Annotated in this window: 54 protein-coding genes (2 of these 54 only partly in view); 23 read left to right on the top strand and 31 right to left on the bottom strand. The window is 62.8% G+C overall.

Going from position 1 to position 56,665, the window contains the following annotated elements; translation table 11 throughout:
- A protein-coding gene (locus FHW92_RS00470) for a TonB-dependent receptor (RefSeq protein ID WP_168601270.1) crosses the window boundary here: on the top strand, positions 1-416 show its 3' end. The gene continues 1,723 nt to the left of window position 1, outside the view; 416 of the gene's 2,139 nt are visible here — the last part of the coding sequence; the start codon falls outside the window, past its left edge; the stop codon is at positions 414-416.
- Positions 417-480: 64 nt separating this feature from the next.
- Complete coding sequence (locus tag FHW92_RS00475; protein WP_168601271.1) at positions 481-2,190, top strand: amidohydrolase; 1,710 nt, start codon at positions 481-483, stop codon at positions 2,188-2,190.
- Between the two features lie 68 nt (positions 2,191-2,258).
- Here FHW92_RS00475 and FHW92_RS00480 read toward each other — a convergent pair whose 3' ends face one another.
- Genes FHW92_RS00480 through FHW92_RS00520 form a run of 9 tightly spaced genes read right to left on the bottom strand, consistent with a single transcriptional unit; the run spans position 2,259 to position 11,228 of the window.
- The gene (locus tag FHW92_RS00480) at positions 2,259-3,680 is read right to left on the bottom strand and encodes an NAD-dependent succinate-semialdehyde dehydrogenase (RefSeq protein WP_168601272.1); all 1,422 of its coding nucleotides are present in this window, start codon (positions 3,678-3,680) and stop codon (positions 2,259-2,261) included.
- A 26-nt stretch (positions 3,681-3,706) separates the two neighbouring features.
- Positions 3,707-4,252: a cytochrome b gene (locus FHW92_RS00485; RefSeq protein ID WP_246869846.1), complete on the bottom strand. Its 546-nt coding sequence runs from the start codon at positions 4,250-4,252 to the stop codon at positions 3,707-3,709.
- Between the two features lie 31 nt (positions 4,253-4,283).
- Complete coding sequence (locus FHW92_RS00490; protein WP_349237615.1) at positions 4,284-5,030, bottom strand: SDR family oxidoreductase; 747 nt, start codon at positions 5,028-5,030, stop codon at positions 4,284-4,286.
- Positions 5,027-6,580: an acetolactate synthase large subunit gene (locus FHW92_RS00495; RefSeq protein WP_168601273.1), complete on the bottom strand. Its 1,554-nt coding sequence runs from the start codon at positions 6,578-6,580 to the stop codon at positions 5,027-5,029. Before FHW92_RS00495 ends, FHW92_RS00490 begins: the two co-directional genes overlap by 4 nt.
- A gap of 26 nt (positions 6,581-6,606) precedes the next feature.
- Complete coding sequence (locus tag FHW92_RS00500; RefSeq protein ID WP_168601274.1) at positions 6,607-7,533, bottom strand: alpha/beta hydrolase; 927 nt, start codon at positions 7,531-7,533, stop codon at positions 6,607-6,609.
- Positions 7,534-7,536: 3 nt separating this feature from the next.
- Positions 7,537-8,145 (bottom strand): amino acid synthesis family protein, encoded by a 609-nt coding sequence (locus FHW92_RS00505; RefSeq protein ID WP_168601275.1) that lies wholly within the window; start codon positions 8,143-8,145, stop codon positions 7,537-7,539.
- Positions 8,142-8,654: a VOC family protein gene (locus FHW92_RS00510; protein ID WP_168601276.1), complete on the bottom strand. Its 513-nt coding sequence runs from the start codon at positions 8,652-8,654 to the stop codon at positions 8,142-8,144. Before FHW92_RS00510 ends, FHW92_RS00505 begins: the two co-directional genes overlap by 4 nt.
- Positions 8,641-9,678 carry a glycosyl hydrolase gene (locus tag FHW92_RS00515; protein WP_168601277.1) on the bottom strand — a complete coding sequence of 346 codons (1,038 nt, stop codon included), beginning with the start codon at positions 9,676-9,678 and terminating at the stop codon, positions 8,641-8,643. The genes FHW92_RS00510 and FHW92_RS00515 overlap by 14 nt, the downstream gene beginning before the upstream one ends.
- A 41-nt stretch (positions 9,679-9,719) precedes the next feature.
- On the bottom strand, positions 9,720-11,228 hold the full coding sequence (locus FHW92_RS00520) for an aldehyde dehydrogenase family protein (protein ID WP_168601278.1): 1,509 nt from the start codon (positions 11,226-11,228) through the stop codon (positions 9,720-9,722).
- A 236-nt stretch (positions 11,229-11,464) separates the two neighbouring features.
- On the opposite strand from FHW92_RS00520, the gene FHW92_RS00525 reads away from it, so the two are divergent.
- The gene (locus FHW92_RS00525) at positions 11,465-12,292 is read left to right on the top strand and encodes a hypothetical protein (protein ID WP_168601279.1); all 828 of its coding nucleotides are present in this window, start codon (positions 11,465-11,467) and stop codon (positions 12,290-12,292) included.
- Positions 12,289-13,092: an SDR family oxidoreductase gene (locus tag FHW92_RS00530; protein ID WP_168601280.1), complete on the top strand. Its 804-nt coding sequence runs from the start codon at positions 12,289-12,291 to the stop codon at positions 13,090-13,092. The genes FHW92_RS00525 and FHW92_RS00530 overlap by 4 nt, the downstream gene beginning before the upstream one ends.
- Positions 13,093-13,155: 63 nt before the next feature.
- On the opposite strand, the gene FHW92_RS00535 is transcribed toward FHW92_RS00530, so the two are convergent.
- Both FHW92_RS00535 and FHW92_RS00540 read right to left on the bottom strand, forming a co-directional pair.
- Entirely contained in the window at positions 13,156-13,860 is a 705-nt protein-coding gene (locus FHW92_RS00535; RefSeq protein ID WP_168601281.1) for a hypothetical protein, read from the bottom strand.
- A complete protein-coding gene (locus FHW92_RS00540) occupies positions 13,857-16,271 on the bottom strand; it encodes a TonB-dependent receptor (RefSeq protein WP_168601282.1) in 2,415 nt (804 codons plus the stop codon). Before FHW92_RS00540 ends, FHW92_RS00535 begins: the two co-directional genes overlap by 4 nt.
- 249 nt (positions 16,272-16,520) lie before the next feature.
- On the opposite strand from FHW92_RS00540, the gene FHW92_RS00545 reads away from it, so the two are divergent.
- A complete protein-coding gene (locus FHW92_RS00545; protein WP_168601283.1) occupies positions 16,521-17,774 on the top strand; it encodes a helix-turn-helix domain-containing protein in 1,254 nt (417 codons plus the stop codon).
- A gap of 12 nt (positions 17,775-17,786) precedes the next feature.
- Here the strand turns inward: FHW92_RS00545 and FHW92_RS00550 are convergent, their stop codons facing one another.
- Both FHW92_RS00550 and FHW92_RS00555 read right to left on the bottom strand, forming a co-directional pair.
- Positions 17,787-19,184 (bottom strand): serine hydrolase domain-containing protein, encoded by a 1,398-nt coding sequence (locus FHW92_RS00550; RefSeq protein ID WP_210428317.1) that lies wholly within the window; start codon positions 19,182-19,184, stop codon positions 17,787-17,789.
- Positions 19,185-19,270: 86 nt separating this feature from the next.
- The gene (locus tag FHW92_RS00555; RefSeq protein WP_168601284.1) at positions 19,271-20,608 is read right to left on the bottom strand and encodes a helix-turn-helix domain-containing protein; all 1,338 of its coding nucleotides are present in this window, start codon (positions 20,606-20,608) and stop codon (positions 19,271-19,273) included.
- Positions 20,609-20,914: 306 nt separating this feature from the next.
- Here FHW92_RS00555 and FHW92_RS00560 point away from each other — a divergent pair, with 306 nt between their 5' ends.
- From FHW92_RS00560 to FHW92_RS00570, 3 genes are all read left to right on the top strand, one after another.
- On the top strand, positions 20,915-21,301 hold the full coding sequence (locus tag FHW92_RS00560; RefSeq protein ID WP_168601285.1) for a DUF6152 family protein: 387 nt from the start codon (positions 20,915-20,917) through the stop codon (positions 21,299-21,301).
- Positions 21,302-21,389: 88 nt separating this feature from the next.
- Positions 21,390-22,193, top strand: coding sequence for a hypothetical protein (locus FHW92_RS00565; RefSeq protein ID WP_210428318.1), 804 nt, complete (start codon positions 21,390-21,392; stop codon positions 22,191-22,193).
- 82 nt (positions 22,194-22,275) lie between these two features.
- On the top strand, positions 22,276-23,574 hold the full coding sequence (locus tag FHW92_RS00570; protein WP_210428319.1) for a DUF4185 domain-containing protein: 1,299 nt from the start codon (positions 22,276-22,278) through the stop codon (positions 23,572-23,574).
- A 64-nt stretch (positions 23,575-23,638) separates the two neighbouring features.
- Here FHW92_RS00570 and FHW92_RS00575 read toward each other — a convergent pair whose 3' ends face one another.
- A complete protein-coding gene (locus tag FHW92_RS00575) occupies positions 23,639-24,067 on the bottom strand; it encodes a cytochrome c (RefSeq protein WP_168601286.1) in 429 nt (142 codons plus the stop codon).
- A 385-nt stretch (positions 24,068-24,452) separates the two neighbouring features.
- Here FHW92_RS00575 and FHW92_RS00580 point away from each other — a divergent pair, with 385 nt between their 5' ends.
- From FHW92_RS00580 to FHW92_RS00595, 4 genes are all read left to right on the top strand, one after another.
- A complete protein-coding gene (locus FHW92_RS00580; RefSeq protein ID WP_246869847.1) occupies positions 24,453-25,940 on the top strand; it encodes an alpha/beta hydrolase domain-containing protein in 1,488 nt (495 codons plus the stop codon).
- Positions 25,941-26,100: 160 nt separating this feature from the next.
- Positions 26,101-26,565, top strand: coding sequence for a DUF6644 family protein (locus FHW92_RS00585; protein ID WP_168601287.1), 465 nt, complete (start codon positions 26,101-26,103; stop codon positions 26,563-26,565).
- A gap of 51 nt (positions 26,566-26,616) precedes the next feature.
- Complete coding sequence (locus FHW92_RS00590) at positions 26,617-27,120, top strand: DUF6644 family protein (RefSeq protein WP_168601288.1); 504 nt, start codon at positions 26,617-26,619, stop codon at positions 27,118-27,120.
- Between the two features lie 27 nt (positions 27,121-27,147).
- Positions 27,148-27,510 (top strand): DUF6152 family protein, encoded by a 363-nt coding sequence (locus FHW92_RS00595; protein WP_168601289.1) that lies wholly within the window; start codon positions 27,148-27,150, stop codon positions 27,508-27,510.
- Between the two features lies 1 nt (position 27,511).
- Here the strand turns inward: FHW92_RS00595 and FHW92_RS00600 are convergent, their stop codons facing one another.
- The gene (locus FHW92_RS00600) at positions 27,512-28,579 is read right to left on the bottom strand and encodes an AraC family transcriptional regulator (RefSeq protein ID WP_168601290.1); all 1,068 of its coding nucleotides are present in this window, start codon (positions 28,577-28,579) and stop codon (positions 27,512-27,514) included.
- Positions 28,580-28,702: 123 nt separating this feature from the next.
- Between FHW92_RS00600 and FHW92_RS00605 the strand changes: the two genes are divergently transcribed.
- Genes FHW92_RS00605 through FHW92_RS00615 form a run of 3 tightly spaced genes read left to right on the top strand, consistent with a single transcriptional unit; the run spans position 28,703 to position 31,641 of the window.
- The gene (locus FHW92_RS00605; RefSeq protein WP_349237618.1) at positions 28,703-29,875 is read left to right on the top strand and encodes a tyramine oxidase subunit B; all 1,173 of its coding nucleotides are present in this window, start codon (positions 28,703-28,705) and stop codon (positions 29,873-29,875) included.
- 36 nt (positions 29,876-29,911) lie between these two features.
- Positions 29,912-30,334: a Rid family hydrolase gene (locus FHW92_RS00610; protein WP_168601291.1), complete on the top strand. Its 423-nt coding sequence runs from the start codon at positions 29,912-29,914 to the stop codon at positions 30,332-30,334.
- A 14-nt stretch (positions 30,335-30,348) separates the two neighbouring features.
- Positions 30,349-31,641, top strand: coding sequence for an FAD-binding oxidoreductase (locus FHW92_RS00615; protein WP_168601292.1), 1,293 nt, complete (start codon positions 30,349-30,351; stop codon positions 31,639-31,641).
- Positions 31,642-31,680: 39 nt separating this feature from the next.
- Here the strand turns inward: FHW92_RS00615 and FHW92_RS00620 are convergent, their stop codons facing one another.
- Both FHW92_RS00620 and FHW92_RS00625 read right to left on the bottom strand, forming a co-directional pair.
- Positions 31,681-33,177 (bottom strand): aldehyde dehydrogenase family protein, encoded by a 1,497-nt coding sequence (locus FHW92_RS00620; protein WP_168601293.1) that lies wholly within the window; start codon positions 33,175-33,177, stop codon positions 31,681-31,683.
- Positions 33,178-33,234: 57 nt separating this feature from the next.
- A complete protein-coding gene (locus FHW92_RS00625) occupies positions 33,235-34,677 on the bottom strand; it encodes an APC family permease (RefSeq protein ID WP_168602066.1) in 1,443 nt (480 codons plus the stop codon).
- Positions 34,678-34,883: 206 nt separating this feature from the next.
- Here FHW92_RS00625 and FHW92_RS00630 point away from each other — a divergent pair, with 206 nt between their 5' ends.
- From FHW92_RS00630 to FHW92_RS00645, 4 genes are all read left to right on the top strand, one after another.
- The gene (locus FHW92_RS00630; RefSeq protein ID WP_168601294.1) at positions 34,884-35,372 is read left to right on the top strand and encodes a nuclear transport factor 2 family protein; all 489 of its coding nucleotides are present in this window, start codon (positions 34,884-34,886) and stop codon (positions 35,370-35,372) included.
- A 250-nt stretch (positions 35,373-35,622) separates the two neighbouring features.
- Positions 35,623-36,882 carry a PepSY-associated TM helix domain-containing protein gene (locus FHW92_RS00635; RefSeq protein ID WP_168601295.1) on the top strand — a complete coding sequence of 420 codons (1,260 nt, stop codon included), beginning with the start codon at positions 35,623-35,625 and terminating at the stop codon, positions 36,880-36,882.
- A gap of 90 nt (positions 36,883-36,972) precedes the next feature.
- The gene (locus FHW92_RS00640) at positions 36,973-39,162 is read left to right on the top strand and encodes a TonB-dependent receptor (RefSeq protein WP_168601296.1); all 2,190 of its coding nucleotides are present in this window, start codon (positions 36,973-36,975) and stop codon (positions 39,160-39,162) included.
- A gap of 31 nt (positions 39,163-39,193) precedes the next feature.
- Complete coding sequence (locus tag FHW92_RS00645; RefSeq protein ID WP_168601297.1) at positions 39,194-40,429, top strand: PQQ-dependent sugar dehydrogenase; 1,236 nt, start codon at positions 39,194-39,196, stop codon at positions 40,427-40,429.
- Between the two features lie 48 nt (positions 40,430-40,477).
- Here FHW92_RS00645 and FHW92_RS00650 read toward each other — a convergent pair whose 3' ends face one another.
- From FHW92_RS00650 to FHW92_RS00670, 5 genes are all read right to left on the bottom strand, one after another.
- Complete coding sequence (locus FHW92_RS00650) at positions 40,478-41,689, bottom strand: SDR family NAD(P)-dependent oxidoreductase (protein WP_168601298.1); 1,212 nt, start codon at positions 41,687-41,689, stop codon at positions 40,478-40,480.
- Complete coding sequence (locus tag FHW92_RS00655; RefSeq protein ID WP_168601299.1) at positions 41,686-42,858, bottom strand: thiolase family protein; 1,173 nt, start codon at positions 42,856-42,858, stop codon at positions 41,686-41,688. Before FHW92_RS00655 ends, FHW92_RS00650 begins: the two co-directional genes overlap by 4 nt.
- On the bottom strand, positions 42,855-44,471 hold the full coding sequence (locus tag FHW92_RS00660) for an AMP-binding protein (RefSeq protein ID WP_168601300.1): 1,617 nt from the start codon (positions 44,469-44,471) through the stop codon (positions 42,855-42,857). The genes FHW92_RS00655 and FHW92_RS00660 overlap by 4 nt, the downstream gene beginning before the upstream one ends.
- A gap of 81 nt (positions 44,472-44,552) precedes the next feature.
- Complete coding sequence (locus FHW92_RS00665) at positions 44,553-45,017, bottom strand: MarR family winged helix-turn-helix transcriptional regulator (RefSeq protein ID WP_168601301.1); 465 nt, start codon at positions 45,015-45,017, stop codon at positions 44,553-44,555.
- Positions 45,014-45,472: a MarR family transcriptional regulator gene (locus FHW92_RS00670; RefSeq protein ID WP_168601302.1), complete on the bottom strand. Its 459-nt coding sequence runs from the start codon at positions 45,470-45,472 to the stop codon at positions 45,014-45,016. Before FHW92_RS00670 ends, FHW92_RS00665 begins: the two co-directional genes overlap by 4 nt.
- A 358-nt stretch (positions 45,473-45,830) precedes the next feature.
- Between FHW92_RS00670 and FHW92_RS00675 the strand changes: the two genes are divergently transcribed.
- Positions 45,831-46,049, top strand: coding sequence for a transposase (locus FHW92_RS00675; RefSeq protein ID WP_168601303.1), 219 nt, complete (start codon positions 45,831-45,833; stop codon positions 46,047-46,049).
- Positions 46,050-46,179: 130 nt separating this feature from the next.
- Here the strand turns inward: FHW92_RS00675 and FHW92_RS00680 are convergent, their stop codons facing one another.
- Together FHW92_RS00680 and FHW92_RS00685 are read right to left on the bottom strand one after the other, a co-directional pair.
- Positions 46,180-46,365: a hypothetical protein gene (locus FHW92_RS00680; RefSeq protein ID WP_168601304.1), complete on the bottom strand. Its 186-nt coding sequence runs from the start codon at positions 46,363-46,365 to the stop codon at positions 46,180-46,182.
- A gap of 1 nt (position 46,366) precedes the next feature.
- Complete coding sequence (locus FHW92_RS00685) at positions 46,367-46,816, bottom strand: nitroreductase family protein (protein ID WP_168601305.1); 450 nt, start codon at positions 46,814-46,816, stop codon at positions 46,367-46,369.
- A 221-nt stretch (positions 46,817-47,037) separates the two neighbouring features.
- Between FHW92_RS00685 and FHW92_RS00690 the strand changes: the two genes are divergently transcribed.
- The 3 genes from FHW92_RS00690 to FHW92_RS00700 are packed head-to-tail and all read left to right on the top strand — an operon-like array spanning position 47,038 to position 50,284.
- Positions 47,038-48,372, top strand: a complete 1,335-nt coding sequence (locus FHW92_RS00690) for an LLM class flavin-dependent oxidoreductase (protein WP_168601306.1) — start codon at positions 47,038-47,040, stop codon at positions 48,370-48,372.
- Entirely contained in the window at positions 48,372-49,925 is a 1,554-nt protein-coding gene (locus FHW92_RS00695; RefSeq protein ID WP_168601307.1) for an FAD-binding protein, read from the top strand. Before FHW92_RS00690 ends, FHW92_RS00695 begins: the two co-directional genes overlap by 1 nt.
- Positions 49,922-50,284 (top strand): ferredoxin family protein, encoded by a 363-nt coding sequence (locus FHW92_RS00700; protein WP_168601308.1) that lies wholly within the window; start codon positions 49,922-49,924, stop codon positions 50,282-50,284. Before FHW92_RS00695 ends, FHW92_RS00700 begins: the two co-directional genes overlap by 4 nt.
- A 44-nt stretch (positions 50,285-50,328) precedes the next feature.
- Here the strand turns inward: FHW92_RS00700 and FHW92_RS00705 are convergent, their stop codons facing one another.
- The 7 genes in view from FHW92_RS00705 to FHW92_RS00735 are tightly spaced (at most 35 nt apart) and all read right to left on the bottom strand, a layout consistent with a single transcriptional unit that may run on beyond the window.
- Positions 50,329-51,297, bottom strand: coding sequence for an ABC transporter substrate-binding protein (locus FHW92_RS00705; protein ID WP_168601309.1), 969 nt, complete (start codon positions 51,295-51,297; stop codon positions 50,329-50,331).
- On the bottom strand, positions 51,294-52,628 hold the full coding sequence (locus tag FHW92_RS00710; protein WP_168601310.1) for an LLM class flavin-dependent oxidoreductase: 1,335 nt from the start codon (positions 52,626-52,628) through the stop codon (positions 51,294-51,296). The genes FHW92_RS00705 and FHW92_RS00710 overlap by 4 nt, the downstream gene beginning before the upstream one ends.
- 35 nt (positions 52,629-52,663) lie before the next feature.
- Positions 52,664-53,770 carry an LLM class flavin-dependent oxidoreductase gene (locus tag FHW92_RS00715; protein WP_168601311.1) on the bottom strand — a complete coding sequence of 369 codons (1,107 nt, stop codon included), beginning with the start codon at positions 53,768-53,770 and terminating at the stop codon, positions 52,664-52,666.
- 17 nt (positions 53,771-53,787) lie between these two features.
- On the bottom strand, positions 53,788-55,017 hold the full coding sequence (locus tag FHW92_RS00720; protein WP_168601312.1) for a rhodanese-like domain-containing protein: 1,230 nt from the start codon (positions 55,015-55,017) through the stop codon (positions 53,788-53,790).
- Positions 55,014-55,634 (bottom strand): cysteine dioxygenase, encoded by a 621-nt coding sequence (locus FHW92_RS00725; protein WP_168601313.1) that lies wholly within the window; start codon positions 55,632-55,634, stop codon positions 55,014-55,016. The genes FHW92_RS00720 and FHW92_RS00725 overlap by 4 nt, the downstream gene beginning before the upstream one ends.
- Positions 55,631-56,431, bottom strand: a complete 801-nt coding sequence (locus FHW92_RS00730; protein ID WP_168601314.1) for an ABC transporter ATP-binding protein — start codon at positions 56,429-56,431, stop codon at positions 55,631-55,633. Before FHW92_RS00730 ends, FHW92_RS00725 begins: the two co-directional genes overlap by 4 nt.
- Positions 56,432-56,434: 3 nt before the next feature.
- Positions 56,435-56,665: the 3' end of an ABC transporter permease gene (locus tag FHW92_RS00735; RefSeq protein WP_168601315.1), read on the bottom strand. It continues 561 nt past the right edge of the window; the window shows 231 of its 792 coding nt (coding positions 562-792); the start codon falls outside the window, past its right edge; the stop codon is at positions 56,435-56,437.

The raw sequence follows: 56,665 nt of genomic DNA on the forward strand, positions 1-56,665 counted from the left end.
TCGGCGCGGGCTATACCGATGCCACCTATAAGGATTTTCCCGGCTGCGCTCCGGCCACCAATTGCGCGGGCAACCGCCTGCCCTTCGTTCCGCGCTTTTCGCTTAACGCAGGCGCACAGATCGGTCAGGATCTGGGCGCGGGCAGGCTGACCGGCCGGATCGACGTCAACTGGCACAGCAGCAGTTATTTCGAGGCGACGAATACCGCAGACGGCAATCTCCCCGGATATCTGCTGGCCAATGGCCGCCTTGCCTACAGCTTTGCCCAGGATCACCTGTCAGTGGCGCTGTTTGCCCGCAACATGTTCGACAAGCGCTATCGGGATTACTCCTTCTATCTCGCGCCTTTCTCCGAGCGGCTGGACCGCTGGGCGCCGCCGCGCACCTACGGGATCGAACTGGGCGCCAAATTCTAACCTAAAGGGCGCGGCTTGCGGGATTTCTCCGGCATGCCGCGCCCGCTGTTTCAGGGACATTTCCATGCCTTCTCGTCTGACCGCCTGCGTCATGGCCGCGCTGCTGGCCACCACCATGGCCACCCCCGCCATGGCCCAGTTTCAGGATGCCATAACGCCCGCCGCTCCGGCCCCGGCCGAAACCATCTATATCAACGGCCATATCGCCACGCCCGATGGCTGGCAGACGGCTCTGGCCTTGGCCAAAGGCACCATTCTGGCCATTGGCAACGAGGCGCAGATGAGCGCCCATCGCACCGCCGCCACGCGCGTGGTGGATCTGGGCGGGAAAACGGTGCTGCCCGGTCTGATCGACATGCATGTGCATGCGGTGGACGCCGGGCTCCACGCGCGCGAATGCGCCTTTCCCCAAGGCTCCGCCGCGCCTGCCGTGGTGGCAGCGGTCAAGACCTGTGTCGAGGCCGCAAAACCGGGCGCGTGGGTTGTCGGCGGGCAATGGGATGCATCCTCGCTGGGCAAGGTGGTGCCCCATCGCCGCATTCTGGACGCCATCGCACCCAAGGTGCCGGTCGTGCTGCATGACATCAGCCTGCACAGCGTCTGGGCCAATTCGGCCGCGCTGGCCGCCGCGGGTATTGACCGCAAGACACCCAACCCGGCAGGCGGCGTGATCGAGCGCGACAGCAAGGGCGAACCTACCGGAATCCTGCGCGAAAACGCTGCCATCTTGCTACTCAACAAAGTGCCCTCGCCCAGCGACGAGGACCGCGTGGCGGCCTTGCGCCAGGCCACGCAGGCAATGCTAGCGCAGGGCATCACCGCCTATGAGGAAGCCTTGATGGCCACGGCCAATGCCCGCGCCTATGCCGCTCTGGCCGATGCGGGCGGTCTGGCCCAGCATGTGCGCACCTGCATGTGGGACAGCGATCAGGGCCTGATCGCCCAGCGTCATCTTTATGCAAGGCCGAGGCTGGATGTTTCCTGCGTCAAGATGATCCTCGATGGCGTACCCACCGAATCCCACACCGCCGCCATGTACGATCCCTATGCCGATGCCGCCGCCTTTGGCGATGCAAGCCGCGCCAAGGGATCGCTCATCATCGCGCCCGAGGCGATCACGCAGCGCCTCACGCGCTATGACGCGGCGGGGCTTACGGTGAAGCTACATGCGGCCGGCGACGCCTCGGTGCATGCCGCACTCGATGCAATCGCCGCCGCGCGCAAGGCCAACGGCGCCTATGGCCCGCACCACGAAATCGCCCATGGCAATTTCATCCTGTCCGCCGATATCGGCCGGGCGCGCGATCTGGGCGCCACCTTTGAATTCTCGCCCTATATCTGGTTCCCCAGCCCCCCGGTTCAGGACCTATACCACACCGTCGGCGCCGAACGCATGGCGCGTTTCACCCCCGTGCGCGAGGCACTGGACGCAGGCGCGCGGGTGGTGATCGGTTCGGACTGGCCGGTCGTGCCTTCGATGTCGCCATGGGTGGCGATCGAAACGCTGGTCACGCGCGAAACGCCGGGGGGCGGCGCCACCAGCCTTGCCCCTTCCCAGAAAGTCAGCGTGGCCGAAGCCCTGCGGATGATGACGGTTTCGGCGGCCATGCAACTGGGCGTGGGTGACAAGGTGGGGACACTGGAGCCGGGGCGGCAGGCCGATTTCATCGTCATCGACCGCGACATTTTTGCCATTCCTCCCCGTGAAATCCATGCCACCAAGGTGCTGCTTACGGTGATCGCGGGCAAGGAGGCCTATCTGGCTAACCCATAAAGGAAAACGGGCGCTGGTATGATCCCGGCGCCCGTCCTGCTGCAACTTTGATGCGATGATGGGCCGGATTACAGGCCCATCATCGCATATTTGATTTCCATATATTCCATCAGCCCATGCGCCGAACCCTCGCGGCCAAAGCCGGACTGTTTCACCCCGCCAAAGGGCGCCACTTCGCTGGACAGGCGACCGTCGTTGACCGCCACCATGCCATATTCCAGCGCCTCCATCATCCGCCATGCGCGGCCCATATCGCCGGTGAAGAGATAAGCAGCCAACCCGTAAGGAGTATCATTGGCGAGCGCGATAGCCTCCTCTTCGCTGGCGAAGCGGATGACCGGAGCAACGGGGCCAAAGATCTCGCCGCTGGCCAGATCCATATCGGGGGTGACGCCCGTCACCACGCGGGGCGCGGCAAAAGCGGATGCGGCGGGCGCACCTTGCGCCTGCGCGGCAATCGTGGCGCCGCGCGCCACCGCGTCATCCACCAGTTCCGACACGCGCTGGGCCTCCGTCGGCGAGATCAGCGGACCGATCTGCGTATCGGCCAGCAATCCGTTGCCCACCTTGAGCGAAGACACTGCCGCCGCCAGCTTTTCGACAAAGGCGTCATGCACCGCATCATGAACAAGGATGCGATTGGCACAAACACAGGTCTGCCCGGCATTGCGGAATTTGGCATCCATCACGCCGCGCACCGCGCGATCCAGATCGGCATCATCCATCACGATCAGCGGCGCATTGCCGCCCAGTTCAAGGCTGAGGCGCAGCACCTGATCAGCGGCCTGCGCCATCAGGATCTTGCCCACACGGGTCGATCCGGTAAAGCTGAGCTTGCGCACTTTGGGATGGGTGCAGAACAATTGCCCCACCGCCGCTGACTGGCCCGAAGGCGTCACGGTGAACAGGCCCTCCGGCACACCGGCGCGGATCGCCAGTTGCTCAAGCACCAGCGCCGAGAGCGGCGTGGCCTCCGCTGGCTTGACCACGATGGAGCAGCCCGCCGCCAATGCTGGCGCTACCTTGCGGGTGATCATTGCCACGGGAAAATTCCATGGCGTAATCGCGGTACAGGTGCCCACCGGCTGACGCAGGGTCAAAACGCGGCGATCACGCGCAAAACTGGGGATGACCTCGCCATAGGCGCGTTTGCCTTCCTCGGCATACCATTGCACATAGGCGGCGCCATAGCGCACCTCGCCCAGCGCCTCGGCCAGGGGCTTGCCCGCCTCCACCGTCACCACCTCGGCCAGAACATCCTCGTTGGCGAGAATGAGATTGTACCATTTCAGCAGGATCGTCGCGCGTTCCTGCGCTGTCTTGGCGGCCCAGGCGGGGCGGACCTGATCGGCCCGGTCAATCGCCTCCGACACGTCCTGCACGCTCAACGACCGGATCGAGGCGATGAGTTCGCCATTGGCCGGGTTGGTAACCTCAATACCATCCTGATCGCGCAGGGACTGCTCAATATAATTAATCGCCTGTATCATGTTTCTGTCTTTATAGTGGGAGGCCTTCACAGCATCCGGGGAAGAACATCATTGGCTTTGTCGGCATCCAGAAACCGATGCTTGAGAACACCCGCAACATGCAGCCCCACCAGCCCGAGCAGCGTATAGGCAAGCACCTTGTGCAGCAGTTGAAACACGGCAAAAGCCTTGTCATTCTTGGGCAGCAGTTCGGGCACTTCCAAGCCGAAGAAGGGCACGCCATCGCTCTGCGTAAAGCTTGCGGACATGCTATAGCCCATTAAGGGCACGACAAAGGCCAGCACCAGCATGGCAACATGCACGACATGCGACAGATGCGCCTCCCAGGGCTTGAGCCCGGCAGGAGGCTGCGGCAGGCGGCTTTGCCAACGGATCGCCAGTTGCACCACCACGACCAGCCAGACCAGCACGCCAAACTCCTTGTGCATGGGATAGAGCGTGGTGAACTTGATGCTGGCCGTATCGGGCAGCGAGGTCATCGTGAAGCCCACGGCGATCAGCCCAAGTATCAGCCCCGCGCGCAACCAGTGCAGCAGGCGCATGGCGAGGGGATAGCGGTTCACTGGCTCCATGGCTGACATGCCTTCCTTTGCGTTCATCGGATCAAAGATAAATGCCGCGCGAATATCCGCCGTCCAGAGCAATGGACTCGCCATTGATCGAGCGCCCGGCATGTCCGGCCAGAAATACCACGAGATCGCCGATTTCGGCCGGATCAATGACCCGCCGTGTCGGCACCTGCGCGACAAATTCGGCCTCGACCTGCGCGGCCGTTACGCCCCGCTCATGGGCCATCTCGCCAAACAGTTCGACCAGATGCGGACTGGCCACGATGCCGGGATGGATCGTGTTGACCCTGATCCCGTCGGGCCCGAGCTGATCGCCCAGCACCCTGGTGAAATGGCTGATCGCCGCATTGCGCAAACCGCTCAGCGTGTCCGACGAGCGCCCGGTCAGGCCGCCGATATTGACAATCGCGCCCCCGCCTCTTTGCCGCATACCCGGCACAAAGGCCTGAATATAGCGCAGATAGCCACCCACCTTGGTGTCCAGATCACCCACCAGAGCATCGACATTAACCGTTTCAATGGCCCCGCCGATGGGCGTGCTGCTGGCCGCAACATTGACCAGCAGATCGATCCCGCCGACCTGCCGCGCCAGTTCAAGCACACTCTGCGCATCGGTGGCATCCGAGGTGATCGCGCGGGCGCCCAGTTGCCGGGCCGCCGCCTCAAGCGGCTCGGCCCGGCGCGCGGTGATGAACACCTGCCATCCATCGGCCACCAGCCTTTGGACAATCCCCGGCGCAATCCCGCCGCTGCCCCCGGTAACGAGTGCAACCCGGCTCACGGCAATTCCACCGCGATCAGCATCGGCCCGTTGCAGGCCAGCCCCTGATCCAGCGCTTCGCCCAATTGCCCTGCCTCGGTCACGCGCAGGGCCGGAACGCCGTAAGCCTTGGCCAGCGCCACCCAGTCGGTGGCTGGATCGTCCAGCACCGTCATGCCCGCAATCGCCGGATGGGCCAGATCGGCCTGCGCGCGGCGCAGTTCGGTCTGCAAAATACCATAGCGATGGTTGGCCGCGATGATGATCGTGATCGGCAGCTTTTCATGCGCCATGGTCCAGAGCGACTGAACCGTATATTGCGCCGATCCATCCGATTGCAGACTGACCACCCGCTGCCCCGGCGCGGCCAAAGCGGCCCCCAGCGCACAGGGCAGGCCCTGGCCGATGGCGCCGCCGGTGTTGGTCATCACCCGGTGGCGGGCCGCGCGATGCGCCTCACGCAGCCAAGGGCCGCCAAGGGTCGAACCTTCCAGCGAAATGATTGCATCCTCCGGCAGGCGCGGAAGCAGGGCCTCGACCACGGCGTCGGCATTGAGACCAACCGGCGCTGCGGGAACGGGCGGCGATGCGGGCAAGTCACCCTCCGACCCATCGAGCAAAGCGGCCAACGCCTCCAGCGCGGCGGCCCCATCCTCATTCGCCTCGGTCAGCAGGGCAAGCCGCTCATCGGGCACCAACTGGCTGGGATAGCCTTCATAGCCGAAATAGCTGATCGGCATACGCGCGCCCACCAGAACCACCGTGGCATCGCCCAACTGGCGGATGACATCATCGGGAAAATAGGCCTGTCGCTCGACACGCGGCAGGTCACCTCCCAGTGTGACAATCGCCGGATAAGGCTCCATCAGGATCCGCGCGCCGGTGCGGCGCGCCACCTTTTCGGCCGCGCGAATGCCCGCCTCGCCCAGCGTATTGCCGCCCAGCAGCAGAACCTTTTCCTTGCCGCCGCGCAGCTTTTGCGCGACGCCTGCGATCCGGGCCGCCGGGGCCGCCACGGGCGCGGTATCGCCCAGATCGTCCGGCTGATCCGAAACGGCGGGCGCGTCCATCACATCGGTGGGCAAAACCAGTGTGGTGATCGCACCGGGCGCTACGCGCGCCGCGCGCAGCCCCCGCGCAGCATCCTTGCCCAATTGCGCGGCATCGCTGGTGTAAATCACCTCGGCCGAAACCGGCGAGGCAAGCGAGCGGATGTCACTGGTCAAAGGCGCGTCATAGGCCAGATGCCATGTCGCATGATCCCCGATCAGATTGACGATGCGCGAATGGGCGCGGCGCGCATTGTGCAGATTGGCGATACCATTGGCAAAGCCCGGCCCCAGATGCAGCAGCGTCAGCGCCACTTCGCCCGAAACGCGCGAATAGCCGTCGGCAGCCCCCGTGGCCACGCCTTCGAACAGGCAAAGCACGGTCTTGAGTTCGGGCACATCGGCCATGGCGCGCACCATGGTCAGTTCGGTCGTGCCGGGATTGGCAAAGCAGATGCGCGCGCCGCCCAGACGAAGCGTCCGCAACAGGGCAACCGCGCCATTTTCCTCAATCTTGCTCACCTGACCCTTGCTCCCCAATAACAGGCTTATTCACCCGATGCCTGCGCGGATGCCACGCCGGCCAAAAATCCGGCCACCAGACCGTTGAATTGATCCACCCTGTCGTCATGGACATAGTGGCTTGCACCCTCGACGCTGACATGGGTGATGCGCGGATTGCGCCGCTCCATGTCCCGCACCGTATCAAGCGGGCAGAAATCCGATTTCGCCCCACGGATTACGAATGTCGGCACGCGCAGGCTTTCCACCACCGGCCAGAGATCGACCACCCGCGCTGGGTCGGGATCGAGCCGCGTGGCGCTGATCCCTGCGGCGTCATAGCGCCAGCCCACCCGCCCATCAGGCGTCTCGCGCAAGCTCTCCCACAACCGCTGCTCCAGCGCGGCAAGGCTGACACTGGGGCGGGTGCGGCGCCAATAGGCCCGCGCCTCACTCCAATCGTCGAAGCTGAGCGGCAGGGCGGCCATTTCGGCCTTGATCCGCTCAGCCCCGGCCCCGCTGATCGAGGAACCGGGCGCGATGTCCTCGATAATCAGCGCATTGAGCCGTTCGGGATGTCTGGCCGCATAGACATAGGATGTGGTTCCCCCCATCGAATGGCCCAGCAGCACGAAGCGCTCCAGCCCCAATCCATCGACCAGCGCCTCCAGATCGGCCAGATAGGCGTCGGTGTAATAATTGGCCTGCGCATCCCAATCGCTTTCGCCACGCCCGCGCTGGTCCAGCGCGATCACGCGCCAGCCCGCGCCCAGCGCCGCCGCCAGCGCCCGCCATGTGCCGGAAAAGCCGCGCAGCCCATGCAGGGCGACAAGGGCAGGCGCATCGGCCCGCCCCCATTCCCGCACACGCAAACGCAGGCCATTGGCCTCGATGAACGAAACGCGCTCATCGCCAAGGCCGACGGGCTGTGCAGGCGGCCTGTTTTCCGCCGTCAGGTTTTGCGCATCAGCCATGGTTCACACCAGCCCGTCTTCGCCCTTGACCTCGCTGGCCTTCAATCCGCCCAGACGGGCGTTGAGGCGCCCGCGCGTGGCAAAGGCCCAGATCAGGATCACTTCATCGCGGTTCGGCCCGTCGTTGAAGCTGACGCTGATCGTGTCATAATGCGAACGGACATAAAGCGCGTCCTTGTGCGCCAGCGGAATGTCCACAATCGTGCCGGGCCCGCCGCGCTTGCCGGTCGAGGGAACCCAGCTCTTGCCGCCGCCCACGGCATCGCGCACCGGATTGGCCGCCGGATTGGTCAGCAGCGCATTGCCATGTTCATATTCGCAATCGGTGCCGACCAGGATCGACTTGCCATAGCTCTCGATCGTCTTGCCGCCGCTCAATTCATTGAGGCGACGACCGATTTCCACGCCCAGCGCGGGCGAGGCGTCGATCCAGCCGGTCAGGTCCTGAACATACTGTCCGGCATAGGGGCAGTGAATGGCCGCGGCGATCACATATTTGTAGATCGGTTCGCCATCTGCGGGAGCACCGGTTTCTCCGGCCAGTGTTTCATCGACAAAACCATACCACTTGCGGATGTGGAAAGGTCCGAAATTGGGGGTATGCGTCTTCATGAATTCTCTCCGGAATAGGGTATCAGATCCTGCTGCCACAGCGGATCGAGATGGGTGGGGTCGGCCTGCCCGCCATTGTCATGCAACTGGGCAATCGCCTTGCCCTCGGCATGATCGGTCAATTGATGAAACACCTCGAGCATGTGGCCGTCGGGGTCGTAGAAATAGATGCCCACCGAGACGCCATGATCGAGGATCTCGGCAATCCGCACGTCATTGGCCAGCAAATGGCCATAGGCGCGGCGCAGGTCGTCCATGGTGCGACTGACCAGTTGCAGGCCGATATGTTCGAATTCCTTGCCAGTCGTGGCGCCTTCCTCAGCGGGGAACAGCGCGATGTCATGATCGCTCTCGCCAAAGGTGAGGAACACGCCGCCCTTGTAGGGCCCGTCCTGAACGCGGGCGGAAACCTCGGTGCCCAGAACCTTGTTGTACCACAGGGCCGAGGCGTCCGGGTCCTTCACGTAAAGGACGATATGGGCAATCCGCTTCACATTAATGGGTTTCATGGGGCAGCTCCATGTCCGACGGTACGCCGGGAACCCAGGCCATACCGGTAATTTCGCTGAATTCGCGCCGCTGTTTTACCCAGTTGCGCCCGCTGTCATCGCTGATGAAAAGATGCCCAAACTTGGTGCCCGCCATCATCAGGTCGGGCAAAGCCGGATTGGCGCCAAAGGCCCACAGACAGGAATTGGGCTGATAGTCCAGCTTGCTCTCGGCCCATGTGGCCCCTGCGTCCGCAGACACCAGCACCGCCGCCGTATTGCCCGGCGTGCCGTCGCCAATGCCGATCGCCAGTTCGCGGTCGCTGCCCGGTTTGCGCAGCAGCACGCGGGCATAGCGCAGGCCCCAGGTTTCGCGGGCATGCATACGGGTCCACGTCTGCCCGCCATCGGTCGAGCGGTAAAGCGCGTTGACCACCAGCACCAGAACCGTGTCTTCCTGACCAGCCTGGGCGGGCAGGATCACGATGTCATGGATGTCGGAATTGCCCGCATGATGGGGCCATTCCTCATCCAGCCGCGCCCATGTGTTGCCACCATCAAGCGTGCGGAACAGGCCGCCTTCTTCCACGCCCACCCAGACATCGAGCGGATCGCGGGGATTGACCGCCAGCGCCAGCATACGCGGGCGGCTGACCCCGGCGCAACGCTCGGGCATCAGCAGATCGGTCTGCTCCCACGTCTTGCCGCCGTCTGTGCTGCGGAAAAACGCAGCGCGGGTGGGTGATCCGGTCCCGGCGTACATGTAATCGGGGTTGCTCTCCGAAACGGCCAGTTTCCACACGGCAAAACCGCTGAGCGCGCAATCGACCTGATGCCAATGCGCCCCGCAATCCTCGCTGCGGAAAAGGCCGCGCTCACTGCCCGCCCAGATCGCGCCGTTCCGGCGCGGGTCCACCAGAAGGCAGCGCACGCAATCGTCATATTCCAGATCCTGGCCCACATTGATGCGATACCAGTTCGTGCCACCATCGTGGCTGCGCATGATCGCCTGTCCGTCGGTCGATACCAAAAGCGTCTTCTGCATTTTCGCTGTTCCACTATCTGTTTGAGGTCGGCTCAAAAATCTCAGCTGAGATTGACCCACACGCTCTTTGTCTCGCTGTAGAGTTCCATCGCGGCGCGGCCATGCTCGCGGCCCCAGCCCGATTGTTTGAAACCACCAAAGGGGCTGGCCGGATCGACCATGTTGAAACAATTGATCCAGACCGTGCCTGCCTTGACCGCCTCGGCCATGCGATGCGCGGTCTTGAGGTCGTTGGTCCAGATGCCCGCCGACAGGCCGAATTCGCTGTCATTGGCCTGACGCACCAATTCTTCGGGATCGGTCCAGGTCAGGGCGGAAAGCACAGGGCCGAAGATCTCTTCGCGCACCACCCGCATGTCCGGTCCGGCCGAGGCCAGAATGGTGGGCTCAAAGAAGAAGCCCCTGGCCTGTTCCGCAGGGCGACGCCCGCCCGCCAGAACCTGCGCGCCTTCCTGCTGGCCGATATTCACATAGCCGTTCACCACATCCCACTGTTCCTGCGAGATCAGCGGGCCAAAGGTGGTGGCGTCGTCCAGGCCATTGCCGATCTTTTGCGCCGCGGCATGAGCGGCGATGCGCTCAAGCAGCTCATCGGCCACGCTGGCATGGGCATAAAGGCGCGAACCGGCGGTGCAGGTCTGGCCCTGATTGAAGAAGATGCCCGAAGCGATGCTGGCCGCCGCCGCGTCCAGATCGGCATCGGCCAGCACGATCTGGGGCGACTTGCCGCCCAGCTCAAGGCTAACCTTCTTGAGATTGCCCGCGCTGCCGCGCACAATGGCCTTGCCGACGGCGGTCGATCCGGTGAAGGCCACCTTGTCCACGCCGGGATGTTCGACCAGCGCCGCGCCCGCTTCGCCAAAACCGGGGACGACATTGATGACGCCCGCCGGGAAGCCCGCCTCCAGCGCCAATTCGCCAAGACGAAGCGCGGTGAGCGGGGTCTGTTCAGCAGGCTTGAGGATGACGCAGCAGCCCGCCGCCACGGCCGGTGCGATCTTCCATGCCGCCATCGACATCGGATAGTTCCACGGCACGATCAGCCCGGCCACGCCCACCGGCTCACGGGTGGTGTAATTGAGGATGCGCGCACCGCTGCGGGGCGAGACAGGCAGCGTTTCGCCGCCAAACTTGGTGGGCCAGCCCGCGAAATAACGGAACGTCTTGATCGAACCCTCGATCTCCACGGCCTTGGTGAACAGCCACGGCTTGCCGTTGTCGAGACATTCCAGCACGGCCAGTTCATCAGCGTGCTGCTCGATCAAGTCGGCAAGGCGATAGAGCAAGAGCGAGCGGTCATTGGCGTTCATCCTGCGCCATGCCGGATTTTCAAACGCCCGCCGGGCAGCGGCCACCGCGCGGTCGATGTCGGCGGCCCCGCCACGCGCCACCTGTGCGATTTCCTCGCCGGTGGCCGGGTTGATCGTGGCAAAGCTTTCGCCCGAAAGCGCGGGAACCCGCTGGCCGTCGATCAGCAGGCCCTGAACCTTGCCCGCCATGTCACGGGTCAGACGTTCCGCCACGTCATAGGCATTTTCCACCAAGGCCATAGAATTTCTCCCCAATTTCCATCCGCGCAAAGCTGCTTTGAAGCGCCCGGGCGGCAAAAATTCCTGTGATGCGCCGCAAAGGCATGCGTCGCCAAGGCTCGGCATTCCTGAGTCGAGTTAGGGATAGCGCGACATCAAAAAGGAAACAATCAAAAAGTTTTTCCATTTTCTGTTGCTATAACGAGACAATCTGGGCATGATTGCCCTCAACAAGAAATCAATGGGGAAGAATCGTCATGACACAGGCTCCTTGGGCAGGCCCGGAAGCCTTGCTGGCACAATCCCTGGCTCATGCGCATGCCACCGGCCACGCCTTGGGGCATGTCGAGAGCGAGATTGCCGCCGCACTAACGCTGGGTCAGGCCTATCATGTGCAGCAGGCCGTCTTTGAGCTGCGCGGTCTGCCGCTGGCAGGCTACAAGCTGGCCGCGACCAGCCTGCGCGCGCAGGAAGCGATGGGGCTGGACGGCCCGCTGGTGGGCCGCATTGCAGCGCCCGAACTTGCGGCGCGCCCCTCGGCTGCGCCGATGGATCGCCCCGTTTATGCCGAGGCCGAACTGCTGGTCCGCATCGGCGATGATCTGCCCGTGATGTCCGACGCGCCCTCCCTGGCGAGGATGGCCGAAGCGGTCGATCGGGTCTGGCTGGGTCTGGAAATCTGTTCGAGCCGGTTTGCCGATGATGATCTTTCCCCCTCGGGCATCGTGGCCGACAATGGATTGCTCAACGCGATCGTAACGGGCGATTTGCTGGCCAATGGCTGGTCCGAGGAATTGGCAGAAGGCACCGTAGTGCTTCAGCCTGAGGGAGCAGAGCCGGTTTACGGAGTCGCAAGCGCCGTGATGGGCCACCCCTTGCTGGCGCTGGGCTGGCTGGCTGCATGGCTGGGGCGGCGGGGCGAACACCTGCGACGGCATCAGATCATCGCTTGCGGCAGCATGACGGGAATTACACAAATCGCATCAGACAAGAGCGTGACCGCACAATTCGGCACACCGGACAAAAAGATAGCAGGCATGGTTATGACCACCTTTGCCAAGGATCAGATGAGGAGCAAAGCATGACATTCGAATTGGGCGTGGCCGGAAAGGTGGCCATCATCACAGGCGGCGGCGTGGGCATCGGCAAGGAAACGGCGCGCAAACTGGCCGCTGCGGGCGCAAAGATTGTGATCGCCGCGCGCACCAAGGCAACGCTGGAAGCCGCCGCCGCGCAATTGCGCGAGGAAACCGGCGGCGAGGTTCTGGCCATTCCCGCCGACACCACCAGCATGGCGGCAGTGCAGGCTCTGGTCGACGCCACGGTCGCGCATTTCGGCGGGGTCCATATTCTGGTCAATTGCGCGGCAGCCCCCGGCGGTCTGGTGCGCAACGCCATCGAAGAGGCCGATGAGGACGCGCTGCTGCTCGATCTCAACACCAAACTGATGGGCTATTTCCGCACCGCCAAGGCCTGCGCCCCCCATATGCGCAAGGCGGGCTGGGGCCGTATCGTCAATGTCGGCGGCCTGACGGCACGTTGCACCGAGGCCCTGAGCGGGATGCGCAACGCGGCGCTGGTGCATTTCACCAAAACGCTGTCCGATGAACTGGGCCGTGACGGCATCACCGTCAACATCATCCATCCGGGCGTGACTCGCACCGAGCATATCGAGCAGTGGTTCAACGAAATGGCCGCCGAAGAAGGCACCACGTTTGAAGCCATTGTCGAGCGCGAGGCCGGTGCCCCTGCCGCGCTCAAGCGTATGCTCGAAGTGCATGAAGTGGCCGATCCGATCGTGTTTCTGGCCAGCGAACTGGGCAGCGGCATCACCGGGGAATCGATTGCTGTCGATGGCGGCCTGTCGCGCGCGGTGTTCCTGTAATTCTCCCAAAGTCGGCGAAAGATAAAGCCAGACCTGGATGACCGGGTCTGGCTTTATTATTTTTCAATCGTCTTTCGTTTGCTCGCAGACATATTCGTCAATGCGGTACTCTCGCGGCTCGCGCTTGTAGAGAAATGTGAAAGTATAGGGCCGGGTAAGATATTGAGGATCGGTGATGGTCACATCATCGGCCAGAATCCCGTCAGGCCGCACGTGCAATTTCTCATGCACCACCATGTCGGCCGAATGAGGGATGTCGGCATATTGCACATCCTCGCGCACACCGGCTGTATCCACCTCCAGCGCCTCGCCCGCCCAATGGCCTGTCGAACGCCCGAAATAGCCCGGATTGATGCTCTTGATCGGGGGCAACGGTTCATCAAGATAGATGCGCCGGATTTGCGACATGAACTCGCCCAGCACCGTCACCTGCTTGAGCGCGGGATTTTGCAGGATCTGCAAGGCGTAATGCGCGCCCATCAGGCCAGGGACCCCTTCGGGCAGACACCGTGAACTGGGGGTTGGCAAGGGCGCGCCCGCGGCATCGGCATCGGCGCGGCGCTTCTGCATGGCGCGCCATTGCGTCAGGTAAGGCTCGCGCAAGGGCGGCTCCACCACCTGCAGCTCGGGCGGGTCGGGCATACCCGAAAATGTGTCGGGATAGGCCGGATAGCGGTTCCAGACCCCGGAAAAATCGGGTTCGGCCCAAACCGGGGTGCTGGTCAGCGCTGCAAGAGCGCTGACCACGATAAATACCCGACGCCTCATTTGCGCGCCGTCAGGGTGAGACCGATCGTGCGGGGGCGGAAACTGCCCGCACGATACCAGGTCGAAATCGGCGAATCGTGATAAAGCGCCAGCACAGGCTGGCTGTCGGTCACGTTATTGGCATAGAGGCTGAGATCAAGATCGGCCCAGTTTGCCTTGATCCGGCCACCGATGCGCAGATCGAGTTGCGAGGTTGCGGGCGGACGCGGCAAGGCCGGATCAACCAGCGGCGAATTGACGTTGACCGGCGTGCTGTTGTGGCTGTTGTAAGAGAAATCGGCGCGGGCATAGCCCTCGATGCCGCCAACGGGATGGGTGAATTCCCCATTCAACTGGAATGACCAGGGAGCCACAGCGAAAGGCTCTCCAGCCTTGCGGATGGTGCTGCCGTTGGGTCCCGGAATAGAGGTGGTATAACGCGCATTGGTATAGGCCACCGAAGCGCCAAGCGTCAGCGAGGGCACGGGGCGCACAGTGACCGCAAGATCGAACCCGTCAACCTTGGCCGAGCCAAGATTGAGCGCGGCATAGATGGAACAGGTAGGCAGCGCAAAGAGCGTCTGCACATTGTTCCAGTCGATGTGATAGACCGAGGCATCCATCGCCAGCTTGCCGCCAAACAGACGGTTTTTGCTGCCCGCTTCATAACTCCAGATCGAGTCCGGCTTGACGTTGAGCGAGGCGAGCGGATCAAATCCGATGGCCGCCGCATCGCTGCTGCATGTCAGGCCCACCGGCGGCGATACGCCGGGGCCGCGCACCCCCTTGGCCGCGCTGACATAGAACATGTTGCGCGGGTCGGCCTGAAACGTCACCCCAAGGCGCGGGGTGAAAGTGCGGCTGGTGATGCCCAGACTGTCGGTACGGCCGGGGGTGGTGTAGAGCGGCCCGGCGGTGAAGCCTTCAAACTGATATTTGGCAATCGTGTAGCGCCCGCCAAGGGTCAGCTTCAGCCGGGGCACCACTTCATAGTCAGCCTGCGCATAGGCGGCGATTTGCTGATCGCGGTGGGTGTTGCGCTGAAACACGCTGAACTGGCCCTGATAGAGATCGACCCCATAGGCATCCATCAGCGAGGAGTAGGGCGGATTGCCGTTCTGGGCCTGGCCATAGTTGACGACATCAAGCAACTGCGGATCGCTGCCGGCATATTGGTCCTGCACAAAGGAGCGCTGATAGAACAGGCCGACGATCCAGTTGAAGCGGTCATTGGCATTGTTGTTCTGCAGGCGCAGTTCCTGCGTGAAGGATTTCTGGATCGTGTGGCTTTGCGTGCCCGGCGCATAGTTCTGGAACTGGCTGGGGATGGAGCCGACCACGCCGCCGAACAGCGTCAGGCTAAGCGTGGCGTCATCGCTCTGCGTCCGCGTGGTGCGGTGGAAATAGGACGTATCGGAAACCAGCGTGGCGCGGCCCAGATCAAGCTCGACCTTGAGTGCGGGCAGATAGAAATCGTCGCGGTGCCGCTCCGGCTTCGTGTTCAGGCTCAGCCGTTGGTCGGCATGGGCCAGATCGGAGGTCGCCAGTTCAAAACGCGAACCATCGGCAATGTTCTGATACTGATAGAAGATCGACGGGGTGATCGTCAGCCGATCCGTGGCCCGTGCGCCCAGCGCAAGACGCAGCGATACTGTATCGGAACTGTTGATGTCCTTTTGCGTAACCTGTTTGGTGGTCCGATCCAGACGGTCGATATAGCCGCCGTCATGGCGGGTCCATGCGCTGACGCGAAAGCCGATCTTGTCGGTAACGATCGGCGCGCCAAGCGCCACCCCGGCCTCATAGCTGGCCGCGCCATTATGCGTGCTGCCCACTTCGGCGCGGTCATACATGGAAATCTTGTCATAGCTGGGCTTGGGCATGATGAAGCGCACCGCGCCGCCCACCGAGCCGCTGCCGAACAGCGTGCCCTGCGGCCCGCGCAACACTTCGACGCGATCAAGATCGAACACCTGCGGATAGGGATTGCTCAGCGACGGACTGACCCCGACGCGGGTCTGTACGGGCGTATCGTCGATATAGACGCCGGTGGTGGGAATCCCCGAAGCGGAATCGATGCCGCGGATCGCAATCGAGGTCTGGCCTGTGCCGTAAAGGACGGCGGACTGACCAAAGGTGATGCCCGGCGTGACCTGCGCGATATCGGCGATCGAGCGCACGCCCTGCGTATCAAGTTCCACGCTGCTTTTGGCCACCACGCTGGCCGGAACGCGGCTGAGCGATTGCGCCTTGCGCGTGGCGGTGACGACAATCTCCCCCGGAGCCGGCATATCGGCATTGCGCGCGGCGGCGGCGCTTCCCCCATCCTGCGCCAGCGCAGGTGATGCCACCAGCAAGGCAGGCAAGACGAGCCCCGCCAGCAGATCGTTGCGCAAGTGTGTGACACGTTGCGCGCGCTGCGTCGAAGTCATTGTTATTTCTCCCTGTAACATGTGTCCCGCCGCCATTTTCCGCGCTGTTCGCGCACGGCTGAGCAACCGCACGTTGCTGTGAAGACTCCTGTCAAGACGAAGGTTTTACTGTTGCGAAACCGTTACATTAACCGCATTCCGGGCCAAAGACGGCGCCCCATCCCAACCCCCGACGGAAATCGCGATTATATTTCCTTATTGCAACAGATTTTGTATATTACCTGATATTGTTTACTTTATGAGGTTTCAGTGCCCGACGAATCGTCATCTGCCTCCTCACCTTCCGGCGATCTCTCCGATAGCTTTGCCGCCGAAGTTGCGCGGATGCGCAAGACCATCGCGGCGGGTCGGTCGGTACTGCAACTGCGTCTGTTCGATTACCTTGCGGAGCGATCAGGCGACGTCCGCGCGCCTAAGGAGATCGAGGTCGCACTTGCCGTGTTCGGCGTCGATGGCGTTCAGGATTCGGCCACGGATTCCGGTGTGCGTGTTTACGTTCATCGCCTGCGCAAACGGCTCGACGATCACTATCGCGGCCACACCGGCCCGCGCCTGATCATTCCCAAGGGCGAGTATCGTATCGCGCTGGCCATGCCCGATAAACAGGAGCCGATACCGCAACAGCCCCCGCCGGCTCCTCCGCCGCCCATCATCAAACAGACAAGGCCCTGGTGGCCGATTCCGGCTGCGGCCGGACTTGGGGTGGCATTCCTGACGGCATGGACGTTGTGGCCCGGCCCGGCGCAGCAGGATGCGCAGGACAGGCCCAGCGTGCTTTCGCGCGGGCTGGATGCCGGAACGCCTCCCACCATTCTGGTGGGCGATGCCTATGTGCTGGCCGAAACCGGGGATCGCAAGACGGTGCGGCGTATGATTTTGGACCCGGCCATCAATTCCCGCGAGGATCTGGGCCAGCATATCCGCACGCATCCCGAGGAATTCTATCGCCTCTTCGATTTTGATCTGCACTTTACGCCTGTCGCCAGCACCCAGGCCGCATGGACCATTCTGCAGGCCCTGCCCAATCTGGGCGAAAACCCACGCCGCCGCCCCATTGTGCTGGCTGCCTCCAAACTGAAGCCAGCCATGCTGCAGGCGGGCAATGTGGTCTATGTCGGACGCCTTGCCAATCTTGGCCCGCTGTCGGCAACGGTGGGCGGTGCCACGCAATTCCGGCTGACCGCCAAGGACACCATGACCGACCCGGCCAGCGGACAGGTTTTTCGCGCCTCGCCCGCCCTTGCGAGCGAACATGCTTTGCGCACGGATTATGGTTATTTGGCCAACCTGCCCGGCCCGACGGGGCGCGGGCTGCTGATCAGTGCGGGCATGGGCGATTTCGCCACCGACCAGATGGGCAGCGTTGCCACCAGCCCGACCAGTCTTGACCAGATTTCAGCCCGGATCGGCCAGAAGCGCCATTTCGAGGCGCTTTATGAGTTTCAATTTCGCGACGGCATGCTCATAGACAGCCGCCTTGTTGCCGCCCACGGCCTGCGCTGATCGGCGGCGCCGTCAGAGCGGTGCGTCCCACCCGCGAACCGGCACGATCTCCATATTATCGATCCTGCCATTGGCGGCCTTGCTAAGCCGCACCTCGACCACCTGATCGCGATAGCGCGCACGATAGCGCCAATAGGGCTCGCCACATTGCGTGGATTTGGTGAAAAGCGCGAGTTCCTCTCGCGGCCCTGCTCCCTGCAACAGAGTCACATATTGCCCCACCAATTCTTTCAGATCGAGGTCCGCATAATCGGTAAAGCCGCCAGCCGCCACGCGATCGGCCGCAATAGCATCCAGCAAGGCGGCCACTTGAGCGGTCATGTCCCGATCCGTTTCGGCCATCGGGGCCGCCTTTGCCGGCACCAGCGCGGGTTCGGCCAGCCCGGCCAGATCACGCGCCAGCGCCTCGGCATCCGCCCCTTCCCCGTTGGCCAGCACCACGACGGTCAATTCCGGCTTGAGATAACGGATCGAGAAGGTCTGAAAACCCTGCCACGATCCGCCGTGCCACCACGCCTTGTCGTCCTGATACCACCCAAGGCCATAGTTGCAGGCTGCCCCATTCTCCAGACGCGCGGGCTGGCCCATGGCCGCCCATGAGGCTTTGGCCAACAGGCTCTGTCGGCTCAAGGCGGCGGCCCATGCGGCATAATCCAGTACAGAGAGGTAAAGCGAGCCATCGGCCGTGGAATTGGCCGCTGCGGAAATCCATTCGGCATTGCGCAAATGGCCATCGCGCCGCTCATAACCGGCCGCCCGGTTGGGAATGATCGCCATTTCATCAATACCGCGCGCGCGCGTCATGCCCAGCGGGGCAAAGACCTTGTCGGCCAGATAGCGCGCATAAGGCTGCCCCGTCACACGGGCCATCACCTGCCCCAGCACCACATAATCGACATAGCTGAAACGCCAGCGCGAGCCTGCGGCAAAGTTCAGCTTTTCATGGGCGATGATGTCGAGCATCTGGGCATCGGTATATTCCACGCGGAAATCGCCATTGGGCGTGGCAGGCAATCCAGACGTGTGGTTCAGCATCCGGCGCAAACTGACAGTCTGCCAACTTGTCGGCAATTCAGGCAGATAGCGCCGCACCGAAGCATCCAGATCGAGCTTGCCTTCCTCGGCCAGGAGCAAAACCCCGGCGGCCGTGAATTGCATGCCCAGGGCGCCGGTCTTGAACAGCGTGTCGGGATGGACCGGCGCCTGATGCTCGATATTGGCAAAGCCGAAGCCTTCGACACGCACGGGTTGCCCATCGCGCAGGATCGCCACGGCCACGCCCGGCACATCGCCCCGCGCCATTTCCTGCCGCACACGTTCCTCAATGGCGTCGGCGCGAACAAGTGTCGGCGCAAGGCCCATCGACAAGAGCATCGCGGCCAGCACCGCTTTCAAAGGCATGATCTTCATTGCATCATCACACCATAGGTTTTTCACACTGTGCATTGCACAAGCGGCCCGAAATGTGCCAGTTGCGGCCTGTTCCGCAGGCGCGACTAATGGGCGGAGGCCGCATCATTCAGCCAGTATTCCGGCGCCGGTGCGGAATTGTCCCATATCCCCTGCACCTTGGCGGGGCGATCGAGCAGCCAGGTCGAACCCAGATGGGCGCTGCCCAATGTGCGCACCTGAAACAAGGCCTCAAAACCGCCGCCGCATCCGATCCGCCCATGCGCCACAGAGCGCATCCTTCCGGCATCCGTGCTCAATTCCGCCATCTCGCTCAGGCCCGGATCGTGAAGAGAAGCGATGAACAGGACCGTATTGCCCGCCGGTCCCGGCAGACAGGCCAGATAGCCATAATCGCGCCGGGCGATGCGCTCGTCGTGAAGCTCCATCCCATCCGATTGATAGCGCTTGCCGTCCACCGTATCGACCAGTCCGTTCAGCCCGGCATCAAGGCGAAAACGCGACGCCTGCGTCAGGGGATCACGCAGCAAGGTGCCGATCCCGCCCATTTGCCCGATGTAGATAATGTCGGAAACCTTCAGGACATCGGGCGTCAATTGTGATGCGGCTATCAGCCGGATGGCCCGGTTGCGGAATGCCTCGTCGCGCATCAGGGCCGCCCGGATCGTGGCAGCCGCCGTCATGGTGGCGGCTGTGACGTAATGCTGGTCCATATCCGTCACCGTTTCGGCTTTCTGCGGATTGAGCATCTGAAAGATGATGAGATCCTCCCGCGTGGGCACACTGTGATCCCAGACCTCCCGCAAGGGCTGCTCCGCAGGGGCGGAGGGCGGCGTTTCGGTGAAAAAGTAATAATCGCCCATCACGACCGTCACGGGTCGGTTGCTGCCTGCAAGCGCCGACCATGGCGAGATCGTGGCCAGCGTATTTCCCCTGTCACGCTGCCACCAGACCAGCGTGCCCGCGCCCATGATAACCGCCAGCAGCAACAGCAGCCACGCCGCCCTTTTTGCCCGCGCAGGCGGACGCGGATCTACGGGACTGTTCTCGGCAGGCGTCTCGTCGGGCTCGCCAACCTCGCCCGCCAGTTCCAACCGATAGGTGCCGGCGGGCAGACGCAGGAATGGTCCATCCCGAGCGGCAAATTCGGCCTCGATGAGTTTGCGCAAGCGGTGGATATAGACCCGCACGTTGGCATCCGGGCGATAGGCCGGGCTGCGCGCATCGATGAAGACGGCCGCGGCAATCTGGGATTCAGAAGGAGCGGTCGGCTCGTCGGCCTGCGCCACCAGATAATCGAAGAGCGCGAGGAGCCTTTCCGACCGGGTGCGCTCCAACGCCGCGCGCATCCGCACCACCGCCGCATCCATGGCCTGCGAATGCGCATCGAGCGCGGGAGAACGGGAAAGCGAAGCGCTCGACATGGGGAAATCACTCGCCTTCAAAACTCAACAATATGCTAAAATTTACACTATTTGTTTCAAATTTTAAATACCCGAAACGTATCATCACAAGCGCGACCGACCGCAGGCAAACCCGTCATAACCCAAGCAAATGCAGCAGGTGTAACGGTTTCGCAACAGTAATCCCGTCGCCCCCCGCGCCCATTTTCGCCAGCGTTACACCCCGTAAACGTGCACGCCACAAACCGGCACGGACTTGATGCCGCGCGGCCCTTGGTCGCCCCCGGCATCGGTCCACCGTTTCTCATCACGAGAGGAGCTTTCCCGATGATTTCGATGACCCAAAAGATGCCCTTGGCAGGAGGCCTTTTTGCCCTTGCTCTGGGTGTCGCCTCGCCGGTGATGGCGCATCATTCCTTTGCAATGTTCGATCAGACGAAAATCGAAACCAAGGCCCATGCCACCGTCACCGAATTCCGCTTCACCAACCCGCATTCCTTCGTGGTGGTCAGCGTCAATGCCGGGGGCACCACCACCAGCTATGCCCTGGAATGCAGCAGCGTGAACATGATGAGCAAGGCAGGCTGGAAATTCAGCACGCTCAAGACCGGCGACGTGGTGGATGTCACATTCTATCCCCTGCGCAACGGCAAGCCGGGAGGAATGCTCAAGACGGTAAAACTGGCTGACGGGCGCACGCTCAGCGGTTGGTAAACTGTATCAGGCGGGCCTGCACCGACCGGCCCAGACATCGCGATCAGCGGGATGCGGCAATCAAAAAAATACGCCGCGCAGGGAGAATATGATGCGTTTCAAGACATTTGCGCATGCTGCGGCCATGGCGGCGGCGATGCTTGCCGGTGCGGTAGAGGCCCAGGCCGCCAAGGCCAGGGTGCCCTCCCCCCAAGCCAGGACAGTTGCGCCCAAGGATATCAGCGGCGTGTGGGAACTCTATCCCGACCCCTTCGCCGGAGAGGAAAACACATTTCGCGAATTGCCGGTGCCCGGCGATGGCCCGAAACTGCGCGAACCCTATGCCGCCCAATGGAAAGCCCTGCGTGACAAGCGCGATGCGGCCCTGAAGGCAGGCACCCCGCTGGTCGATCCCAGCACGCAGTGCATGCCCGAGGGTATGCCCATGATCATGGGAGCCATTTTCCCGATCGAGATCCTGCAAACGCCGGGCCGTGTAACGGTTCTGGCCGAATTTCTGACGCAGACCCGGCGCATCTATCTGAACCGTGCCCAACCCAAGATGGATGACATCACGCCATCCTTCTACGGCCTGACCACCGGCCGCTGGGAAGGCAATACGCTGGTCCTGACCACGCGCGGGGTCAAAGAGGATGTCCGCTTCTTCGAAATTCCGCACAGCGCCGAGATGACCATCACCGAGCGCATCCGCCGCACCGGGCCGGAGTTGATGGAGGACCAGATCACCATCGAGGACCCCAAGATGCTGCTCAAACCCTATCGCTTCACCTATGGCTACAAGCGGAACCGTCAATACGAAATGATGGAATATTTTTGCGAGCGCGATGACCCCCTGCTCAAGGTCAAGGCCGACGGCACCGTGGAAATGAAAACTTCCGACGAAATTAAGTGAAATCAGACGCTTTACGATCTCTCATGCCCGGCCTGCCCCATGGGCGGGCCGGGTTCATGATTTTGAACGAAAGGAACCGGCCATGACCAGCAGGCGCAACTTCCTCGCCCAATCGCTGACGGCACTGGCGCTGCCATCAGGGATTGCCCGGGCCTCCAACTCTCGCATTGTTCAAGCTGTCCGCCGCGACCAGACCATTTTGCGGCTTGGCGGCCTTGGCGACGGCTATAAAATGACGCTGCGGCCCGATGGCACGCAACTGGTTGTGGTCAATGACGGCCCCGGCTGGGCCGATCCGCCCATCGCGTTTTACAACACCCGCCTTTGGGCGATGGATGGCCATCCTGAAAACGCGCGCTTCACCATGCTGCCCCAATATCCCGACCTTGACCGCGCAGCCCGCCCGCCTGAAGCAGCGCGCTATTACGGCCACGGCGTGATTCAACTAGGCCCGCGCATCTATCAATTCGTCGCCACGCATGACAATGCCACCGACAGGCCCCAGCGCTGGACCGGGGCCAAGCTCATCTGGTCCGCCGACAATGGGCAAACATGGCATAATCGCGATGGCTCAACGCCGGTGATCTGGGAAGACTGGAACCAACAGTCGCTCGAAGGCTTCGCCTTTTTCGATGAGGCAGATGGCGCCTTTTCCTTGCTCAGCATTCTTCAACCGATGCGAGGACAGCCCGCAGCGCCTGACGGATGGCTCTATATCTACGGTCTGAACGGCAGCACCGACGGGCTGATGAACCAGCTCATGCTCTTTCGCGTCAAACCGGACGCTATCACTCAGCGATCAGCCTATCGCTTCTTTGCCGGTCATGATCGGGGCGGCCGCGCCATCTGGTCCGCCGACATCGCCCGGCGGCAGCCGGTCCACAGCTTTCCGCAAGACTGGGTCAATTACATCAACCTCTTCCCCGGCGATCTGGTCGTCGAGAGCTGGCTGCCCAGCGTGGTCTATAACGCGCCGCTGGGATGCTACATGATGGCCAGCGCCGGGATCGGCGTGGCGGCGGACGGAACGGAATTTGGCAGGCCCAGCTATTTCGGCCTGTGGGTCGCGCCCAACCCGTGGGGGCCATGGCGCCAGATCCACGAGGATACCGCATGGTGCCCGGCAGGGGACCGCGAAGCCCGCGCCTATGCCCCGCAAATCGCGCCGGGATGGATCGCCGATGACGGGCGTTCCTTCTGGCTCGTCTGGTCCGATCTGAAAGGGATCCGCGATTTTGGCCGCGACGAGGAACTGCTGGATGCCGCTTTGGCCAAAGTGGAAAAGGCCAGTGAAAAGGCGGCTGTCGAGACGCAATTCCTGCGCCGCTACATGCCCGGTTTTTCCTTCAATGCCCAACGGGTGGATCTCGTCCTGCGATGAGAGCAACCGGATGATGCCCGGATCGTGCAAGGCGGGGGCACCGATGGCGCCCCCGCCTTCCGGCTCAGGTCTTAGGCCGGGGGGAATTGGGATACCAATAGGTGACGTGGCAGGCTTCGCAGCGATCATCGAGCGTTCCCCCCAAAGTCATCAGCGCCTGCGTATCACGGTGGTCGATGGCTCCGATCATCTCGACGGCCACATCGCGGGTGGCGGTGGCGAACTGGTTGAACTGGGCGGGATTGGCCTTGATCGCAGTCTCCATCCGGGCCGGCTCCTGCTCGCCCAGCCCTGCCTTGGTTCCGGGAGGAGCGGCATGACGACCATCGATCATCACAACATTCATCGCCTCGGCCAGCGTGACGGCGTGGCGGCGGACGGCCTGCCATTCCTCGTCATTGCGCGGCTGATGGTGGTCCACGCCTTTGGCCGAGGAAATGGTGCCCACCGCATCCCACACGCCATCGGCCGCCGGATCGACCGTCGAATCCATCAGTTCCTTGATCGATACAATGGGCAGAAACGGTGTGGGCGCGGGGGCTCTCGCTGGGGCATCAGCCTCAGTCTTTCGCTCGCCGCATCCCGACACGGCCAACAACGCCAGAGCCGCCGGCAAGAACCGCATCAATCTTCTATCACCCTTCATCACCGCTTTCTCCCTGATGGCGTTCTGATGAGCCAAACCTAGGGCAAATGCGCGCCTAAGCCGCGCGTGAAACGGTTGGGTTACGGTCACTGAAACGGGTTCGATCACGCCCGATTTCGCGTGGATCGACTAAGGCAGATCACAAGAAAGGCACATAAGCGCCATGCATCCACATTCAAAACAACCCAACCGGCTTGCCCGCCTTTTTCGGCACGGCTGCATTGCACTGGCCTTGACCAGTCCGCTTGCCGCAGGCGCAGAGCCGTCGACCATGGCGCTGCCCATGCCCAGCGCGATCCGGGTGCCTGATGACGGCATGCTGCCCTTGTCATCGGCGCGGCGGGCGGGCACCGAATATGCCGATCTGCAAAGCGCCGGTTATGTCGAGGAGGAATATTACCTTTCCGGCGTGGCGCCCGCCATTTCGGCGCAGGGCCAAATTCTGGCTCAGGCGCCCTATGTCACCCGCTTTCTGATCCGCAAACCTGTGGACCCGAAGCATTTCAACGGCACGGTCATCATCGAGCCCTTCAGTTGGTTTGGCGAGCGCGCCGCCGGATGGATCCTGACAAGGGACTATCTTCTGCGGCGTGGTTTTGCCTTTGTCGGCTATACGCTCAACATCAACACCCCGGTCAGCGATCCCAAATTTCCGCCCCCGCCCCCCGGCACCACGGACGAGAGCAAGAGCCAATATGGCGCCATCGTCAATTTCGATTTCATGCGCCGGTTTGACTATGCCCGCTATGCTCCGCTGGGCAGCTATTACGATCCTCAGCGTTTTCAACGGGGCGGTCTGCCCGATCCGTTCCTGCCTCAGGCGCAGGGGATCGGCGCCGAACTGGCCATGCTGCTGAAAACCAATCGCCCCGGCGGGCCGACTGCGGGGCTGGATGTCCGGCGCGTCTATGTCAACAGTTGGGCGGTTCAGGCACAGGTCTGGTTTGATTATCTCGATCAGGGAAGGCACCAGCAATGGCGGATGCCGGATGGGCGCCCGCTGATCGACGCCTATATGACGGGCAAGTTCTCCTATGGAGAAGTGGCGGGCGCGGCCCTGCGCCTGCCGACCCGCCTGCCGCCCGATGTGCCCTTTATAACCGTCTACAGCCAATCGGAAACCGTCCACGATGCGATGGAGCATATCGCCCTGCCCTCGGACAGCGACACGCCGATGCTGCGCTATTACGAGGTCATGGGAACCTCGCATCTGCGCGCCGCCGATCTGGGCACGGGCGAGATCGAGCCATGGCCCAACCGGCGCGGCAAACCCGATGATCCGCGCTGTCAGTTCATCTATGATGAACCCGCAGAATTGCCCTTCTCGGCCTTGCTGGATGCAATGGACCTATGGGTGCGCGAACATCGCCCGATGCCGCGCGCGCCGCGCGTGCCCCGCACGGCCGATGGGGTTGTGCGCGATATGCGGAGCGGCAACCCGACGGGCGGCGTCCGGCCACCCTGGATCACCGTGCCCGCTGCGGAATATTGGACCGATTTCGAAACCGGCTGCGGCGTCGTCTATGACTCGAAACGGCCCTACTCCGCCGCGCGGTTGAGAAAGCTCTACGGCACCTATGCAAACTATGCGCGCCGTTTTGCCGCCGCGACACGAAATGCCGTGCGCGCCGGTGTGATCCTGCCCGAAGATGCCCCGCACCTCTCCCCGGTGGCAAAGCCGCAAGACTTTGAGCGGAACCGCCCCACACCCTCCCCCTGATCCCGCGCATCCCGCACAGAACGGCGCTTCGGCGCCGTTTCACCGCGACCTGTTCCCGTATTGCAACGGTTTCAAACGTCCCCTGCCGCGCCCGGCCCGCTAATCCCACAGGCCATTTCCCATCAAAATACAAGAAAGCCAATCAGGGGAGACCTGGCCGATGTTTGTCCAATCGTTTGGCGACTGGCTCTATGCCACGCCGATTTCCAGCACCTTCCGCGTGACGACGTGGATCATTCCCACGGTGCAGAGCATCCATATTCTGGCCATTGCGGTAGTCGTTGGTTCGGCGCTGGTATCTGAATTGCGCCTTGCCTCCGTTCTGGCCAATGATGAACCGGCGGGCAATGTGGTTCGCCGCTATCTGCCGTGGCTGTGGCGCGCGCTGGTCGTGCTGTTGCTCAGTGGTGTCGTGCTGATCGTGGCCGAACCGGCCCGCACGCTGGGCAATACGGTGTTTTGGGCCAAGATGGCTCTGGTACTTTTCGCCTTTGCGGCAACGGTCCTGCTGCGCCGCCCGCTGCTGCGCGAAGATGCCCCGCCCGCGGCCAAGGCCATTTCATGGCTCCTGCTGGCGGTGTGGATTGCGGTGATCTTCTGCGGCCGCTTCATCGCCTATACCTGACGGCCCCGCGCCGCCCACATCCTGCACAACAATATCGGGGGAGCCTTCACCATGACCCTGCAAACCACGCTTCAGCAGATTTACGATCTGCCGCTTTCGAATGCCATTCGTGAAAACGTCAATGCCTTTCCGCTGCTGGAATCGCTGCATGTGCTGGCCATCACGCTGGTCTTTGGCACCATTCTCATCGTCGATCTGCGGCTGGTCGGCTATGCCTCGCATCGGCGCAGCACAAACCGGCTGATTACCGAGTTGCTGCCCTTTACCTGGGTCGCCTTTGGGCTGGCGATTATTTCGGGCGGGCTGCTGTTCGCCTCGAATGCGATGGCCTATGCGGCCAATACCGAATTTCGCCTCAAGCTGCTGATGATTGCGGCCGCCGGGATCAACATGGCGATTTTCCATGTCTCGACCCAGCGCACGATCGACCAATGGGACGAAGACGCCACCCCGCCCTTTGCCGCCCGCGCGGCCGGTGTTCTCTCGCTGCTGCTGTGGACGGCGGTGATCTTCCTGGGTCGCTGGATCGGCTTCACGCTCGACGTGCTGTTCTGACGTCTTTTCCAAAGGAAACCTCGCCCCATGACTAAGAAGCTTTGTTCCGCAATTCTTTGGGCAACCGCGATGATCGCGGCCCAACCCGCTGCGGCGCACCATTCCTTTGCCATGTTTGACCAGACCAAACAGGTTGAACTGGACGGAATGCTGGTCACCAAATTCACCTGGACCAATCCCCACGCTTTCGTGATGGTTCAGTCCGGACAGACAACCTATGCTCTGGAATGCAGCAGCCCAAACCTGATGACCCATGCGGGCTGGAATTATCAAACATTGAAAGCAGGCGACAAGGTCGACATCGTTTTCTACCCGCTGCGCAACGGCAAACCGGGAGGAATGCTCAAGACCGTCAAACTGGCCGATGGCAAAGTGTTGAGCGGCTGGTAAATCAACCATCCTTGCGCAGGAAGCGGCCGGGGGAAACCCCGGTCCATTCCTTGAAAGCGCGGGAAAAGGCGGCTGTGTCGGCATAGCCAAGCTGCTCGGCCGCAACCGTCAGCGAAATGCCCGTCTTGGACAGCAATGTCTGCGCGCGCTCCTGCCGCGCCTGCTGCAAAAGGTCGCGGAAAGATGTGTCCTCTTCGGCCAACCGCCGACGAAGCGAACGTTCCGACAGTTTCATCTCAGCCGCCACCGACGCGCAATCGACATGCGTGCGCCCAAGCCAACGCCCTATGATATCGCGGGTCAGCGTCACAAAACTCTCCGCCGGTGTCGCCTCCGGCCCCATCAGCGAGAGGAGATGCCATTCCAGAATATTGCGCAGCTTGCGGTCTTCGGAAGGGATCGCGCTGGGCAAAGGCTTGTCGAGGTCCTCGTTGCGCAGGACGAGCGCATTGGCCACCTGATTGCCGATGGCGGGCGCACGGAAAAACTGATGCAAGGCGTCGGTTCGCCCGGCGATGGCATGTTCGAAATGAACGGCCACCGGCGCCCAGCGCGTCGAGGTCAACTGACGGATCAGCGCGACATAGCTGGCTATGGCAAATTCCGCATCCTGCACCCGTGGCCAGATCGAGGGATCCTCGATGCGATAGCTGTAGATCGTGGTCTCGCCCTCGCGCCGGCTGTCAAACAGAGTCCGACTTTGCAAACGCGATTGAAACAGAACCAGATAATCCAGCGCCCCGCGCAGCGACCCGGCCGCGCGCAGCAGAGCATAGAACGGGCCCAGATCCGCAAGGCTGAACGTAGCCCCCATCGAGAGCCCCAGCATGGGCCGCTGAAACTTCTGCGCCGCGGCCTCCAGCAGCCCGATATAGCGGTGCAAAGGCACGAAATCATACGGTGTTTCAAGCTGCTCCCGAAACATGCCGTAATCGCGCAGCAAGGGGTCGATACGCTTGCCCACATCCTCCAGCGCAGAAAACAGCGCCACCAGAAACAACATGCGGATCGTGGCCTGACTACCCCTGAAAGGAGGCGCGGCGGGTTCGGGGGGAGCAATGTCGGGCATAAGGAAAAGAAAGGATGTGGCCGAATCTGCAAAACGTCAATCCCCGCCTGCAATTTACCGCGCCCACCCTGTTGGGCCACTTGATGGCCGACGAATACACCTGACGGAATATGGGGAGTGCCTGTGTCTGACCCGATGATCTGCGAAATGGAGGCCGCTTCTGCAAAGCTGCCCAGGATCGACTTCCTCTATCTTTCCGAACCCGACATGATCCGTGCGGGGGTGACCGACATAGCCGCCTGCGTCGACACGATGGAAGAGATGTTCGCCCTGCTGCACCATGGCGATTACCGCATGGCGGGCGGCAATAACAACCAGCATGGCGCCATCATCGTTTTTCCCGAAGCCTCGCCCTTTCCCGCCATGCCCAAGCCCACGACCGACCGCCGCTTCATGGCCATGCCCGCCTATCTGGGCGGCCGCTTTCGCACGGCGGGCATGAAATGGTATGGTTCAAACATCGACAATCGCGACAAGGGCCTGCCGCGTTCGATTCTGACCTTCGTGCTCAACGATGCCGATACCGGGGCGCCGCTGGCCTATATGTCGGCCAATCTGCTTTCCGCCTATCGCACGGGCGCCATTCCGGGCGTGGGCGCGCGCCATCTGGCCCGCAAGGATTCGCGCGTGGTCGGCATCGTCGGCCCCGGCGTCATGGCGCGCACCTCGCTCGAAGCCTTCATGGCCACATGCCCCGCATTGGATACCGTGAAAATCAAGGGGCGCGGACAGGCCAATGTCGATGCCTTCTGCGCATGGGTCGCCCAGACCTTCCCCCAGCTCCATGTCCGCGTGGTGGGCAGCGACGAAGAAGCGGTGCGTGACAGCGATATTGCCACTTTCTGCGCCTCGGTGCCCACGGGTGATCCGGCCATCTATCCCACGGTCCGGCGTGAATGGGTGCGCCCCGGCACTTTCCTTTCCATGCCCGCGCCTTGCAACATCGATGCGGCCATGGAGGGCGATGACATCCGCAAGGTGCTCGATTTCACCGGCCTGTATGAAGCCTATCGCGAGGAAATGCCCAAACCGGTCCACCGCTTTATCCCGGCCATCGGGGTGCGCTGGTTCGATCTGGTCGATGAAGGGCGCCTTGCCGCCGCTTCGCTCGAAGATCTGAGCGCCATTGTCGCAGGCGCGGCGCCCGGCAGGACCAGCGATGACGACATTATCATGCTCTCGATCGGCGGCATGGCCGTCGAAGACGTCGCCTGGGGCACGCAGGTCTATCGCCGCGCCATGGCCCAGGGGATCGGTACAAGGCTGAACCTGTGGGAGCAGCCCGCGCTCAAATAATCTTTTCCCTATAAACTTTTATCAGGCGAGATTTTCATGCTCGAAGTCATCAAAGTCAAAACCGGCAACAAATTCGAGGAACATGGCAGCTATTCGCGCCTCGTCGCGGTGGGTGATCTGATCTTTGTGTCCAATACGGCCGGGCGAAATCCCAGAACCAAGGAAATCCCCGCCAACCTTGCCGAGCAGACCAATCAGGTGCTCGACAATATCAGCGCCGCGCTGGCCGCAGTGGACGCCTGTCTGGAAGATGTCGTGGCCGCGCGCGTCTTTGTCCAGTTCGCCCAAGATGTCCTGACCGTGATGGATGCCTATGGCCAACGGATGCGCGGCATCAACCCCACGCTGACCATGACCAGTCCGCCGCTCGGCTCGCCCGAATATAAGGTCGAAATCGAGGTGACCGTCTGGCGCGGGGCGTCCAAGGCCCCGGTCCGCGAAATGCAGATCACGCTTTGACGGACCCGGTCAACATGGCGCCCCGGATCGCACCGGTCGCAACCTCGCTGGACCATCCGGCGCGAACCGCGGTGGTGGTCATTGGCGGCGGGATCGTGGGCCTGTCCACCGCGCTCAGCTTGGCCGAACGCGGCGTTCCGGTGGTGGTGCTGGAAAAGGGGCGGATCGCGGGCGAGCAATCCTCGCGCAATCTGGGCTGGGTGCGCAAGGTGATGCGCTCTGTGCCCGATCTGCCGATGGCCATCGCGGCCGAGCGGATGTGGCAGGACATGCCCCGCCGCGTGGGCGAGGATTGCGGCTTTCGCCAAGCCGGGATCACCTATGTCGCCCGCACGCAAGAGGAGTTGGGCGGCCATGAGGCGTGGCTGGAAAGCGTTCGCGGCGCGGGGCTGGACAGCCGTATGCTGACCGGCGCCGAGGTGGACAGGCTCATTCCCGGCAGCACCGGCACGTGGGCGGGCGGGATCACCACACCATCGGATGCCCGCGCCGAACCGACACTGGCCTCCAGCGCGATTGCGAGAGCCGCGATGGCCAAAGGCGCGGTGATCGTTGAAAACTGCGCCGTGCGCACGCTGGTCACCACCGGCGGCGCGGTCAGCGGGGTGATGACCGAACGCGGCGAAATCCGTTGTCAGCATGTCGTGCTGGCCGGAGGCGTGTGGTCGCGCCGTTTTCTGGCCAATCATGGCCAGCGCTTGCTGACCCTGCCGCTGGTCGCCTCGGTGCTGCGCACCGAACCGATGGAGGGGCCGACCGAAAGCGCGGTCGGCGGGGCCGATTTTTCGTTTCGCAAAAGGCTCGACGGCGGCTTCACGATCACCCAGCGCGGCGCGCTCTTTGCCCCGCTGACGCTGGATCATTTGTTGATCGGGATGAAATATCTGCCCACGCTGATCGCGCAGTGGAAGAATTTACGCGTCTCGCTGGGGCGCGAATTTCTGGATGATCTGGCCCTGCCCCGCCGGTGGAATGCGGCGCGGGTCTCGCCTTTCGAACGGCTGCGCACCATCGACCCGCCCGTCAATCAGAGCCTGAATGATGAGGCGATGCGCAATCTGATCGCGGCATGGCCGATCTTTGCCAAGGCGCGCGTGGCGCAGGCATGGGGCGGGATGATCGACGTAACGCCCGATTCCATGCCCGTTATCGGCCCGGTGGATCGGCTGCCCAATCTGACGCTGGCCACCGGCTTTTCCGGGCATGGCTTTGGCACAGGGCCTGCGGCCGGACAGTTGGCCGCCGATCTGGCCTTGGGCGAGCGCCCCTTTATCGACCCGTATCCCTATCGCCTCAACCGCTTCTAAATCCCAGGCCCGATGCCCCCGCATCGGGCCTGTCCTCGATCAAAACCCCGCCGCCGCGCGATCCAGCCGCAAACAGACCGCCTTGGGCTCGGTAAAGGCCTGCATGGCCTCGCTGCCAAACTCCCGGCCCACGCCGGACAGTTTATTGCCGCCAAACGGCATGGCCAGATCCAGCACATTATGCGTGTTGATCCAGACCGTCCCGGCATCGATCCGGTCGGCCAGCAGATGCGCCGCGTCAATATCTCGGGTCCAGATGCTGGCGGCAAGGCCAAAGGAAGTGTCATTGGCCATGCGCACGATATCGGCCCGATCCTCCACCTTGACCGCGCAGACCACCGGGCCAAAGATCTCCTCGCGCATCACCGTCATGTCCGAGCGGACACCTGCCAGCACGGTCGGGCGATAGAACCAGCCCTCGCCCTCGGGCATCACAGCTCCGGTCAGAGCGCTGGCCCCTTCGGCCAGACCCGTTGACACCAGAGCCCCCACGCGATCACGCTGACGAGCCGAAATCAGCGGCCCCATCTGCGTTGCGACATCAAAGGGCGAACCAAGCCGCAGATCCTGAGCAATCCGGCATACGCCCTCCAGAACGCGGTCATAAATGGGCGCCTCGATCAACAGGCGCGACCCCGCCGTACAGATCTGGCCCGAATTGGCAAAGATCGCCCCGGCAGCTCCCGCAATCGCCCGATCCAGATCGGCATCGGCCAGCACGATGGTCGGCGATTTGCCGCCCAGTTCCAGCGTCACCCGCTTCATCGAACGCGCCGCGCCCTGAAGGATCGATTGCCCGGTGGCATTGGAGCCGGTGAAGGCGATCTTGCGCACAAGGGGATGCTCGACAAGAGCGGCCCCCACCGCGCCATCACCCGTCACAATATTGACGGCGCCTGCCGGAAAACCGGCCTCAGCGATCAATTCGCCCAGCCGCAAGGCCGTCAGCGAGGTTTCCTCCGACGGTTTGAGCACGACCGTGCAGCCAAAGGCGATGGCGGGGGCAATCTTTTGAATGGCTTGGCCAATGGGAAAATTCCACGGCGTGATCCCCGCGACCACGCCCACCGGACGCCGCTGGGTAAAGGCGCGATAGACCGCCGCTTCGGCCACCAGCGGCGAATGCGTCACGGTTTCGCCCGTCACCTTGGACGCCCAACCGCCGAAATAGCGCAGGCCGTCGATGGTGAACTGAAGGTCGATCGCGCTGGTCACCGCCAGCAGCTTGCCGCTGTCGAGCGATTCCAGCGCGGCCAGATCATCCCTTTCACGCTCGACCAGCAAGGCCAGCCTTTCCAGCAATCGTCCGCGATCGATCGGGCGCATCATCTGCCATGCCTCGCTTTCAAAACAGCGATGGGCTGCCTGCACCGCCCGGTCGACATCCCGCGCATCGCAGGCGGGGAATTGCATGATGGTGCGCCCGGTTGCCGGGTCAACCGCATCGATGCAGCGATCAGCCTTTATCGGCTCGACCAAGGCGCCGTCGATCAACAGGCGGCCCGACGGCAAGGTGGGTGAAAAGGACAGTGTCATAGGATGCTCCGTATTTCAGGCTCGCTGGAACGTGACGGCCATGACCCCGCGATGGGCCTAGCCTTCGACGTGGGATGAACCCACGCGCGCATAAACCTCAGGTCGCCTTCGGCGCAGATAGACGCCATGCCCGAGGCCCAGCGCCGCAATGGCGACAAAGAGCAGGGGTAGGCGGTTGATGACGGGCAAGGTGGTGCCCGTCAGGGTGGGGTAATTGGCCAGCGAAAGCCATGTGGCAACCGCGATAATCAGCCCAGCGGCCAGCGGAGCGGCGGTCTTGCCCCAGGAATATTCGCCGCGCCGGGCAAAAAAGAGAGGGATGGTCAAAGAGGTGGTCGTCAGCAGGATCTCCAGCCCCACCGCGCCCATAGAGGAAAGGCTGGTGGCCAGACTGAGCAGCGGATCAAGCCCTGCCAGCGCGAAAAACCCGATGATGAGGATCAAAAGACACGCCAGCAGCAGACAGGCAAGATAGGGCGACCCATGCAGGCGATGAACCCGGCCCAGCGGCGCGGGAATAAGCCCGTCGCGCGACAGCGCGAAGAAATAACGCGAAATATTGTTGAAGAAGCCGAGGGCCGCAGCAAACAGGCTGGTGATCGTCAGCAGATTGAGCGCATCGCGCCCGAACTGGCCAAGATAATGGAAAGCCACTCTTGCCACCAGATGGCCCGGATCGGCTCCGGCAACGGCCTTGATCTTGTCGGGCGACACCGCCAGAACCAGACACCATGAGGACAGAACATAGAAGCTGCCCAGGACAAGCACGGCGCCATAGGTGGCGCGCGGAATGGTGACGGCGCGGTTGACCGCTTCTTCCTGATAGATGGCCGTCGCTTCAAAGCCGATGCAGCCGTTGATGGCATAGATGACCGCGATGCCAAGACCCGGCGCAAAGACGGTGCGGGGTGAAAAGCTGCTGAAATCGAGGCCGGACCATCCGTGATCCCACAGGATCAGGACGTCGATCACCGCGATCAGCCCCACCTCCAGCAAGAGCGCCACGATCAGCACCTTGGCCGCCATCGTGATCTTGTGATAGCCCAGCCATGCAATGATCGCGATGCTGAGCATGGCCCAGATCAACCAGCTTGTGACAATTCCGGTCAGGGTGGCAAACAGATCGGCCGCAAAATAGCTCATCGCGCCCAGGACAGACGCGGCCGCGCATATATAGGCTGCCACCGCCGTATAGGCCGCCGCGATGCCTGCCTCCTTGTTCAGACTGGCCGCGATATAGGCGTAAAACGCCCCGGCATTGCGCACATGCGGAATGATCCGCACATAGCCCACGGCAAACAGCAGCATCACGATGCTCATGCCAAGCTGAGTGCCGGGAACCCCCGCGCCATTGCCAAAAGCAAAGGCCAGCGGCACGATTCCTGCCAAAACGCCCATGGGAGCGGCACAGGCCAGGATCATGAAAATGATATCGCCAGTGCCAAGAATGCCGGAAAACAGACCACCTTCGCCGGTGGTATCATGGTCGCAATCGGTCATAGGAACTCGTCGTGTCATAAGGGCCGGGGAACCCTGTCCGTCCAAGGATGCAGCAATGGCAGGTTTGCGGCCACACGGTATTGCACTTGTGTCGCCATAGTTTGTATTTTCGGCCAGCACCCCCGCCCGAGGGGCCTGATCGCTTGTCATCACAGGCCGCTTGGGCAAGGCCTCGAACCCGACCGGATGAAGGAAGGAACCGAGCAATGAAGCGATGGATGACGGCGGCATGGCTGATGGCATTGGCTATGCCGGCACAGGCGCAGGAACAGGCCGATCCGGCCGTGGCCGATGCGGTGATGCAGACCGTGCGCAGCTATGTCGACAATCTGAACAAGGGCGACACGGCAGGCGTTATCGCCACCTGCGCCAAAGAGGCGGCCATTGTCGACGAATTTGCGCCTTATGAATGGCATGGCGCCGATACATGCGCGCGCTGGGTTTCGGCGCTGACGGCGCATAACAAGGCCATCGGGCTGACAAAGGGCGTGAACACGCTGCGCCAACCGCGAAGGGTCGATGTGACCGGGGATCGCGCCTATGTCGTGGTTCCCGCCGATTTCCGCTACACGTTGAACGGCCAGCAGGGCGCGGAAATCGATGCGACCTTTACCGTCGCGCTGCATAAAGAAGCCGCAGGCTGGCGCATCACCGGCTGGGCCTGGTCGCGCCCGGAACTGGATTTCGATTACTGACCGACAGGCCGGGGTCCGGCACGTTGCGAAAGGGCAAGAGATCCCGGCTTCACCTCGACAGTGGCCGAAATTATCATGGCCAAGTCCATTCGCGCCATTCTTCTTGCTGAGCATTATGTCATTCTAACCTCGATAAAAGAGAAACCGTAGTCATCTACGGCAGAGACCGCAGAGCGCGGTCTGGGGGCAATTTGGCAGGTATCTTCTGGAAATTGCCAAACGCAATCCGTTTATTGGGGGGAAACAATCCGTGGCTGCTTCATCGCCGCTCCGATCTGCATGCCTGACGCTGCACCGGATCATGGGTCTAGCGCTCGGCCTGTTTCTAATCGTGATCGCCGCAACGGGCAGCGCCATTGCCTTTTACAAGGAGATGGAGCGCGCGCTCAACGCGCATATGCGGATGGTGGAGCCGCAACCGCAGGGGTGGACGCTTCAGGATGCTCTGAAAATCCGCGCCAGGCTGGAAGCGCAGGACCCGCACAGCAGCGTCTTTTCGCTCCAATTGCCGCAAAACTCGGATGAGGCGCTGTTTGCGCGCGTTATGCCCGCGATCGATCCCAAAAGCGGTAGGGAATACGCGCTTGATTACGATGAATTGTTCGCCAACCCCTATAATGGCGAAAGATTGGGCAGGCGCCGGATCGGCGCCGCCACCTTTCATTTGGAGGGGCTGCCCAGTTTTCTCTATTACCTTCATTACGCGCTGTTTCTGCCCTTTGGCGCGGGCATCCTGCTGATCGGGATACTCGGCCTCGTCTGGCTGGTCGAAAGCATGACGGGCTTTTGGCTGACGCTGCCCGCGCGGCCGAAAAAGTCGAAAAAAGGTGCCTCCCCCCGCCCCTTCCACCAGCGTTGGGCCAGCGCATGGAAAATCGAGCGCAAGGGCAACACCAATCGCCTGCTGTTCGATCTGCATCGGGCGCCCGGTCTGTGGCTCTGGCCGTTGCTGGCTATTTTCGCAATCACCGGCTTTGCCCTCAATCTGGGCGGACCCTATGCCCATACGGTCCAGCGCATCGCCGCCTACGAGCATTTTCAGGAGGCTCCTCCGCGCGAAACCTTGCCGCAACCGCTTATCAATCCGCCGATTAACTGGTTCAAGGCCGCCGAATTGGGACAGCGCTATTTCGCCCAGCAAGCGCAGCGCGAAGGCTTCACGCTCGGCAAACCGGCCGCCATCGAATATCGGCGCGATCTGGGCCTGTATTTCTTTCTGATGCACACCTCGCGCGATCTTCTCGACGCGCAAGGCCGTCCCACCGAGACAGACTCCCCCGCAACGGCAGCAACCATCGCGATTGACGCGCGTGATGGCCGCTTCGTCGGGCTGCAGCTTCCCACCGGACAGCGGGCCGGCAACACGCTGACCAGCTGGCTGATTGCCCTGCATGTCACGGCTGTCGGAGGGCGTGTCTGGCAGGTGGTGGTGGCATGCTTTGGACTGGCTGTGGTGCTTGGCTGCGTCACGGGGCTGTGGTTGTGGTGGCGCCGCAGGGTCCTACGATAACCATTTATTTTCAATAACTAAAAAAGAAGAGGGAAGCCTGTGATGGGAAATGCCAAGATCCGTGTCCGCAACTTGCCACTGACCTGCCTCATGGCGGTTGGCATGGCCAGTTCTCCGGCGACGGCCAAAGACGGCCCAGCCAAGCCGGACATTTCCAACGAGATCATCGTGACCGCGCAAAAGCGGGAGGAGCGCCTCAAGGATGTGCCTGTTCCCGTGTCGGCCATCGGCGGCAACGCCCTGCTGGCGGTCAACCAGACCCGCGCGCAGGACTTCTTTTCCAGCATGCCGGGCGTCAATCTGCAATTCGTCAACAACCGAGCACAGTTGGCCATTCGCGGCATCACCACCGGCCCCGCGACCGGCAATCCGGCGGTCGGCTTTACCATCGATGATGTGCCCTACGGATCGTCCACCGGTCAGGGCGGCCTGTTTGGCGCGGCGCCCGACATCGACCCTTCGGAACTGGCCCGGATCGAGGTTCTGCGCGGCCCGCAAGGCACGCTCTATGGCGCCAGCAGCATTGGCGGTCTGGTGAAATATGTGACCGTCGCCCCAGACACACGCGGCTTTTCCGGCAACGTGGGCGGCGGCATCAACATGGTCAACTATGGCGGCCAGTCGCTTGGCTATAATGCCCGCGCCGCGCTGAACATTCCTATGAGCGAAGATACCGCCATAAGGGCCAGCGTGTTCACTCGCCGCGATGCAGGCTATATCGACAATATCCGCACCGGCCGCGACAATGTGAATTCCTCCAACGTCACCGGCGGTCGCCTCTCAGCCCTGTGGAAGCCTTCCTCGTCTTTCTCCTTGCGGCTGAGCGCCCTTTATCAGGTGCGCGACCTGCATGGCTCACCCTCAGTGGACAGCCGAACCGGCGCGCCCTTTCAGCAGACCGACCAGATCGGCGCCGGGCCCAGCCATTCCGAAGTGCAGATGTACAACGCCACCATCAAGGCCCGCCTTGGCGAGGTAGACCTGACCTCCGTGACCGCCTTTTCGCGCAACAGCAATTCGGACCGCATCGATTTTACCGCCTCGCCGCTGACCGCAGCGGTGTTTCCGCTTGTTTACCCCGCCGCGTCCGATTTCGGCCATGTGATGATGACCGGCTACAGCGTGGACAAGGTATCGCATGAAACGCGCCTGTCGGGCACGCTGGCGCAGTCTTTCGACTGGATCGCGGGCGGTTTCTATACGCGGGAAAAGGCGAATTACACGATCGATTCGGCCGCCACCAATCCGCTCAACGGCGCGATCTACGGCTATCCGGTGGTCTGGCGCGATTCGGCGACCTATGAGGAATTTGCAGGCTTTGCCAATATCACTGCGCGGTTGAGCGAAAGGTTCGATGTGCAATTGGGCGGGCGGTGGAGCCGCAACACCCAATCCATGATTCACCGCGAATGGACGATGCTCGCGCCCGACCCTGCTCCTGCGGCCCATCGGGAAACCAACCCGCAGGCCAGCGGCAATGCCTTCACCTTTCAGGTTTCACCCCGGTTCAAGCCTACGCCCGACCACATGATCTATGGCCGCGTGGCTTCGGGCTATCGCCCCGGCGGCCCCAATGCCGGGTGCAACACCGATCCCGCCGAGCCGGTTCCATGCCAGTTCAAGCCCGACCGGACGATCAATTACGAATTGGGCGCCAAGGGGGATCTGCTGAACCGGGCTTTGTCGTATGACATCTCGCTCTTTGCCATCGACTGGCGCGATATTCAGGTAACCCAGGTTTCGGCCCTCGGCACGTTCACCTATAATTCCAACGGCGGGAAAGCACGCAGCCGCGGCTTCGAGATTTCCCTTGAAGCACGGCCCACGGACCGACTGATGGCCAAAATGTGGTGGTCCTATGTCGACGCCACGTTGCGTCAGGGTTTCGCCTCAGCCGTCCTCTATGCCGCGCCGGGCGATCGCTTGCCCTATTCCAGTGAACATTCAGGCCGCTTCTCGCTGGATTACGAGGCTCCGCTGCGCGAGGGCATGAAGGCGCGGCTGGGCCTGTCGGCCACCTATGTCGGCGACCGCAAGGGCGAATTCGTGCCCAGTCAGGCCGAAGCGCCCCTGCGTCAGACCTATCCCGGCTATGTCCAGTTCGACATCAATGGCGGCCTCAGCTTTGGCAAATGGAATGTGAATGCCTTTGTCCAGAACCTGACCGACAAGCGCGGCCTGATCGGCGGCGGCTATTACAACCAGACCAATTTCAACCGCTACTGGTTCAACCTGATCGCGCCGCGCACGGTGGGCCTCAGCCTTGACTACAGCTTTTGAGGAGGCGGAGATGAGCACTTATCCAAAACACATGCGATGCGCCCTCGCGCTGCCCCTCGCCGCGATCTCGACGCCCGCAGGCGCCGCCGACGGGCCGGAGGTGGGCGTCCCTGCCCGCCTGCCGGGCGGCGGGCCTTTCCTGTTCCAGACCGCCGAACAAGGCGCCGTAAAGGTCGAAATCATCGCGCGTGGTCTGGCCAATGGCTACAGTCTGGCCTTCTTGCCAAATGGCGATGCGCTGGTGGTGGAGCGCGGCGCGCGATTGCGCCTGCTGCGTAAAGCCACCGGTCCGCGACCGACGCTGGCGCCAAAACCCATCGCGGGCATACCTGAATACAGCCATACGCCCCATCTCGATCCATCCGATGTGCTGGGCCTTCAGGACGTGGCCCCCGATCCCGAATTCGTAGCCAACCATCTGATCTATTTCACCTATAACCGCCCGGTCGGGCTGGACGCGCCCAACGGGCGGATCACCGCCGCCACCGTTCTGGCGCGGGCGCGGCTAGACGGTTCGCGGCTGGTGGAAAGCACCGACCTTGTGGTGGGCGAGGCAAAGGTGGCGGTCGGCGGATCGCGTATCCTGCCCGGACGCAATGGTGAACTGTTCGTCTCGGTCGGCGCGCTGAGCGAGAGCGACATTCAGTCCGCCCAGCGCACCGACACCATCTATGGCAAAGTGCTGCGCGTGATGCGCGATGGGCGGATCCCGACCGACAATCCCTTTGTCGGCGTCAAAGGGGCAAGGGCCGAAATCTGGACCTATGGCCACCGCGATCCGCTGGGCCTCACCTTTGCGCCCCAGACCGGGCAGATCATTGCCTCGGAACACGGGCCGCAGGGGGGAGACGAATTGAACATCCTGTCGGCGGGGCGCAATTATGGCTGGCCCAATGCCACTTACGGCACGCAATACGGCGGTTCGGCGCTGCCCGCCGCGCCCGTGTCGCCCGGCACACAGGGGCCAACGCTCATCTGGTCGCCCTCCATCGCGCCCAGCGGCATCGCCTTTTATACCGGCGCAAAGATGCCGGGATGGCGCAACAATCTGTTCATTGCCAGTGCGCGGCGCGGCCAGATCAACGGTACGGGCGCGCTCATCCGCGTCGTTTTCAACGAAAGGCTTGAGGAAGTCCGTCAGGAAGTCCTGTTCGACCGCCTGCATCAACGCTTCAAGGATGTGCGCCAAGGCCCTGATGGTCTGATTTATGCCGTGACCGACGAGCCTCATGCTGTGGTTATGCGCATCGGCCCTGCTGCGCGATAGAAAAAGCGCCGCAGGGAGAATGACCATTCCTGCGGTGCGATCCACGGTTTAGAGATTGATCTCCCTGATAAAAAGGGCCGGGTCGACAAGCCAGCGCGCCATGGCATCCTTTGCCACATCGCCCACACAGGTCTGCTCCCGGCCCTGCGCCAGAGCATCAAGAACCGCAGCCGCCAGACGGGCAGGCGCCACTTTCGGCGGGGGCAGGGACTGATGATCCGCATCATCGGTGGGGCCGGTAAAGACCGTGAGCACCCGAACACCGGTGGCGCGCATTTCATGACGCAGGCTTTGCACCAGCGAGAGCCGAGCCGATTCTGCCGCCGCGAACCCGGCAAATCCCGCGTCTCCCGCCAGCGCCTGAACCGAGATCAGATCGACGAAAGCCCCCTGGGGCCGCCCGGCCAGAATCGGAGCGGCGGCCCCGGCCAGACGCGAAAGGCCCATGGCGGATACTTCCAACGCAAACTGCTGCTCGGCCAGGGTTGCGTTCCGGCTGACGCCCCCATCGCGAACGTAGCGCGCTGTATTGATGACAATGTCGAGCGGGCGCTCAATCATCCCCAGCACCGCAGCAACCGAGGCCGTATCGGTAAGATCAAGCCGAACAATCTGCACCGCATCGTGGCCCAGTATGGCATCATCGGCATCCGTCGCCGACGCGGACAGCCCCGCCACCACCAGCCCCGCCCCCGCCTGCGTCAAGGCGCGAACCATCGCGCGCCCCATCGCATGGGCGGCATCGCTGACCAAAACCGTGCGGCCCGCAACCGGAACGACAAATTCGCGCCATTGCCGGTCGCTCTGCGGATCATTCATATCGGACATTCCCCCGGCCGGAAGAGCGAACAGGGCGGCATTGCCCCCGCGATCAAGCATCAGGCGCATCACGGCCCGCATACCGGGCTTTAAGGCGCCATGAAGATGGGCCATGGCCACCGGCCCGGCGTCCAATTGCACCGTGCCCATGCGCCAAGGCAAATGGGCCCGGAAATAAGGATCGGTCGAGACATGGATCGCGGTCTGGCTGACGATGCGGGCGCCAGCCGATTGGTCGGCCCATGCCAGTTCGCCCCAACATTGCGGGCAGGCATCGCGCGGCGGCCAAGCCACTGCGGCGCAGGCCATGCAGGACTGAAGCATGAAGCGCCCCTGCGCCGTGCGGGCCGAAAGGGCGTGCATCGCCCGGCTGCGGGTGCCGGGAGGCACATGCTGGACCTGCACCGCAGGCTCGCGGTTTTCATGAGGCGGATGTGTCATCGCAGGGCCTTCAACAGAGCGGCAGCCGTACAGACGCCGCGATCGTAATTCACCAGACCAAACCCCGATATGGCGGCAATCCCGGCGTCGGGCACCTGTGCGCCCAGTGGGCAATGCAGAATTTGCCGCAACCCTTCGGTCACATTCTGAAAGCCCCCCGCAGCGCCCGCCTGTCCGGCAGACAATTGGCCGCCATTGGTGTTAAGCGGCAGATCTCCGCCGATCTCGAAATCGGTCCGGCGGATGAAATCGACAATCTCTTCTTTGGCGCAGAAGCCCAGGTCGACAAGCTGCATGGCCACGATCACCGGATAATCATCATAGACCTGCAGGCAATCCACATCCCCCGGACCGATTCCGGCCATCGTCCACAGATCGTCAATATCCATGGCCCAACCGCCGCGCCGCTGCACAGGGTCTTCATGATAGGCATTGTGGCGCTCAATGGTGCCCAGAATACCCGCCCCGGCCAGCCCGCGCGCGGCGGCGATTTCGGGCGTGGTGACAATAAAGGCTTCCGCCCCGGCGCAGGGCATGACGCAATCGAACAGGTGCACCGGATCGGCAATGGGCCGCGCGGCAAGATAAGTCTCCATCGTCAGCACGCCGCGCTGCAGGGCCAGAGGGTTTGATGCGGCATTGGCGCGCTGGGCCAGACACAACCTGCCGAAATCGGTGCGCTCAACGCCGGTTTCACGCATCCACGCATCCGTGATCAGGGCAAAAGTGGCATTGGGCCCGCCAAAGCCATAGGGATAGACCGCATCCTGGGAAAAGCGTGAAAAAGCCGAGAGGCCCTGGCGGAAACTGTCAATCTGATTGGTATCGGCGGCAAGACACACCACCACTTCGGCATCGCCGCATTGCACCGCCCGCGTGGCGCGGCGCAGAGCCATCACACCGCTGGCCCCGCCGGTGGGAATATGGTCCAGCCAGCGCGGTGTAAGACCCATATGCTGGGTCATGCCCACAGCGGTATCCGGCCCCGCAGAGAAACTGGAAAAGCAAAAGCCGTCAATATCAGCCGGACCAAAGCCCGTCTCGCGCGCCAGCAGCCGCAGCGCCGCGCCCGCCCACCAATGCGCCGGCTGGGGCGAAAAGCGCTGATACGGCACCGTGACCGGGGCGCAAACGACCACACCGTCATAGGCGGCGCGCGGCCGGCTCATCCCTGACGCTTCTTCAACGCGCGCGTGTCATGAAAGCCGCCCCGCTCCATCATCGCGTCAACCTCGCCCTTCAGCGTGGCGCGCATGATCTTTTCGGTGGGCGTGCGCGGCAATTGTTCCACAAAACCGATCCAGCCGGGCACCTTGTAATAGGCCATGTTGTCCAGCCCCCAACGGGCGATGTCACCGGCCAGTTGTGCGCCATTGTCGGCAGGATCATTGGCCACGATCAAGGCCGCGACCTCATCGCCGCGTATGGCATCGGGCGTGGCGGCAACCGCCACTTCCCGAATGCCGGGATGGCGCGCCAGAATGGTCTCCACCTCAACCGCAGCGATGTTCTCGCCCGATCGGCGGATGACATTCTTCTTGCGATCAACGAAATGCAGATCCCCATCAGCATCGCGCATCACGATATCGCCCGTATGAAACCAGCCCCCGGCCCATGCCTCGGCGGTTGCCTGCGGATTTTTGAGATATTCGCGGAAGAAGCCAAAACGCGGGTCGCCTCCGGCATGGCGCACGAGCAATTCGCCGGGCACTTCATTGGGGCAATCGGCCTCCGTTTCATCGACAATGCGAATGGCAACGTCGGGCGTGGGACGGCCAAAGCAATTGGTGCCGACCTTGCGCGGCTCGCGATGGGCGCTGATAACCCCGCCGCTGCCGGTTTCAGTCATGGCCCAGGCCTCGATCAGGGGAAAACCGAAGCGCTGTTCAAAGGCGGCATGCAATTCGCGCGGCGAACCGGCGCCAAACCCGAAACGCACCGAATGGCGGCGATCCAGTTCGCTTTGCGGCGCCTTCATCAGCATCGCGGGCATCACGCCCAGATAGTGCAGACAGGTCGCCTTGCTTTGCCGCACCGAATCCCACCATGTCGTCGGGTGAAAACGGTCCAGCACCGTCAGACAGCCGCCCAGCGTAATCATGGCCATCAAGGACACCGCCAGCGCATTCATGTGAAACAGCGGCAATGGGGTGAGCATCCGCTCCTGCCCCGTGCGCAGGGCGATGAGGCCGCCCACGTCGCCATACCAGTCCCCCGAATACAGGAAATAGGTGTTGGTCAGCACGCATCCTTTGGGTTGACCGGTGGTGCCCGAGGTATAGAGCAGCGCGGCCTCGCTTTCCCAGTCGGGCGCCGCCGCAATCCGCTCATGGGGCGGCAGCGGAGGGAGCGGGCCATCAGGGGCGGCCGCCACCATCGGGCTGCCCGCAGCCGAGGCGGCGGCGGCCAGAGCATCAAGGCGGGCCGGTGTGGAAAAAGCAGCGCTCATCTCGGAATGGGCGATCAGATATTCCAGCTCGGCCATGCGCAGATCCGGATTGATCGGCACGATCGAGGCGCCGAGGCTGTTGGCGGCCAGAAAGATCTCGATAAATTCCGGCCGATTTTCCAGCAACAGCCCCAGCCTTGTCCCCTTGCCGACACCGGCCTGAACCAGACCGGCGCGTCGTGCCGTCACGCGGGCCAGCATGTGCTCATAGGTGATCTCGCCTTGGGGAATGCCATAGACCTGCGCGGTTTCGGGCAGGATGTGGAGAAAAGGGTGATCCGGCCAATGGGCTGCTGTGGCGGAAAACCGCGAAAAGACAGTCTCAGCAGTCATGGCGATCATCTCCAGAAATATTCTGGTGCATATGTTTATATGTAAAATATAACCTGTCAAGCGCGGTCTGGACGGACAAATTCAGCCCTGGCCGCCCCGCAGATTGCCGATCATGGCCGCCAGAACCCGCCCACACACCGCCAGATCGCCCGCATCAATCCCTGCGGTGAGCGAGGCCCTGTGCCGCTCCATCAACGGCCAGACCGCCAGCATTTTGGCCCGCCCGGCGGCCGTCAGGACGACTTCGCGCCGCCGCTGATCCCCGACAGGCGTGCGCCGCTCAAGCAACCCGGCGTTCACCATGGCATCAATGGTGCGGCTGGTGGTGGATTGTTCGGAAAAGCTGCGCGCCGCAATCTCGCTGATGGTCAGCCCGTCTTCGATCGACAGCACCGTCAACGTGCGCACCATCAGCAGAGAGAGGCCGGTGGGCTCCAACAAACGGGCCTGATCGGCCTGCCCCAGACTGGCGAGATGGTTGATGACATAGCTGGGATGGTGCTCGAGATCCTCTTGCAAAGTCGGCAGGTCGCACCGGCCCGTCATGGCACCACCGCGTTCATGCGGCGCAACAGCAGCAACGCACTATCCAGCTCATCTTCCGAAAGCTTGCCCAACCAGTCGCGCAAGACGCCATCATGCATGACCTGCGCCGCCAAAAATGTCTCTCTGCCTTGCGGCAACAATCGAATAATGAAGGAACGCCGGTCCGTGATCGAGGATTCTCGAACGATAAGCCCATCATCCAGCAATCGCCGCGTCAGGCCGGTGACATTGCCGCCGGTCACCTTCAACTCGCTCGTCAACTCGCCAAGTGTACGCCCGTCCGGCGCATCCACCAGTTGAGCCAGAACGTCATATTTCGCCAAGGTGATACCATAATCGCGCAGCATCTGACGATTCAGCCGATTGTAGATTTTACCATAGAGCGATAGCAGAGCCATCCAGACATGCGCTTCAACAGGGCGCTGGGCACCCGCCAGATCATGCATTTTGTTCATCACCCATTTTCTATCGCATCCATCGGATCAAGTCCAATCGGGACGACCGCGATGTTGATTGCAACTGAGAATTGGCTCTGATTCATATGTGGAACGGCCCGGTTAGCCCGGAAAATTCACCGAGGGTTGACGGATGCGGCATAAAATTCTGATTTAACGTATGATTTTCTGCCTGCACCGACCATCGTTATTTCTGGAGAGCCGCACCCGCCATGGACGATCCTACGCTGCCGTTGGCCAGTTTGTCATCCGTTTCCGGCAAGCGCCTGGACGCCGGATTTGACGGCGGCATGCTCTCCTCCGATGGCGGTTAGATACTGCTGCGCGAGGTCGAGCAATATGCGTTTCCTTCCGCACGGTGCCCAAACGCATTGTTCTCGACATTGACGGCACTTCGACGCTGTCCATGGCGGTCAGCAATTGCGCCTGTTCAACGCTCATCACGATGAATATTGGCTTCCAGCCCATCGTCGTGTTCGATGGCGAGGGGCGCTTCATCATCGCCTTGCTGCGTCCGGCCAAACGGCCCGATGCAAGGAAATCAGGGATTTCCTGCGCCGCTTGTTGCGCGCGATGAGGACGGCACTTACAGTTGGAAATTCGACCCGTGGCTCAACATCTGCCCGGTGCTCGACATGCCCGAGGCCGAGGTGAAGGCTATGTGGGAAGCCATTACCTGCCCGATACTGCTGTTCTATGGCGCGGATTCATGGGCTTCCAACCCTGCCGAGGATGGTCGTCTGGCCCATTTCCAAAATGCCGAGGATGCCCTTTTGGATCGTCCTTAACCCCACATCATCCGCTGCCTTGCCCGACAGGTTCTCCACCAGAGCCGAAGACCAGAAAAAGCCGAAGATCAGGTTGAATAGCGCGACGATCTGAAGGGTCAGCACATCACTGCCAGCCTCGATCCTGGCCTTGGTGTTGATGCGCCGGCCATAGTCGGCAAGTTTGTTGATCCAACCCGTCGCTCGGCGCACTCGCCTCATCGGCGATCAGCCCTGCCCGCGCCAGATCGGCCACGAACAGCAGGATCAGCTGAGCATGTTCGATATGCTTCTGCCCACCCGCCAGCCGGGCCAGTTCCTTGCGTTTTTCCTCATCCTCAACCGCCACCACGCTCCACAATTGCAGATTGGACGAGGTGGCCGCGCTTTGCGCCGCCGCGACGAGCGTGGGGATCAGCTCGAAGGGCAGCGGATCGGGGCGAAACCCGCGCACCGTGCGATGATCAAGCAGCCGGGCAATCGTGTCATTCCACAGGATGCGCTCGGGCGCGGCAGAACGATAGCAGCGGGCCAGCGCCACATGAGCGGCCAGCGAAACGGAGTCTTCAAGCGCCATGGGCACCTCCAAGGGATTGATCCTCAACGCCACCGGATAGCGCCCAGCGCCTCGCCCGTCCTATGATGCCGACCTGCATTCCTATTGAGATTTCTGAGGCCATCCCGCCTGTCGGCCAATTGCGCCGAAACTTCTCATAAGCCTATCAGCAGCTCTCGTTTTCATCGCGCCGCGCCGGGCCCCATCCTTGGCGCCATTCAGCAACCGCGAGAGAACCACCCATGAGCCAGACCCGCCAACTTCATTTGGGCGCCATCCTCGAAGGCGTCGGCACCGATCAGAACAGTTGGCGCGATCCGGCGCTGCCCTCGGACGCCAGCGTCAATATCGACTGGTATATCGAGAATGCGAAGAAGGCCGAGGCATCGCTCTTCGACCTCGTGTTCATCGTCGACAGCCCCTATATCACGCCCGACACCGCGCCCCATTTCCTCAACCGGCTCGAACCGCTGACGCTACTCTCGGCGCTGGCCACACATACCAGCCGGATCGGTCTGGTCGGCACGCTGACCACATCCTATTGGGAGCCCTATAATGTCGCGCGTCAGTTCGGCAGCCTTGACCATATCAGTCGGGGCCGCGCGGGGTGGAATGTGGTCACCACCGGGCTTGAGGGCGCGGCGCGCAATTACGGGCGCGACGAGCATTTCGACCATGCCGAACGCTATGACCGTGCGCTGGAATTTGTCCGCGTGGTGCAGGGCTTGTGGGACAGCTATGAGGATGATGCCTTCCCCCGCGACAAGGCGGCGGGTCTGTTCCTCGACAAGGCCAAGCTGCACAAGCTCAACCACAAGGGTAAATTCTTCCGCGTCGATGGCCCCCTTGCCCTGCAACGCAGCGCGCAGGGCCAGCCAGTGATCTTTCAGGCGGGCGACAGCGATGCGGGCCGTAACCTTGGCGCCCAGATCGCCGACGGCGCCTTTGCCGCAGCGCAAGATTTCGAGGCGGGCCAACAGTATTACGCCGACCTGAAAACCCGCGCCGCCGCGCTGGGGCGCAATCCCGATCATATCGTGGTCCTGCCCGGCCTGTTCCCCACGCTGGCCGACACCGACGAGGAAGCAGCCCGCCTCCACGCTTCACAGGAGGAAGCGCTCAGCCTCGACAAGCTGCTGGTGCAATTGGGCCGCGCCTTCAACTATCATGATTTCCGCCAGTATGACCCCGACGCACCCTTCCCCGATCTGACCGGCGTCACGCTCAACAGCTATAAGGGCCATGCCGAAAAGATCATCCGCGTGGCGCGCGAAAAGGGCTACACGCTGCGTGAGGCGGCATGGCACCTTGGCCGCTGGAAATCGCCCTTCATCGGCGGGCCGGAAACCGTGGCCGACGTGATCGAGCGCTGGTTCACCGGCCGCGCCGCCGACGGGTTCAACCTGCGCGTCACCAACCCGCGCGATTTCCAGATCTTCCGTGAGCGCGTCGTCCCGATCCTGCAAAGGCGCGGCCTGTTCCGCACCCGCTATCAGGCCGACACTCTGCGCGGCCATCTGGGCCTGCCTGTGCCGGAAAACCGCAACGCCGCGCCGCTGGCCGAGGCGGCCGAGTAATGGAAACCGACGTCCTGATTATCGGCGGCGGCATGGCGGCGGGATGGGCCGCCATCGCCGCCGCGCAGGCCGGGGCGCGGGTGGTGGTAGCCGACAAGGGCTATATGGGCACCAGCGGCGTCACCGCGATGGGCGGCCCCAACCACTGGTGGGTGGCCCCCGATCCGGCCCGGCGCAAAGAAGCCATCGCCCGCCAGAGCGGCAAGGCGCAAGGGCTGGGCGATCCGGAATGGATGGCGCGCATTTTGGACCTCACATGGCGCTATTTGCCCAGCCTTGCGCCGCACTATCCCTTTGGCAGCGATGGAGCGGGCGGCACCTATTATTCCGGCGTGCGCGGATCGGAATATATGCGCGCCCTGCGTTTGGCTGCTCTCGAGGCGGGCGTGACGGTGCTCGACCATCACCCCGCGCTCGAATTGCTGCGCGATGATGAGGGTCGGATCGCCGGTGCGCGCGGCCATGCCTTGCGTACGCGGCAGGATTGGGAAATCCGCAGCCATGCCACCATTCTGGCCACCGGCGGCAATGCTTTCCGATCCGGCCTGATCGGCAGCCATACCAACACCGGCGATGGCCAATTGATGGCCGCCGAGGCGGGTGTAGCCCTGTCGGGCATGGAGTTTGGTCCAAGCTGGTCGATCTCGCCCGCATGGGCATCCACCCGCACGCTGCCCTATACGGGCGCGGTCTATTATGACGCCGACGGGCGCGAACTGGACATCCCCCCCAGCCGCGCAGCGGGCCATGCGCATAATCGCGCACTGGGTCATGAGATGCTGGCCGGGACGGTATTGGCCGATCTGTCCCATGCGCCCGCAGCTCTGCGCCCCATTCTGCGTCAGATCCAGCCCTTTACCCCTGCCCCCTTTGAGCGGCGCGGGATCGACCTGTTCCGCGACCGCTTTCCGGTCAAACTGTTTGGCGAAGGCACAATCCGGGGCACCGGCGGCCTCGATCTGGCCGATGCCGAATGCCGCACCAGCGCGCCGGGCCTGTTCGCCATTGGCGATGCGGCCACGCGCGAACTGGTGGCGGGCGCCAATAGCGGCGGCGGGGCGGTCAATTCGGCATGGGCGCTCTCGTCGGGCCGGGTCGCCGGGGCGGCAGCGGCACGCGAAAGCCTTAAGCGCAAAAGCTTCTCTGCCCCCGTCCATGGGCTTGGCCGCATCGCCATCGCGCCGCTTTCGGCGCATCGCGCCATCGAAGCGTCCGCCATCCACCGCGCCGTCGATCATGCAATCCACGGCTATGCCCATGTCTTTACGCGCGATGAGGCCAGCTATGCCGCCTCAGGCGAAAGATTGGAGGCGATCTGGGGCGAATTGTCCGCCCATGGCCAGGCAACCGGCGCTGCGTTAGTGTCCTTGCGCGAAACGGCGGCTCTGGTGGCCGGTGCGCGCTGGACCATCGCGGCGGCGCGCGGGCGCAAGGAAAGCCGTGGCCTGCACCAGCGCGCCGATTATCCCGAAGCCAGCGGGCCAACCCAACGCCAATTGGTCAGCGGACTGGAAACGGTCCGCATCCACTCTCAACAGGCCGAATTCGCATGATTGCCCAGATCCTTGCCGACAAATGCAATAATTGCGCGCAATGCGTGAATGTATGCCCCACCTTCGTACTGGATGATGGGCCGCAGGTGCCCGTCATCGCGCGGCTCGATGCCTGCCAGACCTGCTATATGTGCGAACTTCATTGCAATCAGGATGCCATCTTTGTCGCGCCGGATCAGTTTGCGCCCGAACCCTCCGCCGATCCGCTGCCCCATTTGGGCATGATCCGGCGCGATCATGGCTGGGACCGGCCCGGTGAGGCGGGGCATCTTGACGAATATCGCAAACTTGGCCCGCTGCTGGGCGAAGGGGCGGAAATCGCCGCGAGGCGGTATCAGGCGCAGCGCAGGAGCGTCTGACAGGATGCGCCGTGATGCCAATGCCCGGAATCACGGCGCTTTTCCTAGGTTTTGGGCAATTGCGATGTCAGTACATAGCCGTCCGCCACGGGCCGCTTGGCCTCCAGCGCCCCGGCGCGAACGAAAGTGTCGAGAATGGCCTGTTGCCGCGCCACCAGTTCGGGCGTGACCGGGCCATCCACCACCAGCGAACGCTCGGCCGTGGCCTGAGCAATCGGCAAGGGCAGGCCGGTTTCCTTGGCCAGAACCTTTGCGTAATCCGCGACATGGCTGCGCCGCCATTCCATCGCGCGCGCCTCGCGGGCCAGGAAATCGACCAGCAGGTCGGGTTTGTCGCGCAGCACGTTTTCATGGACCACATCGAAGGAGCAGGCGTCGAACAGATCGCTGCCATCAGCCAGAATACGGTCGCCCGCCGCCTGTCCGGTCGGCACATAGGGGCCCCACGTGCTCCACGCATCCACCGCGCCAGAACGCAAGGCCGCCGCCGCATCCGATGGCGTCATAAAGATCAGCTCAGCCTCGCCCGGCTTGATCCCGGCATTCTCAAAGACTTTGAGCGCGAGGAAATGGCCGATGCTGCCCCGCCCCGTCACGATCTTTCGGCCTTTCAGATCCGCCGGTTTACGCACCGGCGATGCGCCCGGCACCAGAATCGAGAGGATGCCCGCCGGGCGCGGATGCGAAACCCGGGCGGCCACCGCCTTCAGGGGCTTGCCGGTCTGATAGGCGAAGAGGAAAGGCGCATCGCCTATCAGACCGATATCGACCGCGTCCGAGCCCAAGGCCTCCAGCAAATGCTGGGCGGCGGGAAATTCGGACCATTCGACGCGATAGGGCGCACCCTCCAGCACACCCGAGGCCAGCACCAGCGCCTTGGTCCCGCCCTTTTGCGAGCCGACGCGCAGCACCTTTTCGCCCCCACCGCGACAACCGGCGAGCGCCAAAGCGCCCGCCCCAAAACCCAGAGCCGCCAAAGCGCCGCGCCGGTTCCACAATGCCCTTTCGATCATGCCGCGCTGCGCTCCGATCGCGCGGCGGTATAGCGATTAACCGGCTTGTCCAGCCCCAGCCCTTCGCGGAAGGTGGCGCCGGTGTAGTCGGTCTTATAAATCCCGCGCTGTTGCAGGATCGGCACGACCTGATCGACGAACACATCCAGTTGGCCCGGCAAAGATTCAAACATATTGAACCCGTCCGAGGCGCGCGTTTCCAGCCATTGCTGGAAACGGTCCGCAATCTGTTCGGGCGTGCCGGTGAACTGGCTGCGCGGGGTGGCGGCGCGCAGGGCGATCTCGCGCAGGGTCAGGCCCTGTTGGGCAAGCGCCAGAATGCGCTCGGAAGCCGACTGGTTCGATTTATAGCCCTCGACCGCCACCTCGACCGGGAAAGCGCCGTCGGGATCATAGACGCTGAAATTATGATCGTTGAACGAGCGGCCCAGTGCGCGCAGGGCGTTTTCAAGGCTGACGAGGCTCGCCAGTTCCTGATGCAGGCGCTGCGCCTCTTCCTCGCTGCTGCCCACGATCACGCGGGCGCCCGGCACGATGAAGAGCTGTTCCGGGTCGCGGCCAAAGCCGCGCGCGCGCGCCTTGACGTCGGCGTAAAATGTCTGCGCCTCCTCGATATTTTCCTGATGCGTAAAAATCGCCTCGGCGGATTTCGCGGCGAAATTACGCCCGTCCTCCGACGATCCGGCCTGAAAGATCACCGGCTGCCCTTGGCGTGAGCGCGAGATGTTGAGCGGGCCCTTGACCGAGAGGAACTCGCCCTTGTGGTTCAATTCATGCAGCTTGTCGGGATCGAGGAACTGGCCGGTTTCCTTGTCGCGCACCAGTGCATCGTCTTCCCAGCTATCCCACAGGCCCTTGACCACATCGAGATATTCGGCCGCCAGACGATAGCGCGTGTCATGGGCCAGATGCTCGGACTTGCCGTAATTGGCGGCGCTGCCCTCCAGCCAACTGGTCACGACATTCCAGCCCGCACGGCCGCCGCTGATATGGTCGAGACTGGCGAACTGGCGCGCCAGATTATAGGGCTCGGTATAGGTCACGGTCGCCGTGCCGACCAGGCCGATATGTTCGGTAACGGCGGCGATGGCCGACAGTATCGTCAGCGGTTCAAAGCGGTTGAGGTAATGCGGCGAGGAACGCGCATTGATCGACACGCTGTCGGCCACGAAGAGGTAATCGAACTTGCCGCGCTCGGCGGCCTGCGCCTGACGCTTGTAAAAGGACAGGCTGGTGGAGGCATCGACCTGCGCATCGGGATGGCGCCAGTCGTCCCAGCCGGGGCCGACGCCATGCAGGATGAAACCAAGGCGAAGTTGTCGTTTGGACATGAGGGTGGTTCCTTTGGGAATGCGGGGGATTGGTTTCAGCCGGCCAGCGCAGCGCTCTGACCTGCGCGATCAGCGACCTTGGCGCGCACCAGCGGCAACAATTCGCGGCCATAGAGCAGCGCATCGTCGAGCGGTTCGAAGCCGCGGATCAGGAAATGGTCGATGCCGATGTCGAAGTAAGCGAGCATGGCGTCGGCCACCTGTTCGGGCGTGCCGACCAGCCCGCTCGAATTGCCCTGCGCCCCGGTCAGCGCGGCAACGCCCGTCCACAGGCGGCCATCGCGGCGGTTGCCCTGCGCGGTTTGCAGCAGGCGCAGCGAACCTTCATTGGGCGGGCGGTGGCCGGTGGTGGGCAGACCTGCGGCGTCGCGATGGGCGCGGACCTGATCCTCGATCTCGGCGGCGCGCTTCCATGCGGCTTCCTCGGTATCGGCAATGACCGGGCGCAGCGAGAGCGAGAAGCCCGGACGCCGCCCGTGTTTCGCTGCGGCATGGCGCACGGCCAGCACATTCTCGCGCACCTGCTCCAGCGTTTCGCCCCACAGCGCATAGACATCGGCATGACGCCCCGCTACCTCGATCGCCTCGAGCGAGGAGCCGCCGAAGAAGACCGGCAGATTGTCGGGCTTGACCGAGGAGAAGGCACCGCGCGCTTCATAGAAACGGCCCTTGTGATCAAAGGGCTGGGCCTCGGTCCATTCGCGGCGCAGGATATCGATATATTCATCGCTGCGCGCGTAACGCTCGGATTTGACGGTATTAACATCGCCGTCACGGGCCATTTCATCATCGGCGCCACCGGTGATGATATGCACCGCGATGCGCCCCCCCGACAATTGATCGAGCGTGGCCAATTGCCGCGCGGCCAGCGTGGGCTGGGTAAAGCCGGGGCGATGGGCGACGAGAAAGCCGAGCCGCGTGGTGATCGCGGCGGCATGGGCGGCCACGATCTGGCTCTCCGGGCTGTTCGAGCCGAAGGGGATCAGCACGCGGTCAAAGCCGACCTCCTCCTGACCGCGCGCGGCGGCATCGACATAATCGCGATCCAGAATGCGGCCGCGCACCGGAGCGTGGATTTCCGAGGCATTGTTGAAGCCGATATAGCCGATGAACTTGACGGCATCAGAGGGGTTTTCGGACATGGAAATTCTCCGCAAAATCAAATGACGAAAAAGCCGTGGGTGCCGTCGCGCTCCAATTGGGCGACAAGGCCGTATTCCCAATCGAGATAGGCCTGCATGGCGGCCTGTGCGTTGTCTGTGCCTTCATAGGGCCGCTTGTAGCGGCCCTCCGCCCCGCGCGGGGCGGGGGCGGCATCGGGGCCGGTTTCGGTCTGCTCTGCGCCGCCTTCCAGCACGTAGACCTCCCAACCCAACTGGGCGAGCCAAGAGGCGGTCATGTCGGCGCGGGGGCCAAGGTCGTCGGCCAGCACGATGCGCGCACCGCGCACGGGCGCGAAGTGGTCGGTTTCCTGCACCAACTGCCCGCCCTGCGCATTGCGGAAGCCGGGGATATGGCCTGCGGCATAATCCTCGGGCAGGCGCACGTCATATTGGTAAAGCGTGCGGGTGTTATCGGCGCGCAAGTGGTCCAGTTCCTCGGGCGTGATCCGCTTGACGCCCGCGCGATAGGCCACCTCGCGTGCCTTTTCGCGAACTTCCTCCACCAGCGGCGCATCGGGCAGGGCGGCGCGGCGCTGTTGCCCCGTTTCCAGCCCCTGCCCGGCCAGCGTCCAGCCGATCGTGCCATTGCGCAAAGCATAGATCCGGTTGGGCAGGCCCGCATTCACCAGCGACTGCGCGCCGATGATGCTGCGCGTGCGGCCCGCGCAATTGACGATGATCGTGGTATCGGGATCGGGCGCGGCGGCGCGGGCACGCAGCACCAGTTCGGCGCCGGGGCTGGAAATGCCGCCCGGAATGCTCATCGTGGCATATTCATCGAAGCGGCGCGCGTCGAGGATGGCAATATCGGCCTTTTCCTCGATCAGCGCCTGCACATCCTGCGCGGGCAGCGAGGGCGTGTGGCGACGGTGCTCGACCAGTTCGCCAAAGGCCTTGGAGTAGCTGTTCACATCCTCGAACAGCTCATAGCCCGCGCTTTTCCAGCCCGAGAGGCCCCCCGCCAGCTTTTCAACATGGGTAAAGCCCAGCGCGCGCAGATGGACCAGCGCGGCCTCGGTCAGATCCTCGCCATTGTCATAGACGACGATGCGCGTGTCCTTGCGCGGGATGCGCCATGGCGCCTCGGCATTGATCCGGCGCAGCGGGATTTGGGCAGCGAACAGCGGGTGGCCCAGCGCGAACTCTGCCTCTTCGCGCAGGTCGATCAGCGCGATTTCCTCACGCGTGATCAGGGCCTTGCGGATGTCCTTGGCGGTAACACTCATTTGGATCGGTCCCACAGATTGGGCACCAGCGCATTGGCATAGCCCGAGATGAACAATTTGGCCTCGCCACCCTGCGCAAAGGTCGAGCGGCGGACCGCGCCGATATTGGCGCCGTAAACATGGATCGAAATCGAGGGCGCGTCGGCCAGAACATTGCGCACCTGATGGATGTCGCCATGGGCCGGGCTAAGGGCCTCCACCTCGCCGGGATTTAACGAATGCGGAGGCCCCTCCGGGGCCAGCGAGCCATCACTCTGGCGGCGGAAATTTTGGGATTCCTCTTTCCCACGCAAAACACCGACAAGCCCCCAGACCGTGTGATCGTGGATCGGCGTGCCCTGTCCCGGCCCCCAGACGAAGGAGACGACGGAAAAGCGCTCGGCACTGTCGCAATGGAGCAGATATTGCTGATAGCGCTCGGGCGAAGGCGCGGCGAAAGCATCAGGCAGCCAGTCATCATAGGCCACCAGATCGCTCAGCAGTGCGCCGCCCCTGTCGAGGATTTCGCCCTCATCCGACGTGTGATCGAGCAGATCGGCCAGTGCGGTGACGAAATCGCGCAAGCGACCAATGTTGGCTGACGTATTGACCGGGTGGTCCAGAACCGCCGCGCTCATGCCGATGCCCCTTGCGGGAAAGGTAGGATGCTGGCGCCGACATCGACGGCCGAGAGGACATGCTCGGAGGTGATTTCGCAGCCCAGATGGCCCAGCAGGCGCTGGCGCAGCACGCGGCCCACATCGCCGCGTTCGCCGCGCTGGACGGTGATATGTTCCTCGGCCACGATGCGGCCTGCGTCCAGCACGAGGATACGGTCAGCCAGTGCGACCGCCTCGTCCACGTCATGCGTGACCATCAGGATCGCCGGGCGATGCACCCGCCACAATTCCAGCACCAGCGCATGCATCTTGATCCGCGTCAGCGCGTCGAGCGCGGCAAAGGGCTCATCAAGAAGCAGGAGTTTAGGCTCACGCACCAGCGCGCGTGCCAGGGCGACTCGCTGCGCCTCGCCGCCCGAAAGCGTCAGGGGCCAGGCGTCGATGCGGTGCCCAAGGCCCACCTCGTTCAGAGCAGCCTCGGCGCGCTCGCGCACCCCCGGCCCTTTCAGGCCCAGCGCGACATTGCGCCACACCTTTTTCCACGGCAGCAGGCGCGCATCCTGAAACACCACGGCGCGGCTGTTCGGGATCAGCACATCCTGTCCGCCCACGCTGTCCAGCCCGGCCAGCGTGCGCAGCAAGGTCGTCTTGCCTCCGCCCGACCGGCCCAGCAGGGCGACGAATTCGCCCGGGGCGATCGACAGGTTCAACCCGTCGATGACCGTGTTGGCGCCAAAGCTGCGATGAAAATCGCGCAGGCGGACGACAGGCTCAGACACCGGGAAAGCGGCGGTAAAATTGGTTTCGGCCAGCATGATTTAAGCCTCCGCAAGATTGGGGCGCCAAGCCAGAGCCCGGCGTTCGATCAGCCGCACCAGCCCATCCGCGCCAAGACCCAGCGCTGCATAGACCAGCAGACAGACCACGATGATGTCGGTGCGCATGAAGTCGCGGGCATTGTTGACCAGATAGCCAAGGCCCGCCGAGGCATTGATCTGTTCGGCGACAACCAGCACCAGAATCGACACCGAAAGCGAATAGCGCAGCCC

The sequence above is a fragment of the Novosphingobium sp. SG707 genome, assembly GCF_012275515.1.
GTDB lineage: Bacteria > Pseudomonadota > Alphaproteobacteria > Sphingomonadales > Sphingomonadaceae > Novosphingobium.

Bases quoted from the DNA above. Each gene is read 5' to 3' on its own strand.
- FHW92_RS00475 (WP_168601271.1), top strand. From the start codon at position 481: ATGCCTTCTCGTCTGACCGCCTGCGTCATGGCCGCGCTGCTGGCCACC.
- FHW92_RS00480 (WP_168601272.1), bottom strand. From the start codon at position 3,680: ATGATACAGGCGATTAATTATATTGAGCAGTCCCTGCGCGATCAGGAT.
- FHW92_RS00485 (WP_246869846.1), bottom strand. From the start codon at position 4,252: ATGGAGCCAGTGAACCGCTATCCCCTCGCCATGCGCCTGCTGCACTGG.
- FHW92_RS00500 (WP_168601274.1), bottom strand. From the start codon at position 7,533: ATGGCTGATGCGCAAAACCTGACGGCGGAAAACAGGCCGCCTGCACAG.
- FHW92_RS00505 (WP_168601275.1), bottom strand. From the start codon at position 8,145: ATGAAGACGCATACCCCCAATTTCGGACCTTTCCACATCCGCAAGTGG.
- FHW92_RS00510 (WP_168601276.1), bottom strand. From the start codon at position 8,654: ATGAAACCCATTAATGTGAAGCGGATTGCCCATATCGTCCTTTACGTG.
- FHW92_RS00515 (WP_168601277.1), bottom strand. From the start codon at position 9,678: ATGCAGAAGACGCTTTTGGTATCGACCGACGGACAGGCGATCATGCGC.
- FHW92_RS00520 (WP_168601278.1), bottom strand. From the start codon at position 11,228: ATGGCCTTGGTGGAAAATGCCTATGACGTGGCGGAACGTCTGACCCGT.
- FHW92_RS00525 (WP_168601279.1), top strand. From the start codon at position 11,465: ATGACACAGGCTCCTTGGGCAGGCCCGGAAGCCTTGCTGGCACAATCC.
- FHW92_RS00530 (WP_168601280.1), top strand. From the start codon at position 12,289: ATGACATTCGAATTGGGCGTGGCCGGAAAGGTGGCCATCATCACAGGC.
- FHW92_RS00535 (WP_168601281.1), bottom strand. From the start codon at position 13,860: ATGAGGCGTCGGGTATTTATCGTGGTCAGCGCTCTTGCAGCGCTGACC.
- FHW92_RS00540 (WP_168601282.1), bottom strand. From the start codon at position 16,271: ATGACTTCGACGCAGCGCGCGCAACGTGTCACACACTTGCGCAACGAT.
- FHW92_RS00550 (WP_210428317.1), bottom strand. From the start codon at position 19,184: ATGAAGATCATGCCTTTGAAAGCGGTGCTGGCCGCGATGCTCTTGTCG.
- FHW92_RS00555 (WP_168601284.1), bottom strand. From the start codon at position 20,608: ATGTCGAGCGCTTCGCTTTCCCGTTCTCCCGCGCTCGATGCGCATTCG.
- FHW92_RS00560 (WP_168601285.1), top strand. From the start codon at position 20,915: ATGATTTCGATGACCCAAAAGATGCCCTTGGCAGGAGGCCTTTTTGCC.
- FHW92_RS00565 (WP_210428318.1), top strand. From the start codon at position 21,390: ATGATGCGTTTCAAGACATTTGCGCATGCTGCGGCCATGGCGGCGGCG.
- FHW92_RS00570 (WP_210428319.1), top strand. From the start codon at position 22,276: ATGACCAGCAGGCGCAACTTCCTCGCCCAATCGCTGACGGCACTGGCG.
- FHW92_RS00575 (WP_168601286.1), bottom strand. From the start codon at position 24,067: ATGGATTCGACGGTCGATCCGGCGGCCGATGGCGTGTGGGATGCGGTG.
- FHW92_RS00585 (WP_168601287.1), top strand. From the start codon at position 26,101: ATGTTTGTCCAATCGTTTGGCGACTGGCTCTATGCCACGCCGATTTCC.
- FHW92_RS00590 (WP_168601288.1), top strand. From the start codon at position 26,617: ATGACCCTGCAAACCACGCTTCAGCAGATTTACGATCTGCCGCTTTCG.
- FHW92_RS00595 (WP_168601289.1), top strand. From the start codon at position 27,148: ATGACTAAGAAGCTTTGTTCCGCAATTCTTTGGGCAACCGCGATGATC.
- FHW92_RS00600 (WP_168601290.1), bottom strand. From the start codon at position 28,579: ATGCCCGACATTGCTCCCCCCGAACCCGCCGCGCCTCCTTTCAGGGGT.
- FHW92_RS00610 (WP_168601291.1), top strand. From the start codon at position 29,912: ATGCTCGAAGTCATCAAAGTCAAAACCGGCAACAAATTCGAGGAACAT.
- FHW92_RS00615 (WP_168601292.1), top strand. From the start codon at position 30,349: ATGGCGCCCCGGATCGCACCGGTCGCAACCTCGCTGGACCATCCGGCG.
- FHW92_RS00620 (WP_168601293.1), bottom strand. From the start codon at position 33,177: ATGACACTGTCCTTTTCACCCACCTTGCCGTCGGGCCGCCTGTTGATC.
- FHW92_RS00625 (WP_168602066.1), bottom strand. From the start codon at position 34,677: ATGACCGATTGCGACCATGATACCACCGGCGAAGGTGGTCTGTTTTCC.
- FHW92_RS00630 (WP_168601294.1), top strand. From the start codon at position 34,884: ATGAAGCGATGGATGACGGCGGCATGGCTGATGGCATTGGCTATGCCG.
- FHW92_RS00640 (WP_168601296.1), top strand. From the start codon at position 36,973: ATGGCGGTTGGCATGGCCAGTTCTCCGGCGACGGCCAAAGACGGCCCA.
- FHW92_RS00645 (WP_168601297.1), top strand. From the start codon at position 39,194: ATGCGATGCGCCCTCGCGCTGCCCCTCGCCGCGATCTCGACGCCCGCA.
- FHW92_RS00650 (WP_168601298.1), bottom strand. From the start codon at position 41,689: ATGACACATCCGCCTCATGAAAACCGCGAGCCTGCGGTGCAGGTCCAG.
- FHW92_RS00655 (WP_168601299.1), bottom strand. From the start codon at position 42,858: ATGAGCCGGCCGCGCGCCGCCTATGACGGTGTGGTCGTTTGCGCCCCG.
- FHW92_RS00660 (WP_168601300.1), bottom strand. From the start codon at position 44,471: ATGACTGCTGAGACTGTCTTTTCGCGGTTTTCCGCCACAGCAGCCCAT.
- FHW92_RS00665 (WP_168601301.1), bottom strand. From the start codon at position 45,017: ATGACGGGCCGGTGCGACCTGCCGACTTTGCAAGAGGATCTCGAGCAC.
- FHW92_RS00670 (WP_168601302.1), bottom strand. From the start codon at position 45,472: ATGAACAAAATGCATGATCTGGCGGGTGCCCAGCGCCCTGTTGAAGCG.
- FHW92_RS00685 (WP_168601305.1), bottom strand. From the start codon at position 46,816: ATGGCGCTTGAAGACTCCGTTTCGCTGGCCGCTCATGTGGCGCTGGCC.
- FHW92_RS00690 (WP_168601306.1), top strand. From the start codon at position 47,038: ATGAGCCAGACCCGCCAACTTCATTTGGGCGCCATCCTCGAAGGCGTC.
- FHW92_RS00695 (WP_168601307.1), top strand. From the start codon at position 48,372: ATGGAAACCGACGTCCTGATTATCGGCGGCGGCATGGCGGCGGGATGG.
- FHW92_RS00700 (WP_168601308.1), top strand. From the start codon at position 49,922: ATGATTGCCCAGATCCTTGCCGACAAATGCAATAATTGCGCGCAATGC.
- FHW92_RS00705 (WP_168601309.1), bottom strand. From the start codon at position 51,297: ATGATCGAAAGGGCATTGTGGAACCGGCGCGGCGCTTTGGCGGCTCTG.
- FHW92_RS00710 (WP_168601310.1), bottom strand. From the start codon at position 52,628: ATGTCCAAACGACAACTTCGCCTTGGTTTCATCCTGCATGGCGTCGGC.
- FHW92_RS00715 (WP_168601311.1), bottom strand. From the start codon at position 53,770: ATGTCCGAAAACCCCTCTGATGCCGTCAAGTTCATCGGCTATATCGGC.
- FHW92_RS00720 (WP_168601312.1), bottom strand. From the start codon at position 55,017: ATGAGTGTTACCGCCAAGGACATCCGCAAGGCCCTGATCACGCGTGAG.
- FHW92_RS00725 (WP_168601313.1), bottom strand. From the start codon at position 55,634: ATGAGCGCGGCGGTTCTGGACCACCCGGTCAATACGTCAGCCAACATT.
- FHW92_RS00730 (WP_168601314.1), bottom strand. From the start codon at position 56,431: ATGCTGGCCGAAACCAATTTTACCGCCGCTTTCCCGGTGTCTGAGCCT.